The sequence below is a fragment of the Streptomyces sp. NPDC017979 genome (assembly GCF_044328175.1).
Taxonomy (GTDB): domain Bacteria; phylum Actinomycetota; class Actinomycetes; order Streptomycetales; family Streptomycetaceae; genus Streptomyces.
The window spans coordinates 171,002-223,368 of the sequence record NZ_JBIRGU010000013.1; the positions used below are offsets into that span (position 1 = coordinate 171,002).

Here is a 52,367-nt window from a genome sequence, read left to right on the forward strand (position 1 = left end):
GTCACCGGGACCTCAGGGATCCATCTCGCGAAGGAGATCTCCGTGACCACGAAGTCCGCAGCCGCGGCAGCACGGGCCACCGTGTACGGCTACCCCCGTCAGGGCCGGGGCCGGGAGTTGAAGAAGGCCGTCGAGGGCTACTGGAAGGGGCGCGTCAGCGCCGCAGCCCTGCACGCCACCGCCGCGGAGTTGCGCCGCTCCAACTGGCAGGAGTTGGCGGCGGCCGGCGTCGACGAGGTCCCGACCGGTGACTTCTCGTACTACGACCACGTGCTGGACGCCTCCGTCATGGTGGGCGCCGTCCCCGAGCGCCACCGGGCGGCCGTCGCCGCGGACGCCCTCGACGGGTACTTCGCGATGGCCCGCGGCACGCAGGACGTGGCGCCGCTGGAAATGACCAAGTGGTTCGACACCAACTACCACTACCTGGTGCCGGAGTTGGGCCCGGACTCGGTGTTCACCGCCGACTCGACCAAGCAGGTCGCCGAGGTGACCGAGGCCCTGGCGCTCGGGCTGACCCCGCGCCCCGTCCTCGTCGGACCCGTCACCTATCTGCTGCTGGCCAAGCCCGCCCCCGGGGTGGCCGCGGACTTCGACCCGCTCACCCTCCTGGACCGGCTCCTGCCGGTGTACGCCGAGGTCCTCGCCGATCTCCGCGCGGCCGGCGCCGCCTGGGTGCAACTCGACGAACCCGCGCTCGTCCAGGACCGCACCTCGGCCGAGCTGAACGCGGCCGACCGCGCCTACCGGGTCCTCGGCACCCTGGCGGACCGTCCGAAGCTGCTGGTCGCCTCCTACTTCGGCCGGCTCGGCGCCGCGTTGCCCACCCTCGCCGCAGCCCCGGTCGACGGGCTCGCCCTGGACTTCACCGAGTCCGCCGCCGCCAACCTCGACGCGCTGGCCGCCGTCGGGGGCCTGACCGGCAAGCGCCTGGTCGCCGGCGTCGTCAACGGACGCAACATCTGGGCGAACGACCTGGAGAAGTCCCTCGCCACCCTGGGCACCCTCCTCGGCCTCGCCGACCACGTCGACGTCGCCGCCTCCTGCTCCCTGCTGCACGTCCCCCTGGACGCGGCCCTGGAGCGGGACGTCGACCCGCAGATCCTGCGCTGGCTCTCCTTCGCCCGGCAGAAGGTCGCCGAGGTCGTCGCCCTCGCCAAGGGGCTGGCCCTCGGCACCGACGCCATCACCGCGGAACTCACCGCCAACCGGGCGGCGCTCGCCTCCCGCGCCACCTCGCCCATCACCCGGGACCCGGCCGTGCGCGCCCGTGCCGAAGCCGTCACCGACGCCGACGCCCGGCGCTCCCGGCCCTACCGCGAGCGGACGGTGGCGCAGCGCGAACGCCTCGGGCTGCCGCTGCTGCCTACCACCACCATCGGCTCGTTCCCGCAGACCGACGAACTGCGGGTGGCCCGGGCGGACCTGCGGGCCGGCCGGATCGACACCGCCGGTTACGAGGAACGGATCCGGGCCGAGATCGCCGAGGTGCTCTCCTTCCAGGAGAAGACCGGCCTGGACGTCCTGGTGCACGGCGAGCCCGAGCGCAACGACATGGTCCAGTACTTCGCCGAGCAGCTCACCGGCTACCTGGCCACCCAGCACGGCTGGGTGCAGTCGTACGGCACCCGCTACGTCCGACCGCCGATCCTCGCCGGCGACATCTCCCGCCCCGAGCCGATGACGGTGCGCTGGACGACGTACGCCCAGTCGCTGACCGACCGTCCCGTCAAGGGCATGCTCACCGGCCCGGTGACCATGCTCGCCTGGTCCTTCGTCCGTGACGACCAGCCCCTCGGCGACACCGCCCGGCAAGTCGCCCTCGCCCTGCGCGACGAGGTCGACGACCTGGAGGCGGCCGGCACTTCGGTGATCCAGGTCGACGAGCCGGCGCTGCGCGAGACCCTGCCGCTGCGCGCCGCGGACCGGCCCGCGTACCTCGCCTGGGCCACCGAGGCGTTCCGGCTCACCACCGGCGGCGTCGCGCCGGGCACCCAGATCCACACCCACATGTGCTACGCCGAGTTCGGCGACATCGTCCAAGCCATCGACGACCTCGATGCCGACGTCATCAGCCTGGAGGCCACCCGCTCCCACATGCAGGTGGCCGGCGAACTCGCCTCCCACGGCTATCCGCGGGAGGCCGGGCCCGGCGTGTGGGACATCCACTCGCCGCGGGTGCCGAGCGTCGAGGAGGCCGCCGCGCTGCTGCGCACCGGGCTGGAGGGCATCCCCGCCGAACGGCTGTGGGTCAACCCCGACTGCGGTCTGAAGACCCGGGGTTGGGCCGAGACCCGGGCCTCCCTGGAACACCTCGTCGCCGCCGCGCGCACCGTCCGCGCGGAGCTGCGCCCGTCGTGACCGCGGGGTCCCGCCGCGGCAGGGGCGCGCGTGCGCTCACGCCGCGGCGGGCCCGTCGAGCCTCGCCGGCGTCGGCCCGTCGGGGCGCACGGTGATGCCGTACAGGGCCCCCTTGGGGACGGCCTCGAAGCGCGGAACGGGCAGCGGCAGCAGGTGCTCCAGGAGGGCGGTGGACTCCCGCAGCGCGAACTGGAGCCCCAGGCAGGCCCGTGGCCCGAGCCCGAAGGGGAAGTAGCCGCCCTGCTGGTCGGGGCGGCGCCCGGGGGTGGTGAAGCGCTCCGGATCGAACGTGCCGGGCGCTTCCCACACTTCGGGGTCCCGGTGCGTCAGGTACGGACAGACCAGGACGTCGGTGCCGGCCTCGATCGCGTGGCCGGCGAGGACGTCGTCCTGCGCCGTCCAGCGCGGCAGGATCCACGCCGACGGGTAGAACCGGAGCGTTTCGTGGACGAGCGCCTGCACGGCCTGCCGTCGCTCGGGCGTGCCTTCGCCGCCCGCGGCCAACGCCCGCCCCCGGGCCTGCGGGTGCTCGTCCAGCAGCAGGTGCAGCCAGGTCAGGGTGGTGGCCGTGGTCTCGTGGCCGGCGAGGAGCAGGGTGACCAACTCGTCGCGGATCAGCCGGTCCGTGTACTCGGGGCGGGTTTCGGACGCCTCGATCAGGACGTGCAGGAGGCCGGGGCCGTCGGGCCCCGCATCGCCGTCGCGGGCAGCGGCGATCGCCCGGCTCGCCAGGGCGTCGATCCTGGCCAGCTCCGCGGCGACGACCTCCTGTGCGGAGACGTCGTCGGCCGGCAGGCTCGGCAGCGCGTCCAGCACGGCGGGCATCTCGCCCAGGGTCCGTGCCGTTTCCGCGTCGACGGGGTGTCCGGTCAGGGACCGCCAGATGGTGTCCAGGGCGAACCGGCGCATCTCCTCGCCGACGTCGAAGACCTCTCCGCTGCGGGCGTGGTCGGCCCAGCGCGCGGCGGTGATCCGGGCGGACTCGGCGATCCGCTCCTCGTAGCGGCGCATGCCGCGGCCGGTGAACTGGGATTGGAGCAGGCGTCGTTGGCGCTGCCACGCCTCGCCCGTCGCCGACAGCACGCCGTCCCCGATCAGCATCCGGGCGCGGTGCGAGCGCTTGACGTAGCGGTCGGGGTGGAGCGCGAGCACGTGCTGCACCGCCGCGGGCGCGGTCACCACGACGGTGGGGCGCGGGCCGAGCCGGACCGCGGCCACTCCGCCGTGCCGGCGCTGCGCCTCGGCGAGGAGGTCGACGAGGTCGCCGCCCCGCTCGCGCCACTGCGCGACGGCTTCGGGGGCGAGTTCGGGGACCGGCCGGCCCGCCGGGCTCGGATCGGGCTGCGGACTGCCGGGCGGGACACGGGTGGCCACGGGAAGTGCTCCTGTTCGGCGGCTGGTGCTTCGGGGGCGGACCGGGCGCGGTCCGCCCGCACTGTAGGGGACGGAGTCGTCCGCCCGACAGTCCGCCCGGCCGGGCCGGCGGGTTCGCACCGAACCCGGCCGATCCGGCCGCCCGGCGCACTCCGCCGTAACCCGTTCGGGGGATTCTCCGGGCAACTGCGGCCCCGCTATACATAATGCCCTCTCGACAGTGCGGAGGGCCTGGCATGAGTGCTCCGGCTCCGGTGGCGAGCGTTCGGCTCGTACGGCCGCAGGACATGTTGGTCATCGACTTCGACTTCTACAACTTGCGGCCGGACCCCGCCGCCGACCCCCCGCAGTTGCGGCGGGTCGACCCGGCGCAGCGGGCCTACGTCGTCGCCCGCTTCGAGTCGCAGCACGTCACGGAGCAGACGGTGTACGAGGGCGAGCCGAACCGGCCCGCTCCGGGGTCGGCGGCCGCCCGCGCGGTGGGGCCGAGCCGGATCGCCTTCGTCGTGCCGGAGACGGTGAAGACCGTCCCGTACAGCGAGTCCGGGCTGTTGCGGTGGTGGCAGTGGGTGATGCGGGTGGTGCCGGCCGCAGGTCGGCCCGGTGGGCTGGAGACCGATCTGCTGGTCGTGGACTGGTTGCATCTGACGCCGGAGCAGTTCGCGACCTGGGACCACGCCGAGACGCCGGTCGAGCACGACGGCCGCACGGAGTTGTGGCACACCCGGCTCGCGCTGCGCGGCCCCACCGGGCGGCCGGCGCCGCAGTCGCAGCCCACCGTCCGCGTGGTCGCCGCCGACGAGCCTGCCGACGCGCAGGAGGCGAAGCTCTTCGGCGCACTGAACCCGGAGGGCTTCGACTTCCGTCAGTTGATCGCCCTGACCAATCCGCCGGAGCCCGTGGCGGCGCCGGTGGACGTCGGGCTGCTGGCGCTGAGCGCGGCCGGCGCCACGCTCGACCTGGACGGGCGCTGGGAGCCCAGCACGTCGTCCGGGCTCAACCTCAAGCACTGGGAGCACCACGCCTGGCTCGGCCGGGACAACAAGGTCGTGCTGGAGCAGTACGGATTCCTGGTGCCCTACGGCCACCGGGCGTTGCTGTTCACCGAGACGAAGCGGACGTTCGACGAGACGACCGGGGTCGCCTACCTCGAACAGCGGCGGTTCGTCAGGATCACCGAGCCGGTGAAGACCTACCCCGGCGCGTACGGACTGCCCTACGAGGGCCGGTCCTTCCCCTTCACCGAGATCGCCGTCGAGAACCCGGTCCCGCCCGACCTGCCGCAGGATCCGGAGCCGCTGCTGTCCGGCCGGCCGGAGGCGGGCATCTGGATCCAGTCCATCGCGACCGGCACGGACGTCGCGTTCGTGCTGCGGGGCACCGCCGCGACCGGCCGGGAGATCCGCTTCACCGCGTCCTTGGCCTTCGTGCCGCACGACGTGGCGATCCAGTCGCCCGAGCCGGGGACCGTGCTGCGGGAGGTGGTCGACGCGTACGGCGGGTACGACCGGCTCGTCGGCCCCGTACCGGACCCCCGACGGGCCCTGGACCTGGGCGGGCAGGAACTCCCGTACGCCGCCGAGGCCGTGCCGGGCACCGCCAGCCACCCCACCCAGCGGCTGTTCTGGGGACTCCGAGCGCCGCTTGAACGGCTCGCACCGCGGGCCGACAGCCCGCTGTTCTTCCCCGGCATGCTGGGCGCCGAGGCGCGGCTGACCGCCATGGACGCCTTCTACGGGCCGGGCGACCCGGTCCTCCTCGGCTACGACGAGAAGTACCTGCTGACCGGGTTCGGGGGCAATCCCGGCGAGGTGTACGTACGGGTCCGCGACTCGCTGGCGGCGCTGGCCTCGGGCGAGGACCGGCCGGTGGAGCGGGTCGTCCTCAACAGCGTCACCGTCGGCGGCATCGCCATGCCCAACATCGAGGTCGGCGGCCTGTCCCGGGTGCTGGGCGCAGCTGGCGGCAACAAGGAGTCGGTCGACCGGCTCCAGGAAGAGGGGACGATCGTCCCCAAGGAGTACTTCGACCTCAAGAGCCAGCTCAACCGGGCCGTGCTCTTCGGCGCCACCTTCCTCGCCAACGTGCTGCCGGACAACGAAACGGGCCCCGAAGAATCCCTGCGGATCAAGAAGGAGACCGACTATCCGGTGAACCCCAAGACGGGGATCCCGGACGTCAGCAAGCTGCCGAACGGCCACACGATGACGATCGACTTCGCAACGCCGCTGGTGGACTTCGGGCCGTTCCGCGCGGTCGTCGACAACAACCGGGCCAAGCTCACCCTGAAGGTCCTCAACGAGGTCAGCTACGTCGAGGGCACCAACACCAACAAGGTCACCGGCAAGATCACGCAATTCGAACTGAGGCTGGTGGACCCGGCGTTCCAGTTCGTCGGGGTGGTCTTCAAGGACTTCGAGTTCAGCTTCGACCACGACGGCGGGCCCTCCTTCAAACCGGGGGTCAGCGCGGTCAGGTTCTACGGGCCGCTGGCCTTCGTCAGCGCCCTGGAGGACTACATCTCCAACGCCTTCGACGGGGTGAGCGTCTTCGGCCTCGAACTGAAGACGTACCAGGAGATCACGGTCGAGAACGTCCGCGTCGGCGTCACCTTCGGGCTGCCCGACATCAAGATGGGCCCGGTGCTGCGGGTCACCAACTGCTTTGTGACCGCCGGGGTCATCGTCCCCTTCCAGCGCAAGCCGGTCCGGGCGACCTTCGGGTTCGCGAAGGAGGACGAGAAGTTCAACGTCACGGTGTACGGCTTCGGCGGCGGCGGGTTCTTCGCCGTCGAGGTCAGCGAGCGCCGCGTGGAGAAGATCGAAGGCGCGATCGAGGCCACGTACACCCTGGCCTTCGACTTCGCCCAGATCGCCTCCGGCCTGGCGCGGATCGCGATCGGGATCTACTTCAAGCTGGAGCGCGCCGACCCGGACGACAAGGAAGCCAAGGACGAGGTGGTGCTGCGGGGCTACGTCCGAGCAACCGGGCGGGTGAGCGTCCTCGGGCTGATCAGCGTCACGGCCGAGTTCTACGCGGACCTCCAGTACCGCAAGCTCGGCAACCAGTCCGCGGTGACCGCGCACGCCCGGCTCACGATCTCCATCGACATCCTCTTCTTCCACGAGAGCGTCGCCCTGGAGTTCTTCTACAACCTGGACGGCAGCATCGACGACGAGTCGGTGCGCGGGCTGCGGGGCGCCCGCCGCCCGACGGCGCTAGCCGCCGACGAACAGCCCACGGGCTTCGCCGACCTGATGTCCCGGGCGGACTGGGAGCAGTACTGCGCCTCGTTCGCCCCCTGATACCCCTAGGCCCTCTCTTCCGTCGAGGAGACACCCCCATGGCAGCCTCACGCATCGTCTGGACCCCGGTCCCGGCCGGGCGCGCGGACGGCCGGCTCAAGCTGTCCGTCCTCGTCTCGCCTCGGCTCGCGGGCTCAGCGACCACGCTCGCCGGCTACCCCGAGTGGCTCGCCTGGCCGTCCCAACGCCCCCAGTACCGGCTGTTCTTCGGATCGGGTCCGGCCGTGGCGGCGGCGGCCGTCGGCCCCGCGCCCCGGCTCGACCTGTGGCAGCAGCTCTTCCCCGCGGCCACTCCCGTCGTCCCCAAGCCGGCAGCCCTGCTGGCGGCCTCGGTGCCGCCGATCCGCTCCTGGCCGTCGACGAGCGCCCGCGACCTCGCCCGTACCGAACACACCGCCGCCACCACGTTCCACGCGACCGCGCCGCTCAGCGTCAACGCGATGGCGTCCCGCGGGCCCGGCCTCGTACCGGGTCCGCGGAACGGACAGCCGGCGCCCGAGCTCGTCACGGACATCCCCATCGCCCCGCAGCGGCTGCCCCGCGCCCGGGCGTTGATCGCCGACGCGCTGGCCAGGGACGGCTACTTCCTGGGCGGGCCCCTGGAGGACCCCGACTCCCCGTTCGAGCCGTTCAGCGCCGCCCAGGTGGACTTCCTGCTCGCCCAGCAGTTCCACGACCGCAAGCCGACGGACAACCCTTCGTCCGGGGGCCCCTCGCTCGCCGCGCACGTCACCACCCTCGTCGACGGCGACAGCGTGGACTTCCACGCCGCGCTCGGTGCCCTCGCGCAGTACCCGGCGCTCCAACGGGCCCTCGGCCTGGTCGTGGACCTCACGGTGGCCGCCGACGCCCCCGGGGTGCCGGCCGCCGGCGACCCGGTGGCCGTCTCGCTCCAGGTCGAGTGGGGGCCGCTCGCCCCGGGCGGGCCCTACGAGCCCGTACTGCCCGCCGTGAACGCCACCCTCACCGCATCCGCCTTCGCGGCCAAACCCGCCGGGACCCTCGTCCAGGGCGGGCTGGTCCGGCTGGACTCCGACCGCTACGAGGTCGTGGAGGTGGACGCGGACGCGACGGCGGACGCGCTCGCCGGCTTCGGTCAGAAGCTGCTCGACCTCAGCGACGGCTTCTCCGGCGCACCCGCGGTGCCGCCGGACGCAGCGCTCCCGATCGCCGTCGACCCCGGCTCGGAGCCCGCGCCGCTGCCCAGCCACCGCGGCGACGGCCTCGGCGTCGTCCTCCACGGGCGGGCCAAGGACCTGCGCGCAAGGCTCACCCAGGCGACGGCCAGGACCGCGGCGCCCGCGGCGCTGCTCGCCGAGGATCCGCTCAGCGCCGAAGAGTTGGAGTACGGCGTACGCGTCGACGTCTGGGACGACGCGTCCGGGCGCTGGCACTCGGTGTGCCGCCGCGCCGGCAGCTACGACTGCGGCGAGCTGCGGTTCGAGGCCCAGGACGAAGGCACCGTGCACCTGGCGCACAGCACGGCCCCGGAGGGCGATCCCACGATCTACCTGCACGAGTCCGTCTTCGCCTGGGACGGCTACAGCCTCGCCGCGAGCCGCCCGGGCTCGATCACCCGCACCGTGGACGGGCAGCCGGTGACCACCGGGCCGGACAGCGACCCCACCGGTCCGGTGGCGCTGCGCACCTCGTTCCGCGCCCTCGCCCTGCCCAAGCTGCGCTACGGACGGGGCTACCGCTTCCGGGCCAGGGTCGTCGACGTCGCCGGCAACGGCCTGGGGCCGGACGACCCCGCACCGGACGACTTCGGCGCCGCCACCCCGCTCGTCCGTCATCTGCGCTTCGAGCCCGTCGGCTCGCCCGTCCTGCTGCCCACGGCGCCCCGCACCCCGGCCGAGTCCATCGCACTGCTGGTGGTCCGCGGCAACTACGACGCACCGGCCACCGGGGCGTGCGAGCGGCACGTGGTGCCGCGGCGCACCAGTGTGCAGACCGCCGAGCGGCACGGCAGGTTCGACGTGGACCCCAGCCCGGTGAACCCCGGCGGCATGGACCGCTTCGCGTACTCCGACATCGCCCGGCGCGACCAGGCGGACTTCACCGGCGGCACCGAGGACCCCGGGGGCTGGGCGGACACGCCGTACTTCGAAGCGCTGCAACTGGACGTGCCGTACCTGCCGGAGGTCCTGGCGCGCGGCGCCGCGTTCCGGGGGCTGCCCGGTCTCGCACCGGGCGAGGTCTTCACCGTCCCCTTCGACGACCGGCTGTCGTGGCCCCGGCGCTCACCGTTCCGGCTGCGGTTGGAGAACGGCACCGGGGCACCCGAGTACGACGAGGTGCGGCGGGTGCTGACGGTGCAGCTCCCGCCCGGCCGCAGCGTGGACGTGGCCTGTTCGTCCCGGATCGACGAGGACGACCTCGGCGTGCTCGGCATCTGGCAGTGGTTCCTCGACAGCGGGCTCGCTCCGCCGCCGGGCACCACGATCGAGGACCTGCGCCGGCTCGCCACGCTCGGGCAGTTGTGGCAGCTCACGCCGGGCCGCCCGGTCAAGCTCACGCACGCGATCCAGCAGCCGCTGACCCCGGCGGTCTTCCGCAAGCCGGTCGCGGCGCGGGCGCCCGGCGACACCACCGCCCGGATCGTCGACGTGCTCGCGCTCGACCGGGCGAGCACCGCGAAGGTCGACGTGCGGGCCGAGTGGACGGAGCCGGCCGACGCGCCGGCCGACCCGGCGCCCGTGGTCCGTCCCGGCACGGCCCACGTCACGACCCTGGCCACCGCCCCGGACGACCCCGACGGCGACCTGCTGCGCCTGGACGCCCGGCAGGAGTTCCACGACACCAAGCACCGCACGGTCACCTACACGGCGGTGGCGTCGTCCCGCTACACGGAGTTCTTCACCCAGACGCTGCGGATCGTGCTGACCGGCACTCAGCCCGTCCAGGTCGCGCCCCGCGGCATCGCGTCCGGCACGCTGACCGTTCTCGACCCGGCCGCGGGGCGGGTCTTCGGCGAGGACGTCGACTACGTCGCGGACCTCGCGGCCGGCACGGTCCGTCGCTCGGGCGCCGGCTCGGCGATCCCCGACGGGGCCACCGTCGAGGTCGGCTTCGTCGACGGGCCGGTGACCCGGGTGAACCTGGAGGCGCAGCCGGCGATCGTGGTGAACGTGCGGTCCTCGGCGCGACCGGCCGCGCCGGACGTGGCGTACCTCGTGCCCACCTTCGGCTGGGAGCGGGCCAGCGCCGGAACGACGGTCACCAACACCCGGCGCGGCAACGGCATCCGGGTCTATCTGCGCCGCCCCTGGTACTCCTCCGGCGAGGACGAACTCCTCGGCGTCGTCCTCGCCGAGGACGGTGCGCCGCCGCCGGCCCTGCGCCCCCTGGTCACGCTCCGCGGCCAGGACCCGGTCTTCGCATCGGCGCCGACCGCGGCCGCGCCGGGGACGGCCGAGTTCCCGCTCGCCGTGCGGGTCGCGACCGGGCTGGTGCTCGCCGAGTCCGAGAGCGCGCCGGACCTGCCGCGGGTCGCGGTGGCGGCGCACCGGGTGGGGTACGACGAGCGACGGCAACTGTGGTACTGCGACGTGACGATGCCGCCGGAGCGCGCGTACCGCCCGTTCCTGCGCTTCGCCTTCGCCCGCTACCAGCGGAACTCGCTGGCCGGGCTGGAGCTGTCCCCCGTCGTGCTCGCCCAGTTCGCCCAGCTCAACCCGGACCGCACGCTGTCGGTGGCGCTCGGGTCGGACGATCCGACGCGGGCGACGGTGAGCGTGTCCGGTCCGACGTACGCCGGCGATCCGGCGCACGGCGCCCGGCTGACGGTGCTGGTGCAGACCGTCGATCCGGGGCCCGCGGACCCGTTGGGCTGGCGGACCGTGTCCGCGACCCCGCTGCCGCCGGTGCCGGGCGGCGCCGGGCAGTGGAGCGCCGCGGTGACGTTGCCCGCGGCGCCCGGCAGCCGGCCGATGCGGCTGCTGGTCGAGGAGCGGGAGGTCCTGACGACCGCCGGGACGCGCCTGGTGTACGCCGACGCCGTCGAGGTCTGAGGTACGAGCCCCCTGTTCTGCGACCGCTCTGCGACTCCTCTGCGATCCGAAGGACGGAACATGACCACCACCAGCGGGACGACCGCCGCCGTCGCACTGCCGCCCGGCGGCTTCGGCAACGGCATCTTCCAGGCGTACGTCAACGGAGAGGAGCGCCCGGGCGCCGGTGAGTTCACCGTGCTGACCGGTGAGCTGAACCCGGCGGGCCCGGGCCTGGACGTGCTGTACGGCCGGGGCACGCCGGGCACCAGCTATCTGCGGGTGCTTGATGTCGGCACCGGGGTCTCCTACGTGCAGGGCCAGTTGGTCACCCATGCGAAGGAGGTGTCGCTGGACCCGTTGGTGACCTCGGTGCAGTTGTCCGGCGCCGAGTCCGTCACGAGGTGGGTGGTGCCGGACGCCTTCGTCCTGGAACAGCGGGTCGCGATCAGCGGGACGACCGCGGCGGACACCCGGCTCACCGTCACCACGAAGGTCACGGACTTCCGCCCGGAGCGGCACCGCTTCCGGATCGAGTACGTCTGGGACGCCACGGTCGCCGGGGACGACGCCCCGGTGGTGCAACTCGGCGCTGCGGGCGGCTCGTTCCGCCCCTTCGAACCGGTCAGCTCGACGGAGCAGACCTTTCCGCGCAGCACGGGCGACCTGGCCGTCGTCGACCGTTACGCGAACCCGGGCGCCCCGACCTTCGCGGTCGCGGTCTCCGCGGTCGGCGATCCGCAGGCCGTGCCCGACGCCGTGCAGTACGTCTGTCTGTCCGACGCGGTGTTCGCCCCGGTCGGCGAGTACGTCACCGACCCGGCGCGCGACATCGCAGGACCCGCATCGGACTGCCGCAACTCGGCCGGCCGCACCGACTCCGGGCTGTTGCTGCGGTGGACCGCGGACGCCACGCCGGGCGACGCGACGGTGGCCGCGACCGTACGGATGAGTCCGGCGAGCCCCTACGCGACGACGCTGAAGGCCGGGCCGCTGTCGCTGGGGTCGGCCACCGCCACCTTGACCGACACCGCCACCGGCCGTCCGATCCCGGGCCGCACCCTGGTCTTCAGCGCCGGCGGGCGCGTCCGGTGCACCCTGACCACGGACGGTGCGGGGCGCGCGACCTGCGCCCAACTCCTCACCGGGCTGCTCGGCTACGACGTGGACTTCGCCGGCGACGCGATCTGGGCGGCGGCGCACGCCCACGGCGGCCTGCGGTAGGTGACGAGCGGGCGCCCCGGCGCCGGCGTCAGGTGACGTGGGCGGCGATGGCCCGTGCGCAGCCCAGGGACTCGGTGTGCGTGGTGTCCACCTGCACGTCGTAGGTGACGCCTTCGTGCACCGACTCCGCCTGCGCCGCGGCCATGCCGCGGGTCCGGTCGCCGCGGGCGATCTCGCGTCCCTCGGCGACCGCGGCCGCGCAGCGGACGCCGACCCACAGCACGTCGAGGCCGTCGAGTGCCGTGCGCCACCGCTGCTGCGACGCCGGCCCGCTGAGGAAGACGTCGTCGACGACGATCCGCGCGCCGGCGCGGGCCATGGCGGCCACCCCCGCCATCCAGGCCGCCTCCAGCCGCCGGAACTCTGCTCCGACGTTCACCGCGCCGTCCACGGCGAATTCGATGCCGCCGTCCGCCGTCTGGAGCGACGCGGGCATCGCGTCGACCAGCGCGTCGACGGCGGCGGCGAGCCACGGCTCGGGCAGTACGGCTTGGAGGCACCGGAGGATCCCGGACTTGCCCGAGCTGGAACCACCGTTCAGAACGATCACTTGAGTTGCCACCGGGTCACGTTAGAGCGCCCTGCTGCCGAGTCGACACCCATTTCCGCACGTGGGGGCGGCGGGGCCCGGTGCGGGCGGTGGTCGGCGTGACGCGCGGGGTGGTGGGGCGGCGGGTGCGCGGTAGCCTGCGGAGCAGACGCGATCGGCGCGGGGACACGGGCGGGGCCGGTGTCGAGGGACACGGAGGTCCGGCGCCGGTGCCCCTCGCCCGACGAGGGGGGATCGTGGGCGACACCAACAACGACGTCAGCGGGCGGGTCGACGGGCCCCTCGTGCAGGCGCGCACCGTCGGGGACCTCCACTTCCACAACGCGATGCTGCGGGCCGAGTTGCCGGGCGGCGCCGTCGTCGGCCGCGAGGAGGAGTTGCAGCGGATCGTCTCCCTGGTCGACCGGGAGCGGCGGGGCCTGGTCGTGGCCGGTCCGGTCGGGGGCGGGGTCGATTCGCTGGTGTCCACGGCCGCGCGGGAGCTGTGCCGGGCGGGCCGGTTCCCCGGCGGGATGCTGGAGGTGGAGTTCCACGGCCATCCCCGGTTGCGTGCGGCGTCCGCGCGGGACGAGACCGCGGCGGCTGCCCTGCGCACGTCGCTGGCGGCGCTGGGCGTTCCCGAGACCGAGGTGCCGCGGGAGGCGTCGGCCCTGGGGGCGGCGTACCGCTCCCAACTGGCGGACCACGAAGCCGTGCTCGTCGTGCTGCGGCACGTCGGCGCGCGGGAGGAGGTCCTGCGGTTTTGGGAGGCGGGCGGGGAGCACAAGGTGCTGGTCGGCGGCCACGGCCCGGTCGCCGACGGGGACCGGCTGCCGAGCATGGACGTCGCTCCCCTGCCGGTCGCGGAGTGCGTCGAGCTCCTGGAGACGGTGATCGGACGCGGCTGTCTGGGCGACGCCCGGGTGGCCGACGGCCCCGATGCGGCTGCCCGGTTGGTGGCCCTCGGGGGCGGGCTGCCGCTGGCCGTGGCCCTGCTCGCCGGTGTCCTCGCGGCCGACCCCGGCATGACGCTCGACGCCCTCGCCCGACGCCTGGAGACGCTGCGGACAGCCGCAGCACCGGCCGAGCGGGGTCCGCTTCGGGCCGTGTGGGAGGTTGCCGCGCAGGAGTTGCCGCCGACGGAAGCCGACGTGCTGCGGGCCGTGGCGCTCGCCGACCGCCCCGTCCTCGACGCCGAGGCCGTACGCACCGCCGCCGCGGTGTCGCTGACCGCCGCCGAAGACGCCCTGCACGGCCTCGCCCGCCGGCACCTGTTGCACGGTCACATGGAAGGTTCCAAGCGGGTGCCAGGCCGTCATCGGATGCACTCCGCCGTCCGGCACTTCGCGGCACGGCGCGATGGGTCCGACGCGTCCCCGAGCGCTTCGCCGCCGGCGCCGTGCGTCACCGCCGTCCACACGTACACCGTCCAGCCGGGCGACACACTCAGCCGGATCGGTGCCCGGTTCCACGTCAACTGGCAGCACGTCGCGCTGCGCAACAGGATCGTCAATCCCGATCTGATCTACCCCGGCGAAGTCTTCGTCCTGCGCTGATGCACACTCCCGTTCGATGGGGGCGGTCGGGGCGGATATTCTGAAGGGATGAACGAGAACCTCCCGCCCTGCCCGAAGTGCTCCTGTGAGTACACCTACGAAATGAACGCGCTCGTGGTGTGCCCGGAGTGCGGCCATGAATGGGTCCCCGACGAGAACGGCGCGCAGGGCGCCGACGCCAACGCGGAAAAGGTCGTCAAGGACTCGGTCGGCAATGTGTTGCAGGACGGCGATTCCGTGGTCGTCGTCAAGGCGCTGAAGGTCAAGGGGAGCCCGTCGGGCATCAAGGCCGGCACCAAGGTGCGCAACATTCGGCTGGTCGACGGTGTCGACGGCCACGACATCGACTGCAAGGTCGACGGGTTCGGGGCCATGCAGCTCAAGTCCAGCGTGGTCAAGAAAGCCTGATCCGCACCCGTCGGTCCCCGCCTGCAAGCGGGCGGGGACGTCATCGACGTCAGGCAAATTCCCATGCGGAAATGGCCGCAGGTGCGGCGACTCGCTTTTGCGAAAACCCCCTCCCTTTTTCGCCCTTCAGTTGATTCACCTCTCGACCGCTTCGGGAATCGACCCTACATTGAGGAAATTGGCCCGCCCATTCAATCGGGCCTTTCGAAGCCTCCTTCCTCGTATTTCCGTGGAGTCCTCATGTAGATCACCGGAGCCCTCGACCGTTGTCGGCGGTGTGCCGAACGTGGGCGCACAGCGCCGGTGCCGCGGCGTCGGGGTCCCGAGCGAGCTCGGCCTCCAGCAGGCTCGCTCAGGCCCTCGCACGTCGTCGCTCAGCGTCTGCTTGCCGCCCCTGGTTGCCCTGCGCGTCAGTGCAAGCTGGGATCGAATGCGTCGTCGACCACATTGTGCTCACCGCGCTGGACCGCGTCGTCAACGCCATCGCGGACTTCCGCCCCGACGACCTCGATGAAGCCGGCCGGTTACGCAACGGCCGTGCACCGAGCCCGGCCAAGCGCTGGTCGTCGACGCCGGCACGCACCTGGCCTGAACACAGGGCGTCTCGGACCGCGGGCGTGTGCCCACACGACACGCCCCCCCTTGTTGACCAGCTCAATCTCGCACCCCCCCCGGGATGTTGGGCGGCGAGGTGGCCATTCGGGTCCTGCAAGCGATGCTTGGCGACTTGCCCGCCGGATGCAGTGATCAGCAGCCCGGGGAGCGGTACGGCACGCCCGGCAGGTGGCTGCGCCACTGGGCTCGGCTGAGGCCGCCGTCCGCGCGGGCACAGACCCTGCGGACCGCCGCCGCGGGTGACAACGGGTGCGTCCGGGACGTCGTGTGCGGGGTGGTGATCCGCAGCTCCTGGCCGTCGGAGGTGAACGCGAGCGCCAGCACCGGCCCGTCGGCCGTCGGGAGGGGTGCGCCGGGGCTGCGGGGTGACGTCGTGGACCAGAGGCGGATGCGGCCGGACCCGTCTCCGTAAGCCAGTGTGCCGCCGTCCGGGGAGAACGCGATGGCCGGCTCGTGCCACTCCTCGTCGGGGGTGGAGTCGGAGCGGGCGGGAGTCAGTACGGCGAGCAGTCGGCGGCCCGTGTCGCTCCACAGTGTCGTTCGGCCGTGGAGGTCGCTCATGGCGAAGTACCGGCCGTCGGAGCTGAACGTCGCTGTCTGCGCGGTCTTTTCGCCCGGTGCCAGGTGTTCGGGTTCGGCTCGGCGGGTGCGGGGGTCGACGAGGGAGCGGTGACCGGTCAGGATGCGGCCGTCGGGGGCGGTGGTGAGGATCCCGCCGGCGGCTGACACCAGAGTCGATCGCAGCCGGCCCCTCGCGTCCAGGGAGTCGACGGAGTGGCGTTCGGTCGGGTGCAGCGTGGAGCGGGACACGGCGACGGAGCCGATCCCGTCGGGGCCGCTCGCGTCGTTGACGCTGAGTCCGCCGTCGAGGTCAGCCGGGAGCGCGGCGGAGTGGGTCGCGGTGCCGGACGGCAGGTCGAGCAGCGTGACTCCGCCCGCCGTGTTGGTGTGGGCGAAGGTCCGCCCGTCGGACGAGAAGGCCATGCCGCCGCGCGCTCCGGTCCTGGCCCGGGGCAGCACGGTGGCGGGCCGCCTACCGGCGACGTGGTGCAGCTCGCGGCTGTCGGCGCGTTCGACGGCGAGGACGCCGCCGTCGGGCCCGTACCGGGCGGCGGTAGCGGGCTGCCGGTTCCGGTCGCTGGCCGCGGATCGGTCGAACGTCACGGTCCAGACGGTCGCGCCGGGCGGGGAGCCCTCTTCGTACCGAAGCGTCCCGGCGGCCAGGTCGAGGCGAGGTGCGCCGGCCCCGGTGCGCCCCAGGGGTACGCGCAACACGGTCACGGGCGGACCGTCGGAAGCGAGGCGCCAAAGTCGGATCTCGCGGTCGGCGATCGTGGCGACATGGCTGCCGTCGTCGCTGAAGTCGAACGAGGAGAGTCCGGCGACGGGGATCCGCGGGCGTTCCTGACCCGTGGACACGTCCCAGGTCCGCAGGCCGTCGATGGCGTCGACGGCGATGGCGCGGCCGTCGGGGTGGAACTGCGGGTCGTCGCCCGCGTCGCACATGGCGCCGAGGCCCGCGGGGGTGGGACGGGCGAGGCCCGTGCGCACGTCCCAGAGCCGGAGGGGCCCTTCAGCGGGGCAGAACGCGAGCAGCCGGTCGTCCGGCGCGATCAAGAGCCGGCGGATCTCGCCGGGTTCGCGCCCGGTGCTCAGCAGGTGGCGGCCGGTGCTGGCGTCGAAGAGTCGGATCGGCTGCCCTTCGCGGTGCGTTCCGAGGATGCGTCCGCCCGGGCCGAACCAGGCGTGGTCGTCGGACTCGTTCCCGCGGTCGAGCGGGCGGGCGAGGACGGGCCGGTCCCGGCCGGATGCGAGGTCCCGGACGCGTACGCCGTCGGCGGCACGGTAGGCGGCCGCGGTCCCGTCCGGGCTGACGGCGCGGATCTTCGCGGCGTACCGGCCGAGTCCGGGCAGGTCGGGGAGCTTACGGTGCGTGGTGACGTCCCATCGTTCGGTGCGCTCGGCGGTGACGGACGTCATGGTCCGGCCGTCGTCGGAGAGCGAGCGCCAGGTGCCGGCGGAGTCGACGTCGACCCGGGGCACCGGCGGGGTGAACACGTCCGCGTACGGCTGCGCGGCGGCGGCGAACAGCGCCTCGCGCGTCTCGTGGGTCTCGGCAAGTTGCCATGCTGCCAGCGCGAGCCGCATCGCGGTACGCGGGTCGGATGCGCGGACGGCGTCCGACACCGCGGCGATCCGGCGCGCTTCGGCCTCGACGGCGCGTCGTTCGCTGACCCGGCTCTGCTGCCAGGCTACGAGCCCGGCGACCGCAGCGATGCACAGGAGGACGGAGAGGGTGAGGGTGAACGCGCGCAACCGGCGTGCGGTACGGGCGGCGGCCCGTGCCTCTCGGTTGTGGGCGGCAACGGAGGCGGCGAGGAAGTCCCGTTCGCGGGCGTTGAGTCGTACGCTTCCCGATGGGTGCACGGCTGGGGGACGAAGCCCCGGCCGGCCCCTTGGCGCGTCCGCCCGCGGCCGAACGCCACCCGGCTCCTTCGCCACGGAGCGGCAGGCAGCGCCGCCTAACGCAGCCGCCGGCGGGCAGAACGCTTCGCGCGCCGCGTCCAGTTGGCCACCCCGGTACAGCGCTCCTGCATCCCGGCCGAGGTCGTCCCAGAGGCGGGCGGCGGCGGCGAGGCGGCGGTGGAGCCGGAGGGCGTCGCGGTCCGCTTCGATCCAGCCCCGCAGCCGGGGCCAGGCGGTGAGCAGGGCTTCGTGCGCCAACTCCAGCGTTGTGTCGTCGACGGTGAGGAGTCGGGCCCGCACCAATCGTTCCAGGACGTGTCCCTGCTGATCGAGTGGCACTTCGGTGCGGTCGGCGGGCCGACGGGTGTCCTGCGCGCCGTCGCCCGGTGATACCAGCCGCAGCAACAATGCGCGGGCGGCCTGCGCCTGCTCGGCCGTGAAGCCGTCGAAGACCTGTTCCGCGGTGTGCGCGATGGCGCCCTGGACCCCGCCGATCGCCTCGTACGCCGCGACGGTCAGCGTCCGGCCGCGCCGCCGGCGCCAGACCTCCAGCAGCGCGTGCGACATCAGGGGCAGCCCGCCCGGCTCGTCCGCGACGTCCGAGACGATCCGGGCGGTGAGCGCGCGTTCCACCACGAGCCGTCGCACGCCCGCGGGGCCGACGACGGCCCGGCGCAGTTGCTCGGGTCCCATGGGGCCGAGCAACAGTACGGCGTCCTTGAGGGCACGCACCAGGGCGGGGTGTTCGGCGCACCGTCCGTAGAAGTCGGCGCGTACGGCGATCACGACTCGCGCCGCGTCCTGCCCCAGCAGCAGTTCGACGAACGCAGACCGCTCGGCCGGGTCCCGGCAGAGCGTGAACGCCTCCTCGAACTGGTCGACGACGACGAGCGCGCCGGGTGTGAACAGGTCCTTGTGCGTACGGGCCGGCGTCGGCCCGGGGGTGAGGATCCGCACCACGGCCGGGGCCCGGGCGGCGCCCTCTTTGCGTACGGCCGGCACCAGACCGGCCCGCAGCAGCGAGGACTTGCCGCTGCCCGACGCCCCGACGAGCGCGGCGAACGGGCGGCGCCGGGTGAAGTCGAGCAGTTCGGCGACCTCGTCGTCCCGGCCGAAGAAGCGGTCGCCGTCTTCGGTGCCGTACCGGGCGAGACCCTGGTACGGGCCGCCGGGCTCCTCGTCAGCCGCCGGGACGGGTTCGCAGTCGGCCGCCGCGGCGTGCCAGCGCTCCTCCCACCGGGCGGCGCCTTCGGCATCGACGCCGCACGCCCCCACGTACGCGAGAGTCACCGGCAGCGACGGCAGGCGGTCGCCGGACGCCGCGGCAGAGAGGGTCGGTGCGGTGTAGGGCGAGTGGCGCGCCATCATCCGGTACGTGGGCGAGCCCGCGGCCCGGCGCAGTTCCCGCAGTTCGTGGGCGAGGCGCTGGGCCGGGCCCGCCGTCGGGTCCAGTGGCTTCTCGCGTCGTCCCACGACCCGTACCTCCTTCTGGCTGTGACCTGCGAGGGTAATGAATTGATGGGTGCGGCGCGGGGGGCCTGCACATCAATGGCGGGGCCGGTGGACTCGACCGGTGATCAACTCCGCACCGGCCCGTGCCGGCCGTCCCCTCCGTACGCCGCCGCCCCGCGCGGCCGTCCCGCGCCCGCGCTCCGACGGTTCGTCGCGCACGCCCGGTTGGGCCGTCGCCGTGCCGCCCGCCCTGTTGATGCTCGTCTTCGGACTGTGGGGGGTGACGCGCGAGGGCACCCTGTGGGGTGACGAGGCGGTCACGTACGACATGGCCCGGCGCACGGTCCCCGAGATCTGGCGGACCCTCGGCAGCGTGGACGCCGTGCACGGCCTCCACTACTTGCTGATGCACGGGGTGTTCACCGCGTGGGAGCCCGGGCTCGTGCCGCTGCGGCTGCCGTCCGTGCTGGGGATGAGCGCGACGGCGGCCGGCGTGGCGCTCATCGGCCGCCACCTCGCCGGGCCGCGCGCCGGGCTGCTCGCGGGGCTGGTGTTGACGACGCTGCCGGTGGTGCACCGCTACGCGCAGGAGGGGCGCTCGTACGCGCTGGTGTGCGCCTTGGTGACCTGGGGCAGTTGGCTGTTGCTGCGCCGCAGGTGGGTGGCGTACGCCGGGGTGATGCTGCTGGCCTGTCTGCTGCACGAGTTCGCGGTGCTGACGGTGGTGGCGCACGGCGTCACAGTGTGGCAGCAGCGGAAGGAGCACCGGGCACGCGGCTGGGTCGTCGCCGCGGGGTGCGTCTGCGCGGGCCTCGCACCCCTCGCGCTGTTCAGCGTCACCCAGTCGTCGCAGGTGGAGTGGATCGAGCCGCCCGAAACCCGGGACTTCATCGCGCTGGTGCTGCTGGCCGCGCTGGGGTGGGCCTGCTCCCGCAACCCGGCCGGCGCCCGCGTACGCTCCCTCGCGCTGCCGCTGCTGGTGCTGCCCACGGCACTGTTGCTGCTGGTCTCGAAGGTGCATCCGCTCTTCGTCGACCGTTACGTCCTGCCGTACGTCGTCGGCCTCGCGCTGCTGCTGGGCGCGGCGTTGGACCACTACTGGACGCGCGCGCTCGCGTGGTCCGCGGTGGCCGGGGCGCTGGTGGTGCTGGTGTCGCACGGGCCCTTCCTCCGCACGCCGGACAGCCGCAAGAACGACGTGGGCGCGGTCGCGTCAGCGGTCGCCGAGGTCGCCCACCCCGGCGACGGGCTGCTGTTCGCCCCCGCCCGGCGCCGCAGTTACGCGCTGGTGCACGCCGCGCCCTACGCCCGCCTCCACGACGTCTCCCTCGATCGCTCGCGCCGAGCGTCCGGCACCCTCTTCGGTACGGAGGCGTCCCCCGCGCAGGTGCGTACCCGGATGCTGTCGGAGCCCCGGATCGTGGCCGTGCAGGACCTCCGGGGCCAGCCGCTGGACTCGGAGCAGGTGGAGCGGACGAAACGGGACGTGCTGCGGGAGTCGTTCGCCCTGGCGGAGGAGCGGGTGGTGGACCAGGTCCGCATCGGCGTCTACGTCCGACGGGCCACCGGATAGCACCGGCGGGCCGCGCAGGCGCCGGCTGTGGGATCGGCCCGCTCGGCGCGGCCAGCAGTTCATCATCTGGTCGACGGCGGCGTGCAGCGCATCGCACGCTTCGCACGAGGACCCGGGTGTGCCGTGGGCACTGCGTCTGCCGACGTCGCCGAGCGGGGGCCGAAGGTGTCGACGGCGCCCGTGAGGTGGCTGCCACAGGCCCGCTGCGGTTTCCATCCGACGGCGGCGGGCATGCGAGCACACGTTGCTCTGGAGGCTGGAGGGTTCGTCAAGGGCACCCTGCTGGCGAGCGGACGGGAAGGGGTGCACGACCACCATTGACCATTCAACATCTGACGTTGCACCCGGGTTCATGCCACATACACGGAAGACCACGACAGTGTGTCCCGGCCCGGTTCGAACCGTGACCGGGCCGTGGACGCAGGAACTCACTGGAGGTCACTGATGGTCAGGCGTCGCGAGTTGCTCGGGATGGTCGGCGCGACCGTCGGAGCGGGAGTGCTGGCGATGGGCACGGCGGAGGCCGCCCCGCAGGGCGGGCGGAAGCACCGCAAGCCCGCCCACCGGACGCTCAAGGTCATGCAGTTCAACATCTGGCACGGCGGCAACCAGGTGCCGGGCGGCCGGGCGGGCATCGCCGACACCATCGCCGCGGTCGAGCCGGACGTGGTGATGCTCAGCGAGTCGAACCCGGAGCGGGTGGCCAACCTCCTGGCCGACCTCGCCGACCGCGGGCTCACCTACTTCGACAACGCGAACCCGGTCGACCCCGCGGTGATCTCGCGCTACCCGATCGTCGAGCACGCCTCCTTCCCGTACTGGTCCAAGGCGGTCGTCTCGATCGACGGCACCGAGGTCGCCGCCTACTCCGGACACCTGGAGTACCGCTACTACGTCAACTACCTGCCACGCGGCTACGGCGGCGGCACCCCGTCCCCCCTGGAGACCTCCGAGTACGGCTGGGGCGAGATCCCGACCGGTCCGATCACCGACGTCGACCTGATCACCCGGCTCAACGCGGCCTCGGGACGCACGAAGGTGACGCGGACGGTGCTCGCGGACGCCGCGAAGGAGCGCGCCAAGGGCCGACTGACGCTGCTGGCCGGCGACTTCAACGAGCCCTCCCACCGGGACTGGAACCACCGCACCCGGAACCTGTTCGACCACAACGGCGCCGTCGTCCCGTGGTCGACGACGAAGACGATCGAGGACGCCGGTTTCCGCGACAGCTACCGCGTCGTCCACCCGGACCCCGTCCGCAAGCCCGGCTTCACCTGGCCGAGCGACAACCCGGGCGCCGACGTCAGCCAGCTCACCTGGGCGCCGAAGGCCGACGAACGGGACCGGATCGACTTCGTCTTCTACCACCCGGACCGACGGATCCACCTGCTCGACAGCGTGATCGTCGGACCGTCCACGACCATCGTGCGCAGCAAGCGGGTCGAGGAGTCGGGCCGGGACAGGTTCTGGGAGCCCACCTGGACCTGGCCGACCGACCACAAGGCCGTACTCAGCACCTTCCGCCTGACCACGCGCTGAGCAGGTATTGCCGCGCCAGCAGAGGTGGGGTCGTCGACAAGCCCTGAGGGATCGGCTGGGCCACGGCTGGCGCGGGTGGCCGGCCGTGGCGCCGGTGGGTGGAGGTGTCGCCCACGGGGCGTCAGACCGGGGCCGGCAGGTCCATGAGCCCGAGTGTGGCCGGGTCGACCACGGCGGTCATCTCGGTGATGCGGCCGTCGGCGACGGTGAAGACCAGGAGGGAAAGCGGGGCGCCCGCCCGGTCCCAGGAGATGACGCCGGGGTGTCCGTCGACGGTGGCCGCATGCCCTCGTGCAGCGCTGCCGGCCACGCGCGCGCGGGCGGCGACTTCGGTGGCTCCGAGCGTGACGAACGTGCCGTTCGAGGTGTGGACGGTGAACTTCACCTCGGGGTGGAGTACCTGGAGCAACCGCTCGAACTGACCGTCGCGGGCCGCGGCCAGGAATGCCCGGACCACCTCGCGTTGCTCTCGTCCGACACTCGTCGGCTGCCGGGCGGCCTGCACCTTCCTGCGGGCGCGGCTGGTGAGCATCTTCGTCGCGTCGGCGGTCCTGCCGAGGATGGCGCCGATCTCCTGGTGGGGCACGGCAAACACGTCGTGCAGCACGAACGCCAGTCGTTCGTCGGGGCGCAGCGAGTCGAGGACCGTGAGGAGCGCCCGGCCGACGGAGTCCCCGACGGCCGCGAGGTCGTCCGGCGCGGGTGCCTGGTCGAGCGTGACGGTGAATTCGGGTACCCGGTCGTCCAAGGGGACTTCCGGGCGCGTCCGGCCCGACCTCAGGACGTCGAGGCTGATGCGGCCGACGACGGTGGTCAGCCAGCCGCCGAGGTTGTCGATGGTGCCGGCGTCCTGGCGGGACAGCCGTAGCCACGCCTCTTGGACCACGTCCTCCGCATCGGCATGCGATCCGAGCATGCGGTGGGCGACGGCGCGCAGCCGGTCACGATGGGACTCGAAGGCATCGGCGATCGGGTCCGCGGGATGGCTGCCGGCCATGGTGTTACCTCCGTTGAAGCTGCTCCGTCATGGGGATGACGCGCACCGGCGCGGCGACGTAACCCGACGAAGGAGATCACTCCCCCATGGAGAACCGGCTCAAGAGCAAGAGCACGAACAACCCCGACGTGTGGACCGCGATCCAGCACCTCCAGAAGGCGATCGCCGCCGGGGGCGTGGACCCGAAACTGCTCGCACTGGTCCACCTGCGCGCCAGCCAGATCAACGGCTGCTCGGCGTGCGTCTACGCCAGTGTCGCCGGCGGGAGGAAGGCCGGTGACACCGACGAGCGGCTGGACAACGTGGCGGCGTGGCGCGAGGCGCCGTTCTACACCGACGCGGAACGTGCGGCCCTGGCGCTGGCCGAGGCCGCCACCCGGCTGCAGGACGGTGCGCCAGGCGTCACCGACGAGATCTGGACCGAGGCCAACGCACACTTCACCGAGGGGCAGATCGGCGCGCTCAACCTGGAGATCGCGCTGACCAACTTCTTCAACCGGATCAACCGCACCATCAACGAACCGGCCGGCAAGACCTGGGGCTGAGCGCGTCCAGACGGTCTCCCCGAGGTCCCGCGCGGGTCGCTGTGCGTCCGGACGTGGCCGCGGATTCCCTGCGGGAGCGGCCTGGTCGTCGGCGATGACGACGCGCAGCGGCGGCCGGTGCGCCGGGTGCCTGACTGGGCGTGCCGCCGCTCCGTCACAGCCGGTGCGACAGCCGCGCTCGGGCTACTCGACGTCCGTGGCCAACTGCGCGCGGGCCGTGTCGAAGAGATCGCGTTGCGCGGCGAGGTGGTCGTCCGTCGCGGTCGTGTCGACGAGGAGTTGGTAGACGTGACCCGCGTCGCCCGCCACGAAGATCTCAACGCGCCGGCGGGGCGTGGCCTGACCGCTCCAGTGGTAGTCGAGTTCCAGTCGTACGGCATCCTTCCCGCCCTGCTCGGCGGTGTGGGTCGTGGCGCGTAGGCCGGCCATCGAGGACTCGGCTTCCTTGCGGTACCAGGCGAGTTGGCCGTCGGCCGCGGCGCGGGCGGTCGGGCCGTACGAGGTGTCGCGCTTCACGACGATCTCGTACGTGCCGCCGGGCGACGCCCAAATGCTCTGGATCGCGTTCTTCTTGGTCCGCTTCCACCCATCCGGCACGGCGAACGCCGCGGTGAGATCAGCCTCCCGCACCCGGCGCCAGCCCTGAGGCAGCACGGCAAGAGAAGCAGCGGGTTGGGCTGATGGAGCCGCGGCGGTGCCGACCGGGGAATCGGGCTCGATGCGCGGACGCACGGGCGACGCACCGTGGAAGGACGGCACCCCGAAGACGCCCAGCAAGATCCCGACCACCGCCGCTGCCGCCGAGACCAGGGCGGCGATTTCCCCCAGCCTCCGCGAGGGAGCGCCCCCGCGACCCGGATCATCCGCCATCTGGTCCCCCCTGACCGACACCACGGTTGACTCACCTGTCATTGAACGGGATCGCGACGGCGCAGCAAAGACCGTTCGGCGCGCTGAGCCGCCTCCTCTGCGTGTTCCCGGGCCGGTGACTGTTCGGTGTCGTCACAGGGTGATGAGCCGGACGACGGTGACGGTCAGGACCGTGTCGGAGACGACGTACCGGATGATCGCGGTGCCGACGGTGGCTTCCCGCCGGTCCCGGTCGCCGCCCACGGGGCTGGAGCCGTGCCCGTAAGGATTCCGGCCGACCAGGCGCGCGATCGCAGCCTCGAACTCGGTCCGTCCGCTCATCCTGCGCAGGGCGTCGTCGGCCGGCGGGGCGTAGGTGATCCGGTACTTCACGTGACGTTCCGCGGCCGGCGTACCGCCCGGACGTTGCCGACAACCGTCGTCATGCCCACGCTCCCTGTGCTCTTGGGTGATCCGAACCAGGAACCAGCCTGAGGGCTGCACGGCGCGGGCGCCAAGAACTTGCCGGATCTCGCCGGGATCGGACGTCTGCGCGGACGGGGCGCTTCAGTTGGCGATCCGAGCAGGTGCGGCAGAACGCTGCCGCCGAGCAGGTCGCCTTCCGGGGCCCGCCGGACGCGGCAGGATCGGCTGAACCATGACGGCGACACGATCCGGGACCGCGCTACGAGATGGACCGCAGCCGGCCGCCGGCCCGGCGCTGGAGTTGGTCGATGGCCCGGGCCGTCTCGTCGCACTCCGGGAGGAGGACGACGATCTGCTGTGCGTCCAGGGGCAGTTCGAGCGTCTCGCTGAGCAGTCGCAGATGGTGTCCGTCCGGGTGGTTGAGCCTGAGGACACCGCGGCGCGGACCGACGTGACGGTGGAGGCGCTCGGTGAACTCGGGTCCGGCGACGGGGGTGAGTTCCGAGGTGAGCCACTCAAGGTTCTCCAGGGACGGCGCCTGCAACAGGTCGAAGGCGTACTCGTCCGCGACGTCGCCCCAGTCGACGAAGAACGTCCGGGCCCGGGGGTCGGTGACCAGATAGCGGTTGAGGTTCGGCTCGGCGTGGTCGAGCAGTCGACACGGCACTGTTCGCGCTGATGGCCGTGGTGCTGTGGCTTCCTCGGATGCGCACTGCGCGGCCCGCCCCTCAACCGGCGTGCGGGCAGCACCGGCTGCCCCTGAGGTCCGGCCTCGCCTGGGCCGTCACTGGGTTCATGGGACTGCAGTCCCTTGGCTTCTACGTCGTCGTGACGTGGCTGCCGCAGGTCTTCCAGGACGACGGGGTCAGTGCGGCCGCAGCCGGGTGGCTGCTGTTCCTGTTGCAGGCGGTGGCGGTGCTGACCGGCCTGGCGGTGCCGGGCGCGCTGCGCTGGGCACGTGACCAGCGGGCGTTGGCGACGATCTGCTCGGCCGTCCTGCTCCTCGGCTACCTCGGGCTCTTGGTCGCCCCGGAACTGGCGCTGCTGTGGAGCGTCGTCCTCGGCCTTGGGGGCGGGGCCTGTCTCGTGCTCGCGCTGGCGTTCCTCGGGATGCGCGCCCAGGACGCCGCCGGGGCGGGTGCGCTGTCGGCGATGGCGCAGTCGATCGGCTACCTGCTCGCCGCTGTTGGACCGGTGGTCTTCGGACTGCTGCACGGCATTAGTTCCGGCTGGCAGGCGCCGCTGGCGCTGATGTGCGTGGCCGCGGCCGGACAGACGGCGGTCGCGTCGGTGGCGGGCCGGGGCACGGTCCGGCCGACGGAGGTTCAGCAGCCCGGCCGGGCTGCTTCGGCACCGGAGCGGGCGTCGTCGCCCGGGCCCTGACCGGCTGGTGGAGATGCGCGCCGGGGAAGGGGTGCACCGGGTCCCGGCCGCAGGTTCTTGGTCGCCGGCTCCGTGCTTGACGCGGCGCCGCACGGGGCACATAGCCGCCAGTCGAGAGGGCGGGGGCTGCCACGATGTGGCTGACCGACGAAGGACGCTTCGTGATCTGGTGGCTGCTGGGTTTCGCGGCGGTCAATGTCTTATTGGGCTGCTGGTCGCTGCTTCGGGGGTGGCCCGACCGGGCGGTGATCCGACGCGCCACGCAGGACGGCATCGGGCCGGCGGAGGCGGCCTGGCAGGCGGCGTACGACTGGGAACGCCCCAAGGACGCCGCGAAGACCGCCGCCTATCTGCTGGTGGACGCAGGGGCGGTCAAGGTTTCGCAGGAGGGCGTGCTCACCGCCGTGCCCAACGCTCCGGAACCGTCGGACCCCGTGCTCCGTGCGCTCCTCGACGGAATCCGGCGGCGGGGGGCCGTGGGAGCCCGGATCCACGAAGCGCCGGACCATGGGGACTTCGAGCCCTACCGGAGCCTGCTCGCCGAACGCGTGCCGACGGTGCGGTGGTACGTCGATCCCTGCCGGACCGTGGCGTTCTACGCCGGGTGGGTGGTCACCTTCGGGATCCTGGTCCACGGGCGCACGATCGACGAGCCTTCCCCGGCTTCGAGCAACGGCGCCGCGCTCTGGGCCTTCGCGTGGATGTCCGTGGGCGGGGTGCTCTGGCTCTGCGCGAGGACCTGGCCGGACGAGTACACCCGGCGTTGGCCGGACTTCACCCGGTACTGCCGGGAGAGGGTCGACACCGCCCTGGAACAGGTGCCGCAGCGGATCCGCATCCTCGTGGACCGCGGGGCCACCGACCCGCTCCGGAAGCCGGCGACCCGGGGAGAGCGGGGCGCTCGCGGATCCGCGGGAGGAGCCTGGGTCGACAGCGTGGGTGCGGACTCCGGCGGCTGCGGTTGCGGCGGCGGCAACTGAAGCCGCGACCCCGGCGCGGGACGGCTACGTCGACGTGCTCGTGGCGTTTCTCCCCGTCCTTGCGGGATCTGCCCTGCCCGCATCGGGCGGACTAGCGGAGAACGCGCACGCGTCGCCCGCCGTGTGCCCGGAGGTCGACCCGGGGGCGGAAAAATCTTCTGGCCGCCGCCGTGACCGGGCGCTACGATCACCGCGATGACTACTCAATCGACTGTCAGATTGGGGGCTCCCACCGCGCAAGGTGAGTGCTGATGCCCACTCACACCGCGCGGGGAGACTCCTTCCTCGCCCTCTGGCGGCGCGTGCGCGAGTTCGCCGTACCGCCCTCCATGATCGAAACCGCCACCGCACGCCGCACCGCCGGCGACTGGGCGGGAGCGTGTGCGGCAGCCGGTGTCGACGTCGACGTCCGGCTCCGCACGGTCGAGCGCTCCCACGGCACGGACGTGGCGGCCCGGCTCCGCGCCGACCTCCGCCACCTCGCCCCCGACCTGCTGCGCTGGCACCTCCCCCGGATCGCTCCCGACGGACTGCTGCGCCCGGGGCTGACGCTGGCCCTGGCCCGCTACGACGCCGGGGCGCACCACCGGCGGCGACCGCTGCACCTGGTGGTGCGGACGCCGCCGGCCTGGGCGGAAGCCGGCCAGCGCATCGCCCTCGGGGTCTGGGACGGCGACCTCATCGACGCGGGTGCCCGCCGCCATCCGCACCCCAGGCCGCACCGGCGCCACCGCCTCGACCTGCACCGGCACTTGTGGGACGCGCGCCGAAGCGACGAGTTGCCCTCGCGTTGCGGGGCCGACCGTCCGCCCGGTGCCGCCACGCAGGATCCGTACGGTCCCGACCTGGCGGAGCTGGTGCCCGACGGGTACCCCTGCGCCGTCGACCGCTGGGCGGCCGAGGCGGGGCTCGTGCTCGACGCCGAAGGGCGCACGGCAGGGACCGTCGTCGTACGGCTCGGCGCCCGGCAGCGACTCGCCCTGGACCTGGTCCGGGACGACGACCCCGGCTGGGGGGCGGACGGCGGCGGTGCGCGCCCCGACGGAGCGTCCCGGTGGCGGATCGCCGCGGCGTCGGCGCGGGTCGGCCGTTCGTCCGCGCTGCCGACCCTGCCCGACGCGGCGACCTGGACGCTCCCCGATCTCCAACTGCTCCGCGCCGGTCTGCTCACGGTCGACTCCCTGCATCCCTTGGTCGCGTCGGCCCTGGGGCCTGTCTCACGGATCAGGCTGGATCAGCGAGCGGGATCCGGTGTCGTGGATCTCAAGGCGGAGGAGGGAGTCAACGCGGAGCGTCGGCGACCGACGACAACGCGGAGTGGGGGCACCTCCCGGGCCGAAGGCCCAGGGGGAGCGGCGCCAGATCCCGCGAGCCCAGCAAGATCCGTAAGACATGCCCTCGCGCCGGGGCGTGCGTCGACCGGGCCACCTCCCGTCCAGGACCCGCCGGGCGGGACGTACTACGTCGACTGCCGGGGCGCCCGCCATCGGATCGGCCTGGTCGACGGGGTGTTGGCGCCGCTGGACCACGGCCCGGACGAGATCCGGCGCGAAGAGCTGCTCGTCGCGCTGACCGGCACCCCGCTGCCCTGCCTCCAGGCGATCGACGAGGCGCACCGGCGCCCGGACTGCCTCCCCGGCGTCCGCGAGCGGCTGGGCCACGGCGACTTCGCCGGGGCGTTCGCCGTCGTCGAGGCCCTGCTGGGGCCCGACGCGGTGCTGCGCAACGGCCCGCTGCGGGACGCACTGGAAGGCGCGGCCGGGCGACGCATCGCCCACGGCCTGTACCGGGCGGATCTGACCCGCTCCGCTCCCCGCCCCGAGCGCCAGCCGCGTCAACACCGCGCACGTCCGCGCCACGCCACGCTGCACTGACGCTCCCCGACAGCCGCCCCGCCTCACCTTTCGACTGCCTTCGCCTCGTCTCCTGCCTGCTCTTGCTGCTTCCCACCGCGCGCCCACGCGTGCCCGGAACCGACCCACAAGGTGATCACCATGACCGCACCCAGCACGCCCGCAGCCCATGGCTCCGCTCCGCTCGACGTCGCGCAGGAGCTGTTGACCATGCTGCGCACCACGACCACGGAACCGCGCCCCGACGTCCAGTTGGAGGCCCTGGCCCTCGCCGTCGCCGCCGACCTTCCGGTGCTCCTGTGGGGCGAGCCGGGGATCGGCAAGACCGCTGCCCTGACCCAGCTCGCCGAGTCACTGGAGCTTCCGCTGACGACCGTGATCGCCAGTGTCCACGAGCCGTCCGACTTCTCCGGGCTGCCCGTCGTCGGCGACGACCCCGCAGTGCAGGGCGTTCCGATGGCCCCGCCCGACTGGGCCGTACGACTCGTCCGGGCCGGCCGGGGACTGTTGTTCCTGGACGAGTTGTCCACCGCGCCCCCGGCGGTGCAAGCCGCGCTCCTACGGCTCGTGTTGGAGCGGCGGATCGGCTCGCTGCGGCTGCCGCCGGGGGTGCGGATCGTGGCCGCGGCCAATCCGCGTTCCTCGGCGGCGGACGGCTGGGAGCTGAGCCCGCCGCTGGCCAACCGCTTCGTCCACCTCCAGTGGACCCACGACCACGAGGTCGTGGTGCGCGGGCTCGGCGGCACCTGGCCGCGGGCGACCCTGCCGCAGCTCGACCCCGAAGCCCTGCCCCGGGCCGTGGACCTCGCCCGCCGCGCGGTGTGCGGGCTGCTCTCCGTGCGTCCCCCGCTCGTTCACCGGCTGCCGCACCAAGAGACCGGGCGCGGCGGTCCCTGGCCCTCGCCGCGCAGTTGGGAGATGGCGCTGCGGCTGATCGCCTTCGCGACCGCCGCCGGCTCCGCCAGGGAGGTGCTGTCCCTGCTGGTCCGGGGGGCGGTGGGCAACGGACCGGGGCTGGAGATGCTGGCCTGCCTGGACCGGATGGACCTGCCGGACCCCGAAGCGCTGCTCGCCGACCCCTCGGGTGCCGTCCTGCCCGAGCGGGGCGATCGACGGCAGGCCGCCTTGGAAGGCGTGGTGACGGCGGTCCGCAACCGCCCGGACAAGCCCCGCTGGGACGCGGCGTGGGCGCTGCTGGCACGGGCGTTGGAGACCGGGGCACCCGATCTGGTGGTGGTCCCGGCGACCGGGCTCGCCGCGCTGCGCCAAGAGGACTGGGAGGTCCCGGAGTCCATCGAGCGGCTCGCCGGAGCGGTCTCGCTGTCGCGGCGCGCGGACGACACCGCGGCCCGGGTTGCGGTCGCGGCGCGGGCCGGCCGATGACCGCCGCCCGGCCCGCCTCGGCCCCCTCGAACCCGTCGGCCCCGGAGGCACCGGACACGGCGAGCACGGCAGACGTCTCGGTCGGGCCGGGGAAGCTGGATCGCGACAAGCTCTTCGCGGCGCGCCTGTTCGCCGCCCGCGCCCGGCCGTATCTGGCGACGGCGCTGTTCGCGCTGCATCCCGTGGAGTCGCCCCGGGTGCCGACGATGGCCGTCGACCGGTACTGGCGGTGCTACGTCTCCCCCGCGTTCGTCGACCGCACGCCGTTGGCGGAGCTCGCCGCTGTCTGGGTGCACGAGGTGTCGCACCTGCTGCGCGACCACCACGGCCGCGGGGACCGCGTGCTGCGCGAGCGGCAGCTGAGCGGCCCGGGAGCCCGGCTACGCATCAACATCGCCGCCGACATGGAGATCAACGACGACGCGTACGACGACGAAGCGAAGGATCTCGTCCTGCCAGCGGACGCCGTCACCCCCCAATCCCTGGGGCTGCGTTCGGGCGAGTTGATGGAGGACTACCTACGCCAGTTCGGGCTGGGACCGCGCACCCAGGGCCTGGTCTGGCTCGACTGCGGCAGCGGCGCCGACGGGCTGGAGCGCCCGTGGGAACTCGGGCCGAACGGTGCGCACGGCCTCAGCGCGCAGGAGCGGGACGCGGTCCGCTTCCGCGTGGCGCAGGGCATCTCCGCCCGCCCCGGCACCGCGCCCGCGGGCTGGCGGCGCTGGGCCGAGGAGGCGTTCCATCCACCCCAGCCGTGGCGGGAGTTGCTGGGTGCCGCGCTCCGCTCGGCGACGTACGGCAGCGGTTCGGGGGGCGACTACACCTACGGGCGGCCGTCGCGCCGTTCGGCGGGGCTGCCCGGCGTCGTACTGCCGAGCATCCGGCGCACCCCGCCTCGGGTCTGCGTGGTCATCGACACCTCCGGGTCGGTCAGCGACGCCGAGTTGGGGAGTGCGCTGCTGGAGGTCGCCGCGATCTCCCGGGCCGTGGGCGGTCGGCGCGACCTGGTGTCGGTCCTCTCGTGCGACGCCGCGGCCGACGTCGTGCGCAGGCTCTGCCACGCGGCGGAGATACCGCTGACCGGTGGCGGCGGCACGGATCTGCGCGCCGGTTTCGCCAAGGCGCTGCGCACCCGGCCCAGGCCGGACGTGGTCGTGGCGCTGACCGACGGGCAGACGCCGTGGCCGCGCACGCAGCCGTCGTGTCGCACGGTCGTGGGCCTGTTCTCCCGGATCGGGGCGCGCCGCCGGTGGAGCGAGGACCACGACTACGTTCCGGACGCACCGCCCGCGTGGGCGCGCGTGGTGCACATCGGTGCGCCGACGTCGAACTGACGGAGCGCGCGGGCACCGCGAACCGGAGCGCCGCGGCCGACCGTACGCCCGCTCCCCTTCAGGCGTCGTCGCGGGACGCCCCGGGGTGTCAATGGCCGTGCAGACCAGCGGCGGTGGGCAGGATCGGCGCCGGTCGGACCCACGGCTCCGCCCCGGCTGGCTCCCGTCTCAGAGCCGTACCCGGTACACGATCGGCGGCCGGCCGGTCTGCCCGTGCTGCTGGCTGCCGATCGGCACCGCCACTCCCGCCCGCTCCAGCCGCTTCAACACGCGCCTCGCGGTGCGCTGCTGGACGTCGAGATGCTCTGCCACGGCGTGCGCGGTCAGGCCCTCGCCGTCGGCCGCGGTGACCAGTTCGCGCAGCTTGTCGAGCGTCTGCGGGTTGAGGCCCACGCGCCGTGCGAGCAGCACGCTGTTCTCCGGGCCGGTCGGCGCGGTCGCCCGGTCGGAGTCGGCGTCGATCACCATGTCCACGTCGTCCCGCATGGACACGACGCCGGCCACGGGCCCCACCGCGCCGGCCCGGTTGACGGCCCGCCGTGCCAGCGACTCGGCCTCCGCCGCCGTACGGCCCAGACCGAAGCCCACGTGCACGGAGGTGTGCCGGGAGGCGAGCGCGTCGAGCAGCGGGAGCCGGGTGAAGTGTTCGCTGGCCTTCTCCAGGGCACCGCGCGTGGTCACCACCAGCCGCCGCCCGTCCGGCAGATGGGCCAGGCTGCCGCCGAGCACGGTGAGGTCTGCGGCGAGTTCGGAGTCGTCGGAGCCGGGCGGGATGTCGACGATGCCCATCGCCACCTGGGTGTCGCCGCTCTGCGCGGCGGAGGCGGCGAGCACCAGCGACTGCAGGGTGGCGCGGATGGAGTGCCGGGAGGGCGCGAGGCGTACGGCGTGCATCTCGTTGTCGAGCGTGTGGAAGGTGGAGCCGAGGCAGGTGAGTGCCACCCGGGTCTGCTTCTTGTCGCGGGCGCCGAGATGGAAGGAGACGAAGTCGTCGCCGGTCAGCCCGGGGCGGTACGGCAGCACGTGCACGTGCTCCGTCGGCAACTTGGCCTCGGTCATGGTCTCGACGACCTCGGCGCGCTGGAGCGTGTCGATGGAGATCCGCGACACGTCGTGGCCGAGGCGCAGCAGTTCGACGAGCGCACGCAGCAGCGTCGCGCCGTTGTACGGCACGTACATCGCCGACCGGTCCAGCAGTCCGGCTTCCGCCGCGAGGGCGTACGGCACGACCCCGGTGAACAGCAGGGCGTCGGCGCCGGACGCCGCCGCCTCGCGGACGACGTCGAGGGTCTCGTCCTCGTGCCGGTAGGGCAGGCCGAGCAGCCGCGTGGCGTCGGGAGCGCCGACCGCCCGTACCTTCTGCACCAGGTCCTCGGGGCCGATCACGCCTATGGAGAACGCCATGCGCCCCGTCTCCTTCATCCGTACGGCCTGTTCTGGCCGGGTCCCAAACGTCGCGCGGTAAGTGTAGGCATTACGGACCGAAGCGGTCCGCGGCCGCCGGGGTCGACGTGCCGCAAAGGGTCTTTCACCTTTCGGCCCAGGCCGTAAGAAGGTTACCTCGACCGACCCGCGGCCCCGGTGGTCGGTACCCGCAGGCGTGCGCCTACACCGCCCCGCCCTCCGCCAGTCCTTCCAGGCACTCCACCACGCGCGCCCGCTCCGCCGGCGGCAGTGGCGGGCCGAACGGGTCGTGGGCTGCCGCTTCGGGCAGCAGGCCCTCCCACACCGCCGCCCAGTGCATCCGCTGCACATAGCCCTCGATCGGGGCGAGGAAGGTGGCTTCCGCGAAGCGGTCCAGACGGGCCGACGCGGCGACGAAGGCCGTGTGGTCCGCGGCACGCCATGCGTCGATGACCGCCGTCGTCAGTTCCGCGCGGGCCGCCGCGATGCCGACCAGCGCCGTGTCGGCGCCCCACATCAGGCTGGGGCCGAACATGCGGTCCTCGCCGGTGACGACCAGGCGGTCCGTGGCCCCGGCCGCGCGGATCGCGTCCTGGCAGGCCATCGCGCGGTCCAGGGTGGCCAGTTTGAGGCCCAGTGCCCCCGGCAGCGCCAGCAGGTCGCGGACCAGCTCCGGCGGATACTCGTATCCGCCGGCCTCGCCGTGCAGGAAGAACCCCAGCACCGGCAGCCCGCTCGCCTCGGCGACGCGTTCGTGCAGCCGTACGGCGCGGTCGTGGCCGTCCGGGAGGGCGGCCAGCGCGTGCAGCGGGTACACCATCACCGCGTCCGCGCCCAGTTCGGCCGCCGTCACCGCCATCGCCTCGACCGCGGACTCCGCATCGGCCACCGTCGCCGGCGGGCGGTCGCGGGGCACGCCGGCGCCGGCGATCAGCGGCTTGTCGGTCGCCGCGCGCCAGGTGCGCAGCACTCGCGCGCGGTCGGCCGCCGAGAGGTACAGGCCGCGGCCGGTGTGCGCCCACACCGCGAAGCCGCCGACCGGGGCGGCGTCGAGTCGTGCCGCGTAGGAGCGCAGGGCGCCCAGGTCGACGGTCCCGTGTCCGTCCATCGGCGTCAGCACCGCAGGGAGTACCGTCCCCCGCAGTCTCCGGAGCAACTCGCCCGATGTGCCCACCACTTGTTCCGTGAACCCTTTGGTAACCACGGACCATACGTTAACCTTTACGGCCCAGACCGTAAAGGGACAAGGGATAGGAGTCCGGCCATGCGCCTCGGCCTCTACGTCAACCTGTTCTCCGGCAAGGACGACCGCCCCGCACTCGCGGACGCCGTCGAGCAGGCCCGGCTCGCCGAACAGGCGGGCTTCGACTGGGTGGTGCTCGGCGAGCGCCATCTGCACCGCCCCGGCTACCACGAGGCGCTGACCTCGCTGACCTGGCTGGCCGCGCACACCGAGCGCATCGGCCTGGCCACCGCCGGGCTCATCGCCCCCGTCTACCAGCCGGTGTGGCTCGCCGAGACCCTCGCCCACCTCGACGTGCTCTGCGGCGGTCGGCTCACCGCGGGCGTCGTCCTCGGCTACCGGCCCGAGGAGTTCGCCCTGTACGGCGTTCCGCCGCACGAGAAGGTCGCGCGCTTCGAGGAGTGCGTGGAGCTGATCACCCGGCTGTGGACCGAGGATTCGGTGACGTTCGAGGGGCGCTTCACCTCCGTGACCGACGCCTTCCTCTCCCCCCGCCCCGCCCAACGGCCCCGCCCCCGCCTGTGGAACGGCGGCCGGGTGCCCGCCGCACTGGCGCGCACGGCGCTGATGTGCGACGGCTGGACGACCTCCTTCAACGAGAGCGACGTCGAACTCCCCGCGAAGATCGACGAGTACCTGTCCTGCGAGCGCGGCCCCGGCACCCTCGGCGCCGAAGTGCTCGTCTGTCGCGAGGGGTACTGCGCCCCCACCTCCCGGCAGGCCCGCACGGCACTGGAGGACCCGCTGCGCGCGCTGTACGACGCGTACGGTTCCTGGAAGCGCACCTCGATGGACGCGGCCCGGTACGCACAGGGGTGGGACGAGATCGCCGCGCGCAGCGTCGTCGGCTCCCCGGAGCAGTGCGCGGACGGCCTCGGCCGCTACGCCGCGATGGGCGCGGACGGCGTCATCGTGCGCGTCCAGCCGCCGGGGATGCCCCAGGCGGACGCGCTCCGGGCCATTGAGGGCTTCGGCGAGGTTCTGGGGCGGCTGAGGAAGGGGAATTGAACAAGAGACCGCGGAACTGAGCACAGAGACCGCGGCCGCCCTAGCGCACCGGGCCCGCGCGGGCCCGGCCCGATCGACGTCTGCTGCCTGCTGTCTGCGCGCCCATGCTCGTCATCACCTCCCACACCATTTACGGTCAGGACCGCAAATAGCTTCCGTTGGAGGTTCCATGCGTCGTGCCCTCACGGCCGCGTGCCTGCTCGTCATCGCCCTCGCCGTACCGGCCCGTGCCGAAGCCGTCCCCGACACGTCCACGTCCGCCCCGCCCCGCGCCCCCGCCCCGTGCGGCTTCGCCGACCTCGGCAGACTCCCGCTCACCGGCGCGACCACCGCCGGTACCGCGATGGACGGCGATCGCGTCTACTCCGTCACCTCCTCCGCCTCCGGCCCCGCCTTCCTCGGCATCCGCGACGCCGACGACGGCAGGCTGATCGCGGAGCACCCGCTCCCCCGCGCCCTCGGTTCGTGGGCCGTGACCGTGGCCGAGGACCACACGGTCTACGTCGGCAGTTACGGCGGCACCGAACACAAGGGCCGGCTCTTCCGCTACGACCCCAAGAACGCCAGGGTCACCGAACTCGGCGTCCCCGTCGAATCCGAGACGTTCGTCTGGACCGTCGCAGCCACCGAGGACTACGTCTACGGCGGCACCTCCAACAACGGCCACCTCTTCCGCCACGACCGCAACACCGGCGAGACGAAGGACCTCGGCCAGCCGGTGCCGGGCCAGGGCTTCGTCCGCGACCTCGCCGTCGGCGGCGACGGCACGGTCTACGCCGGCATGGGACCCTCCAGCATGCAGGTAGCCGTGCTCTCCCCCGACGGCACGGTCCGCCGCGTCATCGACGCCCCGATCGGCGCCACCGGCTGGGCGTACGACGTGGACATCGTCGGCCGCTACCTCCTCGTCCGCTACGAGACCTCCGCCGCCAAGAAGCCGCTGGCGGTGTACGACCTCAAACGGGGCACGTGGCTGCACGTCACCCAGGACGTCGACAGCCTCACCGTCGGCGGCACGGCCCGCGCCCAGTCCGTCCACCTCGTCCAAAAGGGCGGGCTGATCCGGCTCGACCTGAGAACCGGCCGGACCACCAAGCTCGCCATGACCGAGTTCGGCGAGGGCGGCATCCGCACCCTCGGCTGGCGCGGCACCACCCTCGTCGGCACCTCGTCCACCGGCGGCATCTGGCACTACGACACCAAGACCGGCGTGGGCAGGCTCCTCGACCACACCCTCACCGGCCAGCCCGTGACCATCCGTTCCATGGCCGAGGGCCCCGACGGGCGCCTGTACGCGGGCGGGTTCCTCACCGGCGGCCTCGTCGCGTACCAACCGGGCACCGGTGCGACGCAGTTCTGGCCGAACGTCGGCCAGAGCGAGGGCATGGCGTCCCACCAGGGGAAGCTGTACCTCGGCGTCTACCCGGGCGGCCGCGTCTACGAGTTCGACGGGATCGCGCCGAGGCGGGTGGTCAACCTCACCGAGCAGGAGCAGGACCGGCCGTTCAGCCTGGTCTCGGCCGGCAACCGGGTCGCCTTCGGCACCGTGCCCAAGTCGGGCACCGAGGGCGGCGCGCTGGGCCTGGTGAACCCCGTCACCGGCGAGACCCGGATCAAGCGGAACATCGTCCCGGGCCACTCGGTCGTCGGCGTGACCCACCGCGACGGGATCGTCTACGGCGCCACCTCAGTCTTCGGCGGCACCGGAAAGCCGCTGGACACGGTGGCGAAGGTCTTCGCGTACGACGTCGCCGCCGACAGGCTGCTCTGGCAGAGCGCCCCCGTCGCCGGCGACCTGGCGCTCGGCGAGCTGTCGTTCGACGGCAACGGCAAGCTCTGGGGGCTGACCCCGGACGCGCTGTTCGAGATGGACCCGGCCACCGGCGAGACGCTGCGCACGGTCAAGCACCAGACCTACCCCTGGGCGACCCAGACGCAGGTGTGGCACGACACCAACCTCGTGTTCCACGCGGGCTATCTGTGGGGCAAGACGCAGAGCAAGGCGTACCGGATCGACCCGGCGACGATGCAGTTGACGCTGATCGCCCGGCCGGTCTCGAACCTGACGAAGGGCCCCGACGGCAACATGTACATGTCGCGCAACGAGAGCTTCTACACCTACCGGGTCTGCTGACCCGGGCAGGAAGAAGCGGTGGGCACCGGCCCGCAGGACCGGTCCCCACCGCCTCGTCGTGGTCACACCGGGCGCGTGAACGCGTCCCGCACCTTCCGTGCCGCCCGTGCGACGTCCGCCATCGCGTCCTCGTCGGCCATCAGCACGTTCTGCCGCACCCACACCGTGGCCGCCGCCTCCGCCTCCGCCACCGGGCACGGCCGGGCGTACGCGGCGAGCGACGGCTCCACCGACAGCGAGCGGTAGCCCGCGTCCAGCGGAATGCCCTCCGCCGCCATCGCGGCGACGAACTCCTCCTTGGTACGCCCCCCGAACGCCGCCCGGTCGTACCGCAGCAGCGCCAGATGCCGGGTGTGCCGCCCGGTGTCCGGGGGCGCCGGGCGCATCGACAGGCCCTCGACGTCAGCCAGCGCCTGGGCGAGGGCCGCCGCGGAGCGCGTGCGCCGGTCGATCTGCGCGGGCAACTGCGCGAGTTGGGGTCGGAGCACGGCCGCCTGGAAGGCGGTCATCCGCAGGTTCCAGCCCAGCGCGGGGTGCTCGTACCAGCCGCCGGCCAACCTCCGCCCGACGTTGTGCAGCGACCACAGCCGCTCGTACGTCGCCCGGTCGCCGGTGACGATGACGCCGCCCTCGCCCGCCGTCATGGCCTTGCTCGACTGGAAGCTGAAGCAGGCGACGTCCCCCCAGGTCCCCGCCGCCCGTCCGCCCCGCACCGCGCCGTGCGCCTGCGCGGCGTCCTCGACCACGGGGACCCCGGGCGTGCCGACGTCGGCCACCGCGCCCGAGAGGTGGACCGCCATCACGGCCCCGGTCCGCGGCCCGACGAGGGCGGCGGCCGCGTCCGGGTCGACGAGCAGCGTGTCGGGGCGGACGTCCGCGAACACCGGCCGGGCGCCCGCCAACACCACGGCGGTGGCGCTGGCGACGAACGTGTACGCCGGGACGATCACCTCGTCGCCGGGTTCGACGCCGACCGCGCGCAGGGCGAGGAAGAGCCCCACGGTGGCGTTGACGGTGCACACCGCGTGCGGCGCGCCCGTCGACTCCGCGAACGCGGCGGCGAACTCCTCCACCTGCGGCCCGTCGGTGGCGCCCCACCGGCCGCTGTCGAGGACGGCCAGCAGCGCCTCGCGCTGCTCGTCGGTGGCGGGCGGCGGCCACTGGGGCCAGGGCTCGGTGCGTACGGGCGAGGACGTCACGAGTTCCCTTTCATGGTTCCGCGGAGAATCTGCGCGCGCTCCGGTTGGCGTCGAGGGACCTCACGTCTTCAGCCCCGTCGTCGCGATGCTGTCCGTCAGATACCGCTGGAGCAGCCCGAAGACCAGCAGGCACGGCACGACGGTGATGGTCGCCCCCGCCATCACCTGGTTGATCGTCACGTTCTCGCCGTCGAGCGTGGCCAGCCCCACCGTCAGGGTGTGCATGTCCCCGGACTGGGCGATGACCAGGGGCCACAGGAAGTCGTTCCAGTGCCACAGGAAGACGAACACGCCGAGCGTCGCCATGATCGGCCGGATCAGCGGGATGACGATCGTGGTGTAGATCCGCCACTCGGAGGCGCCGTCGATCTTCGCGGCCTCGAACAGCTCGTCCGGCAGTTGCATGATGAACTGCCGCATCAGGAAGACGGCCTGGGAGTTGGCGAGGGTCGGGACGATCATGCCCCAGTACGTGTCCACACCGCCCAGCTCGGAGATGAGGATGAAGTACGGGATGAGCGTGGCCTGGAACGGCACCATCAGGGTCGCCAGGAACGACCAGAACATGACCTCCCGGCCGGGGAAGCGCTTCTTGGCGAAGGCGTAGCCGGCCATGGAGGCGAACAGCAGGATGAACACGACGGAGACGACGGAGTAGATCGTCGAGTTCAGGGCCCAGCGCAGGATGTCGGAGCTGCCCAGGACCTCGTCGAAGTTCGCCAGCGTCGCCCGGGTGACGTCGAACGCGCCCGGCAGGGTCTTGCCGCTGTGCGGGGCGAAGGCGACCAGCACCATCACCGCGAACGGGGCGACGGTCACGAACGCGACCAGCACCAGCAGCGTCGGCAGCGTGAGCCGCGCCGGACCCCGGCCGGGCCGGAGCGCCTTCCGCGTCCGGTCCCCGCCCCCGGCCCGACCCTTGCCGCCGCCGGTGTCCGGCGACGGCTTGCCGCGGGTGAGCAGAGCCATCAGTCGTCCCTCCCGATCAACCGCCGCTGGATCAGCGAAAAGACCAGTACGACCAAGAAGAGCACGAGTCCCAGCGCGCTGGCGTAGCCGAAGTCGAAGTACTTGAAGCCGGTGTCGTAGAGGAGGTAGACGAGGCTGTAGCTGGAGCGCACCGGGCCGCCCGCCGTCATGACGTACATCTGGTCGAAGACCTGGAACGCCTGGATGGCCTCGATGACCAGTACGAAGAACAGCACCGGCCGCAGCATCGGCAGGGTGATGTGGCGGAAGCGCTGCCAGCCGCCGGCGCCGTCGATCGTCGCGGCCTCCGTGACGGCCCGGGGAATCGACTGGAGGCCGGCGAGCAGGATGAGCATCGAGTAGCCGAAGCCCTTCCACGCCGATGTCGCCGCGATGGAGGGCAGCACGAGCGATTCGCTGCCGAGGAAGTCGACGGAGCCGAAGGACAGGGCGCCGAGGGCGGAGTTCAGCAGGCCGTCCTCGACCTCGTAGATCCACTTCCAGACGACGGCGGCCAGCACGATGCTGGTGACGTACGGCAGGAAGTACACCCCGCGGAAGAAGCCGCGCATCCAGACCGTGCGGTGCAGCAGCATCGCGGTGCCGAGGGCGAGCCCGATCGTCAGCGGGACGTAGACGGCGGTGTACAGGGCGGTGACGCCCAGGCTCTCCCAGAACAGGTCGTCGTCGATCAGCCGGGAGTAGTTCTCGGCCCCGATGAACTCCCATGCGCCGTTGAGCCGGTAGTCGGTCATCGAGAGGAACGCCGCGCCGACGACCGGGCCGAAGCGGAACACCGTGAACAGCAGGAGCATCGGGGCCACGAACAGCAGCCCCGCGCGGGCGTCGTGCCGGCGCAGCGGCGCAATCTTCCGCATTCGGCGGCTACCGCTGCCTGGCCAGCAGGTCGTCGCCCCGCTCGGCCGCCGCGTCGAGTGCCTGTTGCGGAGACTTCTTGCCGGTCAGCGCGGCCTGGATCTCCGGGGCGAGGATGCCCATGAGTTGGCGGGCGACGGGGCTGGACTCGCCGGGGACGACGAAGGCCAGGGCGTCCTGGAGCTTCTTGGCGTGCGGGCTGTCGGACGGCACGGTGACGTCCGTACGCGGCGAGAGGAAGCCGGTGGCCTGGCCGAGGCTCTTGATCTGGTCCGGCTGGGTCATGAAGTTGATGAACTGCTCGGCGCCCTCCTTGTTGCCCTTGGCGTTGATTCCGAGGGCGCCGGGGACGCCGAAGGCGGCCTGCTTCGCGCCGGTGAGCGGGGCGCCGACGAGGACGTTCTCCTTGCCCCACGCCTCCTCCGCGACGGCGAAGTCCCGGCCGGAGTTGGTGAAGCCCATCGCGACCTGCTGCTTGCCGAGCGCCTGGTCGGCCAGGACGTTGACGTTGTTCATCGCCGTCTTGGGGACGGCACCCTGCTCGTACAGGTCGGTGAGGAAGGTGAGGGCCGCCACGCCCTTGTCGTCGTTGAACGCGACGCTCTTGCCGTCCTCGCTGAAGACCCTTCCGCCGGCCTGCCAGAGCAGCGGGTAGAAGTTGAGGTTCAGGGTGGCCTCGTTGCTGGCGGAGTAGTCCAGGGTGGCCAGGCCCGCGGCCTTCAGCTTCGGCGCGGCGGCCTTGATGTCGTCCCAGGTGGCGGGGGGATTCTTGATGCCCGCCCGGTCGAGGAGCTTCTTGTTGTAGAGCGTCGTCGTGATGGTGTGGTAAATGGGGGCGCCGTACGCCTTCCCGTCGCTGCTGAGCACTTCCAGGGCGGCCGGCAGGAACTTGTCCGCGTGGCCCTTGATCGCCCCGTCGACGGGCGCGAGGGAGCCGTTCGCGAGGTACTGGGGAATCTGGTCCGGCTGGAGGACCACCACATCGGGGCCCTTGCCGCCGCTGAACGCGGTGGCGAGCTTCTCGTCGCGGTTGTCCCACGGCTGCTGCTCGATGGTGAGCTTGGCGTCCGAGTACTTCTTCTCGTACGCCTTCTCCAGGCTCTGCCAGTAGTCCGCGTTGGCCTTGGGATCGGCGATCACCGGGTACATCCAGACGGTCACCTCCTCCGTGACCGAGCCGGACCCGCCGTCGGAGCCGCCGCAGGCGGCGGTGAGGGCGGCGAGGCTGAGCAGGGCGAGGGGGATGCGCACACGCTTGAGCGATGAGTTCACAAGGGCCTCCGTGGGCATCGGGGTGCAGTGGAGCCCGGCACTTTCGGCCTTGACCGAAAGTAGCCAGGCCGTGCGGGGGCTGTCAATAACCTTGCAGCGCGGCGCGATTGGGGCCGGCCCGGATCAGTCGTCATCATCGCCCGGGACGCCGTCCTGCGGGTCGATGCGGTACAGCTCGGCGCCTCTGGTGAAGTAGAGCCGGCCGTCGGGGTGGGCGATGAGTCGCCGGTGCGCGTACTCGGCGAACAGCACCGGAGGCCGCCACGACCGGGGATCGACGCGGTAGATGCGGTTGCCGTCGATGCTCGCGTACAGATGGCGACCCATCACGGCGAGATCGCCGCCGCCCCGACCGGCGCCCACCGTGAAGCGCCGGACGACCTCGCGGGCGTACGGGTCGACGGCGAAGACCGTGTTGCCGGCGATGCCCCACAGCTTGCGGTCCGGGCCGACGGCCACGGCGGTGACGGTGGCCGCCCCCGGCACCGGAACCAGCTCCCACAGCTTGCGCCGGGCGCCCACGTGCCAGGCGAAGACGGCGCCCGACTCGCGCGTCGGCGGGGTCGTGCTGAGCCCCCCGGTGATGGAACAGCCGCCGTAGACGACGCCGCCCGCGGCGGCGAGCGAGAAGACCGACTCGTCCTCGACGACGTGCCGGGTGACCTCCACCCCGCCGGTGTCCGGGTCGTACACCGCGATGGCGCCGCCGAGCCGGTCGCCGTCCGGGACGGTGCCCATGACGATCTTCCCGCGCACCTCCACCAGGGCCTTGGCCCGCATCTGCACGTGGTCCTTCAGCGTGTAGATCCGCTCCGGGTTGTCGGGGCTGCCTGCCGGGCCCGGCGAGTACTCCGGGGAACTCCAGGTCGTGCGCGGGTCGTACCGGTAGAGGCGGGCCTCGGGGTAGGTGCCGATCCACACGGAGCCGTCGCGGGTCCGCAGCACGGACTCGGTCTGCGAGAAGCGGTGGAAGTCCGACCGGCCGGTGCGGGTGCCGACGCCGGCGAAGCCGCCGTTGAGGAACCCGCCCGCGTAGACGGTGCCCCGACCGCCGGCGCCGAGGGCGAGGATCTCGATCGGCTCGTCCCGCCTGACCTGTGTCTCCAGCGTGGCGTACGCACCGGTCTGCGGGTTGTAGCGGAACATGTGGCCGCGCCACAGGGTGCCGACGAGGCTCTTCCCGGGGTACTGGGGCAGGCCGAGTTCGGCCCAGCCGATGGAGCGGGCGTTCTGCACCCGGCCCGAGAAGGTGAGGCCGGTGCCGGTGAGCTGCCGGGTGGCGGGGTCGTAGCGGCGCATCTCGCTGCGCTGGATGAAGTAGACGGCGCCGTCCGCGCCGGGCGGGGAGATGTTGAGGCCGTGCGCGTCGGGGATCTCGTCGGTCCAGGTGCGGGCGGCGACGTCGAAGACGTACAGCGGGCTGGGGTTGGCGGTGCCGATGCGGGCGTAGAGGCGGCCGTCGTGGACGTCGAGGTCGTACACGCTCAGCTTGTTGTCGGGCGGCAGCCCCGGCGGCGCGGGCAGTTCGGTGAAGGTGCGGGTCGCGGGGTCGAACTCGGCGATGCGGCCCTGGGAGTACGCGCCGCTGTAGACCTTGCCGCCGGCGCAGGCGAGGCTCTTGATGTACGTCTGGTCGGCGATCGGGCGGCCGAAGTCCTCGACGGCGCCGGTGTCCGGGTCGTAGCGGAAGAGGTGGCCGAGCGGCGAACCGCCGCCCCACACCTTGCCGTCGGCGTCGACGGCGACCCGCCAGATGAAGTTCTCCCCGGGGACGGGCACGCCGAGGTCCTCGGCGGTGTCGCCGCCGCGCCAGCGGTAGAGCCGGCCCTTGCTGCCCCACGTGCCGGCGTAGACGGAGCCGTCGGGCGCGGCGGCGGCCGTCCAGCCGCCGTCGGCGCCGGGCAGCTTGGCGGCGACGGAGACCTCGCCGGTGACGGGGTCGATGGCGTTGAGGTGGGCGGGTGCGCCGTTCGAGATGTTCCAGCAGGCAGGCCGGCCGTTCGGCGCCGGGGCGACGACGCCGCCGATGAGGAGGACGTCCTTGAGGGGGACGCCGAGGGATTCGGGGCCGGTGGCCTCCCGGCCGTTCAGGGCCGCCGCCTGCACCGGGACTGCGGACAGGGCGGTGACGGACAGTGCTGCGGTCGTGCTCACCAAAAACGCACGGCGCGTCGACATGGTGTGGAACACCTCCGGTTCCAGGCTTGAGTTACGGCACTAGCCGAAAGTGATATGCCGCGCACCAGTAGCCGTCAAGACTCCCTACGGCTTGCACCGGGCGGCACCCGGGGGCGGAACGACCGTCGCTACGACCGCTCGACGTCGGCGGCGGGCCGGAGGACCGGCGGGTGCCCCGCACCACCGCGGCGCGGCGTCGGCGTTCCGGATCGCGACCTCTCCGTGGCCGGAGGTCACAGGACGGGCAGTTGGAAGAGTTCCGTGGCGTTCCGCCACAGGACGCGTTCGCGTTCCCCGGGGGTGAGGCCGGCGTCGCGCAGGACACCGAGGGCGAGGGCGGGGTCCACCAGGGTGGCGTCGGTGCCGAAGAGGAAGCGGGTGATGGGGACTCCGGCCGCACGGGCATAGGCGATCCGGCCGGCGTCCGTCACGGTGCGGCAGTGTTCGAGGTAGAGCCGGTCGCAGGCCGCCGCCGCGTGGGCGGCCTCGCGCCAGGCGTCGCCGCCCGCGTGGCCCATGATGACGCGGAGGCCGGGGCGGGCGGAGACCAGGTCGGGCAGGAGTTCGACCTCGCGGCCCCAGGTGTGCAGGAGCAGGGGGACGCCCGCGTCGGCGACGAGGTCGAACGCCTCGGCCAGTTGGGCGGAGCCGGGGGCCCGGCCGGGGTAGTGGGTGTGGATCTTCGCACCCACGAAGCGGCCGGTGTCCAGGCAGCGCCGCAGGTCCGCCGCGCTGTCGTCGATGCGGTTCGGGTTGACGACCGCGTAACCGAGGAGTCTGGGGCGGGTGGCGAGCGCCGTCCGCAGGGCGCGGTTGCCGGCGACCGCGTCGAAGACGACCGCCTCGGACGCCGACACCAGTTGGAGGTCGATGCCGTAGCGGTCCATCTGGCGCAGGTTGTCGTCGGCGTCCCCGCCGGTGAGGTGGAACTGCCAGCGGCCCACGTGGGCGTGCACGTCGATGACCGGCATCAGGCGAGCAACTCCTCGACGTTCTCGGTGGAGATCGCGGCGCGGTCGGCGGCCGTGATGTCCGCGTGGCGCAGCCGCAGCGTCTGCGGGGAGATGTCCATGAACGGGGTGCGGGAGCCGAAGACGAGGTGGCGCGCGCCGACGGAGCCGACGACCCGCTCGATGGAGTCGGCGCCGGACAGCATGCGGGTGGTGGCGCGGAAGCCGGGTTCGGTGCGGGCGAGGAGCAGGAAGTCGGCGAGGAGGTAGGCGTGCAGATCGAGGAAGACGACGTCCGCGCCCCGGCCGGTGAGACCGGGGCCGAAGCGGCGGGGGTCGCCGTCGTGGAGGAGGACGAACCCGCGGTCGAGGGCGAGGGCGACGACGTGGCGGTAGCCGGGGAAGCCGGGTTCGGCGCCCTGTTCGACGGTGAACAGGCGCAGGAAGCGCACCCCGTCGGCGCTCAGTTCGTCGAGCCGGTCCTCCGCGGTCAGGGCGTCGCGCACGTCGACGGTGCCGACGGGCAGCAACTCCGGGCAGCCGGCGAGATCGCGGACGGTCTCCGCATTGCCCGCCCGGTCGTCGAAGAGCGGGCCCCGGGTGGACAGGGCCAGCGCGCGGGCGACGGGGGAACAGGCCAGGACGGAGCGGACTTCCGCGAGCGGGGCGTCGCGGTGGTGCCGGGGCCAGGGGCCGTACAGCACGTCCACGTCCCAGCCGATGTGCTCGTCGGCGGTGGGGGCGAGCCAGTCGTGCGCGGTCATCCGGCGGCCACCTCGCGCAGCGCCCGCGCGATGCGGTCCACGTCGCCCGGGCTGTAGCGCTCGTTCCACGGAAGCACCAGCAGGGTGCGGGCGATGAGTTCCTCGGCGCGCGGGCACAGGCCCGGTTGGTGTCCGGGCAGCGCGGGGTTGGCGTACAGGGGGCGTTCCAGATAGCCGGGCAGCGCCGGTACGCCGAGTTCGTCGAGGGCCCGTGCCCAGCGGGCGTTGTCGTCGACGAGCAGCGGCATCACCCACCAGGCGTGGCCCTGCCGCCGTCGGGGCATCCGGACGGCCGGGACGTCCCGGAGCACCTCCGCGAGCTGTCCGGCCCGCTCGCGGCGCACCCGCACGACGTCGGTGACCTTGCCGAGTTGGGCGCGGGCGACGGCCGCCGACAGCTCGGGCATCCGGTAGTTGAGGCCCATCACCCGGTGGATGCGGCCCTCGCTGCGGTCCCAGCCCTTGTCCATGAAGAGCCGCATCCGGCGGGCGAGGGCGGGGTCGCGGGTCAGCGCGAGTCCGCCGTCGCCCGCGGTGATGTGCTTGAACTGCTGGAGGCTGAAGCAGGCGACGTCCCCGACCGTGCCGAGCAGCCGGCCCGAGGCGTCCGCACCGAGCCATGCCTGGGCGCTGTCTTCGACGAGGACCAGTGAGTGCCGGTCGCAGATCGCGCGCAGGGCGTCGACGTCGGCGGCTCCACCGAAGAGGTGGACCGCGATGACCGCCTTGGTGCGGTCGGTGACTGCGGCTTCGACGGCTGCCGGGTCGAGGTTGCCGTCCTCGGCGCGCACATCGGCGAACACCGCGCGCCCACCCTGCGCCAGGACGGGGGCGACGGTCCCGAAGTCGGAGACCGGAGTGGTGATGACCTCGTCGCCGGGGCCGATCCCGGCCGCCGCGAGCGCGAGGTGCAGCGCCGCCGTCCCGGAGCTGCAGGCGACGGTCTCGGGGACCGCGTCCGGTGTCGCGTACAGCCGGGACATCTCCGATTCGAGGGAGCGCGCTTCGCCTCCGAAGGAACTGCACAGCACCGCCGAGTCGAGGACGCGCAGTACGGCGGCGCGTTCTTCGGCGCCCAGGGTGCGGCCGCGAGGTTCGAGAACTGTGGGCAGTGGCATTTCCCGTTCCGGCATCGTGGCACTATCCTCTCCGCAGACACGCGGTTATGGCCCGGGCCGAAAGTAGGTGCCATGGATGGCGGACGTCAAGCCTCTTCCGGTCGGCGCCGCCCCCGCACGGCCGCACGCCCCACAGACGTTCCCCGGCAGTCGTGTTCGAGCTGGCACCCGAGCAGAACGGAGACCGGCGATGCCTCTCACCGTTGCCACGTTCTCAAGCGTCCCGAACGCGCGGGAGTCGCCGCACCCACGAGCGGTCGCCAGGAGGGACTGACCGGCCGCCCCCGATCGTCTACCGCGGACACCTCTGAGCGCCACCGGACCTTGTTACGGTCCGGGCCGTAACGATAAAGGAGCCGTGCTTGAAGATCGCCTCCGTCCATACGCGCGTCGTCAGGGCCCCCTATCGACGCCCCTTCGTCATCAGCAGCGGAACCAGTCCCGAACTGATCAGCCTCGTGGTCGAAGTACGCACCGCGGAGGGCGTCACCGGCTTCGGTGAGGCGTCCCCGATGACCGCTTACACCGGTGAGACCCTCGCCGGCCTGGAGACCGCCCTCACCCAGCACGCCGCGCCCGCCCTCGTCGGCCGCGATCCGCGCGATCTGGCCGGGGCGCACACCGCGATGGACACCGCGATACGCGGCCAGCGCCTGGCGAAGGCCGCGCTCGACATCGCCCTGCACGACCTGGCGGCGCGGGCCGCGGGGTGGCCGCTGCATCTGCTGCTCGGCGGCGGAGTCCGCACCAGCGTGCCGACGGCCTGGGTCGTCGGCCTCGGCACCCTGGAGGAGATGGCCGCGGAGGCCGCCGACTACGCGGCCCGCGGATTCACCCACATCAAGGTCAAGGGCGGAGAGGACCCCGAACTCGACGTCCGGTTGGTGCGGCTGGTCCGCGAGACGGTCCCGGCAACGGTCGAACTCTGTCTCGACGCCAACGAGGGCTACGTCCCGGGGACGGCCGCACGCACGGTCGCCCGGCTCGCCGACGCAGGGCTCGACCTCGTCGAACAACCGCTCCCCCACTGGGACTTGGCGGGCATGGCCGCCCTGCGGCGCACGGGCGCGGTGCGGGTGATGGCCGACGAGAGCATGCAGTCGCTGCACGACGCGATGGAGATCGTGCGCCGCGGGGCGGCGGACGTCCTCAACATCAAGATCCTCAAGGTGGGAGGTCTGCACCGGGCCCGCCAGATCGCTGCACTGGCGGAGGCCGCGGGGCTGGCGGTGAAGCTCGGCACGATGCCGGAGCTGGGCGTGGCGACACTGGCGGCGGCCCACCTCGCGGCGGCACTGCCGCATGCGACGGTGCCGGCGGATCTGGTGGGGCCGCTGCTGGTGACGGAGGATCCGCTGGCCGGCGCGGTGTTCGCACCCACGGCGCACACGGGCCACGTAGACCTACCGACGACCGCCGGCCTGGGCCACCACGCCTAAGGGCTGTCCCGTAATCCCTGGCGGGCGCGCGACGACAGCTACGGCACCTCGCTGCGTTGTCGGAATCACCACATACATCAAGTATGCGGTGACCCCTCCGCCTTGCGATGCACCGCATCTGACGCCGCGCGCTGATCCACCGGGGATTACGGGATAGCCCTTAGGTCGTGTCCGGAAGTCCGCTGCACTTCCCCGTTCCTCCGGGGCGCGTGGCCGCATTGACCGCACGGCGCCGTCGCGGTTGCATGCTGATGGCCTTCCGGCAGGGCGCCGGAAGCGGAAACCTTCTGGGGGGAACATGAGAGGGAGCACGAACCGGGGCACCATCAGACGTGGGCGCGTCGCCCTGAGCGCCGTCGCCGTCGCCGTCTGCACGATCACAGCGTTACCGCACGGCGCCGCCTCGGCCGATTCCGGGGACGCGGGGGGCGTCCGCCAGACCGGCGTCGAGAGGGTCAGCGTCGCGGCCGAGGGCACCCAGGCCAACGACGACTCCTCCGACGCGTCGATCACACCCGCCGGCCACCGCGTCGTCTTCTCCTCGTACGCGAACAACCTCACCCCGGGCGACACGGGGAGGAACGAGGAGGTGTTCGTCCGCGAGCTGGCAACGGGTCAGAACAGGCAGTTCGGCGGATACCCGCTGGCGCCGCCGATGCTCAGCAGCGACGGGCAGGTCCTCGCCTATCTGGGCCCCAGGTTCAACAACATGGCCCTCTACCAGCACCACCTCAGCGTGGGGTGGTCAGCGGCCTACACCTGCTCGCTCCGGAGCTGCGAGGCAGCCATGGGCTCGAACGACCGTCACCAGGCGTTCAGTGTCACCTTCAGGCACCCGGAGACCAACCAGCGCATCGAGGTCAGCAATCCGGACACCGGCGGCTTGCAGACCGTCGACGTCATCCACAACACCGCACCGTCCCGACCCTCCATCAGCAGCGACGGCACCCGGCTCGCCTACCAGGACGGCGGGGAGCAGGACGTCTTCCTGTGGGACTGGGCCGACAACACCCCCGCCGGCCCGATCGAGGGCCCGGGCAAGGCCGCCGAACTCGTCCAGCTGAGCGACGACGGCAACAAGGTCGTCTACCGCTCGGGCCCCGACACCTACGTCCACGACGTCGCCTCCGGTACCGCCGCGCCCGTACCCGGCGTCAAGGGCGTGGCCATCGACCCCACCGGCCGCTACCTGCTGCACACCCCGTCCGGCGCAACCGGACCGGCACCGCTCACCCTGCGCGACCTGGAGACGGGCACCGACGAGACCGTCACCGACCGACCCGCCTCGGCCGGGGTCGACGCCGTCAGCACCGGCGGACGCCACGTCGTCTTCGAATCCGCGGCCGAGGGCATCGTGCCCAACGACACCAACGGCAAGACGGACATCTTCCTCCGCACCCTCCGATAGCCGGCCCCCACCCGCAAAAGCCTTGCACCCGCCCGTCGGACCCCGGTCCGACGGGCGGGTTTCCTTATGTCAACGTAAACCCTTACCCATGAGCAACACACCCTTGACACCGGGAACGATGAGAGTAAAAGTGAATCAGCGATAACCTTCGCCACGGTCACTCCGGTCATCGCCGCCCCGGCCTGCCGGGGCATCGTCGTCTCCGTCGAGGACGGACTCGCCCGCCTCGACCTCACCATCAGCCCGCCCGACGGCACCGTGACCCTCCAGGGCCGCGCCGTCATCGCCAACTGAACCCCACCGAAGGACGGATGCACATCATGGGAACCCTGGACGGCAAGGTCGCGATCGTCTCCGGCTCCGGCCGCGGCATCGGACGCGAGGTGGCGCTGAAGCTGGCTTCGGAGGGCGCGAGCGTCGTCGTCAACGACCTGGACAAGGACCCCGCCGACGAGACCGTCGCGGAGATCACCGCGGCGGGCGGCAGGGCCGTGGCCTGTGTCGGGTCGGTCACCGAGGAGGGTTTCGCCGAACGGTTCGTGCAGACCGCGGTGGACGCCTTCGGCGGGCTGGACATCATCGTCAACAACGCCGGCTACACCTGGGACACCGTCATCCAGAAGATGACCGACGAGCAGTGGGACGCCATCCTCGACGTCCACCTCAAGGCACCGTTCCGGATCCTGCGCGCGGCGCAGCCCTTCATCAAGGCCAACCCCGTCCCGTACCACCGCAAGGTCGTCAACGTCTCCTCGGTGTCGGGCGTCTTCGGCAATCCGGGCCAGGCCAACTACTCCTCCGCCAAGGCCGGTGTCATCGGCCTGACCAAGACCATGGCGAAGGAGTGGGGCCGCTACAAGGTCAACGTCAACGGTGTCGCCTTCGGCTTCATCCTCACCCGGATGACCGAGGCCACCGCCGCCGACGAGACCTTCGTCGAGATCGAAGGCCGTCGGATCAAGGTCGGCGTCTCGCCGCAGATCATGGAGGCCGTCAAGCGGACCCACCCGCTCGGTCGCCCCGGCACCCCCGCCGAGGCCGCGGGCGCGATCTACCTGCTCTGCACCCCCGACGCCGACTACGTCTCCGGCCAGGTGCTCAACGTCGACGGCGCCTCCCGCTGAACCGGCCGCCCCGTCCCACCACCAGTCAGGAATGGTCATGAAGCGCAACATCTACAACGAGGAGCACGAGGCGTTCCGGGCGGTCATCCGGGATTTCATCGCCAAGGAGGTGCAGCCCCACTTCGAGCAGTGGGAGCGGGACAACCTCATCGACCGGGAGGTCTTCCGCAAGCTGGCCGCGCTCGGCGTGATGGGCTTCGACATCCCCGAGGAGTACGGGGGCGTCGGGAAGACCAGCTACAAGTACCAGGCGGTCATCACCGAGGAGTCCGCCCGCGCGGCCGTCGCCTTCGGCCACTTCGCGGTCTCCACCGGCGTCGTCCTGCCCTATCTGCTCAACCTCGCGAACGAGGAGCAGAAGCAGCGGTGGTTCCCCGGCATCGCCGCCGGTGACCTCATGCTCTGCGTCGCCATGACCGAGCCCGGCACCGGCTCGGACCTCGCGGGCATCCGTACCTCCGCGAAGCTCTCCGAGGACGGCACGCACTACGTCCTCAACGGCTCCAAGACCTTCATCACCGGGGCCCGGAACTCCGAGTTGTGCGTCGTCGTCGCCCGGACCTCCCCGGCCACGCCGGAGAACCGCCGGCACGGGCTGAGCCTCTTCGTCGTCCCGACCGACAGCGAGGGCTTCGAGTTCGGCCGCAAGCTGGAGAAGATCGGCCTGCGTTCCTCCGACACCTCCGAGCTGGCCTTCAACGACGTGAAGGTGCCGGTGGAGAACCTCCTCGGCAAGCAGGACGAGGGCTTCTCGTACCTCGGCCGGAACCTGCCCCGGGAGCGGCTCTCCATCGCCGTGGGCGCAACCGCCGCCGCGACGGCCGCGATCCGCTTCGCCAAGGAGTACGTCAGCGAGCGCCTGGTCTTCGGCAAGCCGGTGGCAGCCTTCCAGAACACCAAGTTCGTGCTGGCCGAGTGCGCGACCGAGGTCGCGGCCCTCCAGGCGATGGTCGACAAGGGCATCGAGTTCGACGACGCGGACGAGCTGACCCCGGCCGACGCCGCGAAGATCAAGCTCTTCGCCACCGAGGTCGCCGGCCAGGTCATCGACAAGTGCCTCCAACTGCACGGCGGTTACGGCTACATGCTGGAGTACCCGATCGCCCGGCTGTACGCGGACACCCGGGTCTCCCGGAT

At 72.6% G+C, this 52,367-nt stretch carries 36 protein-coding genes and 1 pseudogene; 20 read left to right on the forward strand and 17 right to left on the reverse strand.

Translation table 11 applies throughout. From position 1 onward, the window contains the following. Positions 1 to 42: 42 nt before the first annotated feature. On the forward strand, positions 43 to 2,361 hold the full coding sequence (gene metE / locus ACH4E8_RS28335; RefSeq protein ID WP_398453376.1) for a 5-methyltetrahydropteroyltriglutamate--homocysteine S-methyltransferase: 2,319 nt from the start codon (positions 43 to 45) through the stop codon (positions 2,359 to 2,361). Positions 2,362 to 2,397: 36 nt separating this feature from the next. On the opposite strand, the gene ACH4E8_RS28340 is transcribed toward metE, so the two are convergent. Then, positions 2,398 to 3,735, reverse strand: a complete 1,338-nt coding sequence (locus ACH4E8_RS28340; RefSeq protein WP_398453378.1) for a cytochrome P450 — start codon at positions 3,733 to 3,735, stop codon at positions 2,398 to 2,400. 236 nt (positions 3,736 to 3,971) lie between these two features. On the opposite strand from ACH4E8_RS28340, the gene ACH4E8_RS28345 reads away from it, so the two are divergent. From ACH4E8_RS28345 to ACH4E8_RS28355, 3 genes are read left to right on the forward strand one after another with little or no spacing between them, the layout of a single operon-like run. Continuing rightward, positions 3,972 to 7,040 (forward strand): hypothetical protein, encoded by a 3,069-nt coding sequence (locus ACH4E8_RS28345; RefSeq protein WP_398453381.1) that lies wholly within the window; start codon positions 3,972 to 3,974, stop codon positions 7,038 to 7,040. A 38-nt stretch (positions 7,041 to 7,078) separates the two neighbouring features. Next, positions 7,079 to 11,053, forward strand: coding sequence for a hypothetical protein (locus ACH4E8_RS28350; protein ID WP_398453384.1), 3,975 nt, complete (start codon positions 7,079 to 7,081; stop codon positions 11,051 to 11,053). A 60-nt stretch (positions 11,054 to 11,113) separates the two neighbouring features. Next, positions 11,114 to 12,256 (forward strand): hypothetical protein, encoded by a 1,143-nt coding sequence (locus ACH4E8_RS28355; RefSeq protein ID WP_398453387.1) that lies wholly within the window; start codon positions 11,114 to 11,116, stop codon positions 12,254 to 12,256. A gap of 28 nt (positions 12,257 to 12,284) precedes the next feature. Here the strand turns inward: ACH4E8_RS28355 and cpt are convergent, their stop codons facing one another. Then, complete coding sequence (gene cpt / locus ACH4E8_RS28360) at positions 12,285 to 12,818, reverse strand: chloramphenicol phosphotransferase CPT (RefSeq protein ID WP_398453390.1); 534 nt, start codon at positions 12,816 to 12,818, stop codon at positions 12,285 to 12,287. Between the two features lie 224 nt (positions 12,819 to 13,042). On the opposite strand from cpt, the gene ACH4E8_RS28365 reads away from it, so the two are divergent. Both ACH4E8_RS28365 and ACH4E8_RS28370 read left to right on the forward strand, forming a co-directional pair. Beyond that, complete coding sequence (locus ACH4E8_RS28365) at positions 13,043 to 14,341, forward strand: LysM peptidoglycan-binding domain-containing protein (RefSeq protein ID WP_398453393.1); 1,299 nt, start codon at positions 13,043 to 13,045, stop codon at positions 14,339 to 14,341. A gap of 48 nt (positions 14,342 to 14,389) precedes the next feature. After that, the gene (locus tag ACH4E8_RS28370; protein ID WP_398453396.1) at positions 14,390 to 14,749 is read left to right on the forward strand and encodes a zinc ribbon domain-containing protein YjdM; all 360 of its coding nucleotides are present in this window, start codon (positions 14,390 to 14,392) and stop codon (positions 14,747 to 14,749) included. A gap of 747 nt (positions 14,750 to 15,496) precedes the next feature. Here ACH4E8_RS28370 and ACH4E8_RS28375 read toward each other — a convergent pair. Continuing rightward, positions 15,497 to 19,303, reverse strand: coding sequence for a hypothetical protein (locus ACH4E8_RS28375; RefSeq protein ID WP_398453398.1), 3,807 nt, complete (start codon positions 19,301 to 19,303; stop codon positions 15,497 to 15,499). Positions 19,304 to 19,403: 100 nt separating this feature from the next. Here ACH4E8_RS28375 and ACH4E8_RS28380 point away from each other — a divergent pair, with 100 nt between their 5' ends. Then, a complete protein-coding gene (locus ACH4E8_RS28380) occupies positions 19,404 to 20,855 on the forward strand; it encodes a hypothetical protein (protein WP_398453401.1) in 1,452 nt (483 codons plus the stop codon). A 444-nt stretch (positions 20,856 to 21,299) separates the two neighbouring features. Beyond that, positions 21,300 to 22,394, forward strand: coding sequence for an endonuclease/exonuclease/phosphatase family protein (locus ACH4E8_RS28385; protein WP_398453404.1), 1,095 nt, complete (start codon positions 21,300 to 21,302; stop codon positions 22,392 to 22,394). Between the two features lie 121 nt (positions 22,395 to 22,515). Here ACH4E8_RS28385 and ACH4E8_RS28390 read toward each other — a convergent pair whose 3' ends face one another. Beyond that, complete coding sequence (locus ACH4E8_RS28390; protein WP_398453406.1) at positions 22,516 to 23,391, reverse strand: sigma-70 family RNA polymerase sigma factor; 876 nt, start codon at positions 23,389 to 23,391, stop codon at positions 22,516 to 22,518. Positions 23,392 to 23,477: 86 nt separating this feature from the next. Between ACH4E8_RS28390 and ACH4E8_RS28395 the strand changes: the two genes are divergently transcribed. Then, entirely contained in the window at positions 23,478 to 23,936 is a 459-nt protein-coding gene (locus ACH4E8_RS28395; RefSeq protein ID WP_398453409.1) for a carboxymuconolactone decarboxylase family protein, read from the forward strand. A 183-nt stretch (positions 23,937 to 24,119) separates the two neighbouring features. Here ACH4E8_RS28395 and ACH4E8_RS28400 read toward each other — a convergent pair whose 3' ends face one another. From ACH4E8_RS28400 to ACH4E8_RS28410, 3 genes and pseudogenes are all read right to left on the reverse strand, one after another. Continuing rightward, positions 24,120 to 24,566 carry a hypothetical protein gene (locus tag ACH4E8_RS28400; RefSeq protein ID WP_398453412.1) on the reverse strand — a complete coding sequence of 149 codons (447 nt, stop codon included), beginning with the start codon at positions 24,564 to 24,566 and terminating at the stop codon, positions 24,120 to 24,122. A gap of 372 nt (positions 24,567 to 24,938) precedes the next feature. Then, positions 24,939 to 25,178, reverse strand: coding sequence for a hypothetical protein (locus ACH4E8_RS28405; RefSeq protein WP_398453414.1), 240 nt, complete (start codon positions 25,176 to 25,178; stop codon positions 24,939 to 24,941). Positions 25,179 to 25,470: 292 nt separating this feature from the next. Continuing rightward, a pseudogene (locus ACH4E8_RS28410) lies at positions 25,471 to 25,866 on the reverse strand (transcriptional regulator); the annotation flags it as partial. A 140-nt stretch (positions 25,867 to 26,006) separates the two neighbouring features. On the opposite strand from ACH4E8_RS28410, the gene ACH4E8_RS28415 reads away from it, so the two are divergent. From ACH4E8_RS28415 to ACH4E8_RS28435, 5 genes are all read left to right on the forward strand, one after another. Next, complete coding sequence (locus ACH4E8_RS28415; RefSeq protein ID WP_398453416.1) at positions 26,007 to 26,594, forward strand: hypothetical protein; 588 nt, start codon at positions 26,007 to 26,009, stop codon at positions 26,592 to 26,594. 134 nt (positions 26,595 to 26,728) lie between these two features. Beyond that, the gene (locus ACH4E8_RS28420) at positions 26,729 to 27,574 is read left to right on the forward strand and encodes a hypothetical protein (RefSeq protein WP_398453418.1); all 846 of its coding nucleotides are present in this window, start codon (positions 26,729 to 26,731) and stop codon (positions 27,572 to 27,574) included. Between the two features lie 251 nt (positions 27,575 to 27,825). Beyond that, complete coding sequence (locus ACH4E8_RS28425) at positions 27,826 to 29,448, forward strand: hypothetical protein (RefSeq protein ID WP_398453420.1); 1,623 nt, start codon at positions 27,826 to 27,828, stop codon at positions 29,446 to 29,448. A gap of 120 nt (positions 29,449 to 29,568) precedes the next feature. Then, on the forward strand, positions 29,569 to 30,810 hold the full coding sequence (locus ACH4E8_RS28430) for an AAA family ATPase (protein ID WP_398453423.1): 1,242 nt from the start codon (positions 29,569 to 29,571) through the stop codon (positions 30,808 to 30,810). Next, entirely contained in the window at positions 30,807 to 32,144 is a 1,338-nt protein-coding gene (locus ACH4E8_RS28435) for a VWA-like domain-containing protein (RefSeq protein WP_398453426.1), read from the forward strand. Before ACH4E8_RS28430 ends, ACH4E8_RS28435 begins: the two co-directional genes overlap by 4 nt. Before the next feature lie 168 nt (positions 32,145 to 32,312). On the opposite strand, the gene ACH4E8_RS28440 is transcribed toward ACH4E8_RS28435, so the two are convergent. Both ACH4E8_RS28440 and ACH4E8_RS28445 read right to left on the reverse strand, forming a co-directional pair. Further along, entirely contained in the window at positions 32,313 to 33,548 is a 1,236-nt protein-coding gene (locus ACH4E8_RS28440; protein WP_398453429.1) for a hypothetical protein, read from the reverse strand. 202 nt (positions 33,549 to 33,750) lie between these two features. Beyond that, entirely contained in the window at positions 33,751 to 34,752 is a 1,002-nt protein-coding gene (locus ACH4E8_RS28445; protein WP_398453431.1) for a dihydrodipicolinate synthase family protein, read from the reverse strand. A 60-nt stretch (positions 34,753 to 34,812) separates the two neighbouring features. Between ACH4E8_RS28445 and ACH4E8_RS28450 the strand changes: the two genes are divergently transcribed. Together ACH4E8_RS28450 and ACH4E8_RS28455 are read left to right on the forward strand one after the other, a co-directional pair. Then, the gene (locus tag ACH4E8_RS28450; RefSeq protein WP_398453434.1) at positions 34,813 to 35,799 is read left to right on the forward strand and encodes an LLM class flavin-dependent oxidoreductase; all 987 of its coding nucleotides are present in this window, start codon (positions 34,813 to 34,815) and stop codon (positions 35,797 to 35,799) included. Between the two features lie 169 nt (positions 35,800 to 35,968). Further along, the gene (locus tag ACH4E8_RS28455) at positions 35,969 to 37,933 is read left to right on the forward strand and encodes a hypothetical protein (protein ID WP_398453436.1); all 1,965 of its coding nucleotides are present in this window, start codon (positions 35,969 to 35,971) and stop codon (positions 37,931 to 37,933) included. Between the two features lie 62 nt (positions 37,934 to 37,995). Here ACH4E8_RS28455 and ACH4E8_RS28460 read toward each other — a convergent pair whose 3' ends face one another. The 8 genes from ACH4E8_RS28460 to ACH4E8_RS28495 form a co-directional block, all read right to left on the reverse strand. Then, positions 37,996 to 39,132 (reverse strand): DegT/DnrJ/EryC1/StrS family aminotransferase, encoded by a 1,137-nt coding sequence (locus ACH4E8_RS28460; protein ID WP_398453439.1) that lies wholly within the window; start codon positions 39,130 to 39,132, stop codon positions 37,996 to 37,998. Between the two features lie 60 nt (positions 39,133 to 39,192). Further along, entirely contained in the window at positions 39,193 to 40,101 is a 909-nt protein-coding gene (locus ACH4E8_RS28465; protein WP_398453441.1) for a carbohydrate ABC transporter permease, read from the reverse strand. Next, positions 40,101 to 40,979 (reverse strand): carbohydrate ABC transporter permease, encoded by an 879-nt coding sequence (locus tag ACH4E8_RS28470; protein WP_398453443.1) that lies wholly within the window; start codon positions 40,977 to 40,979, stop codon positions 40,101 to 40,103. Before ACH4E8_RS28470 ends, ACH4E8_RS28465 begins: the two co-directional genes overlap by 1 nt. 7 nt (positions 40,980 to 40,986) lie before the next feature. Continuing rightward, entirely contained in the window at positions 40,987 to 42,249 is a 1,263-nt protein-coding gene (locus tag ACH4E8_RS28475; RefSeq protein WP_398453445.1) for an extracellular solute-binding protein, read from the reverse strand. A gap of 123 nt (positions 42,250 to 42,372) precedes the next feature. Continuing rightward, entirely contained in the window at positions 42,373 to 44,427 is a 2,055-nt protein-coding gene (locus ACH4E8_RS28480) for a hypothetical protein (RefSeq protein WP_398453448.1), read from the reverse strand. Positions 44,428 to 44,660: 233 nt separating this feature from the next. Then, a complete protein-coding gene (locus ACH4E8_RS28485; RefSeq protein ID WP_398453451.1) occupies positions 44,661 to 45,398 on the reverse strand; it encodes an amidohydrolase family protein in 738 nt (245 codons plus the stop codon). Further along, a complete protein-coding gene (locus tag ACH4E8_RS28490; protein ID WP_398453453.1) occupies positions 45,398 to 46,141 on the reverse strand; it encodes a hypothetical protein in 744 nt (247 codons plus the stop codon). The genes ACH4E8_RS28485 and ACH4E8_RS28490 overlap by 1 nt, the downstream gene beginning before the upstream one ends. Then, complete coding sequence (locus ACH4E8_RS28495; protein ID WP_398453455.1) at positions 46,138 to 47,259, reverse strand: DegT/DnrJ/EryC1/StrS family aminotransferase; 1,122 nt, start codon at positions 47,257 to 47,259, stop codon at positions 46,138 to 46,140. The genes ACH4E8_RS28490 and ACH4E8_RS28495 overlap by 4 nt, the downstream gene beginning before the upstream one ends. A gap of 362 nt (positions 47,260 to 47,621) precedes the next feature. Between ACH4E8_RS28495 and ACH4E8_RS28500 the strand changes: the two genes are divergently transcribed. The 4 genes from ACH4E8_RS28500 to ACH4E8_RS28515 all read left to right on the forward strand — a co-directional run. Beyond that, positions 47,622 to 48,698 carry a mandelate racemase/muconate lactonizing enzyme family protein gene (locus ACH4E8_RS28500; RefSeq protein ID WP_398453458.1) on the forward strand — a complete coding sequence of 359 codons (1,077 nt, stop codon included), beginning with the start codon at positions 47,622 to 47,624 and terminating at the stop codon, positions 48,696 to 48,698. A gap of 298 nt (positions 48,699 to 48,996) precedes the next feature. Next, the gene (locus ACH4E8_RS28505) at positions 48,997 to 50,106 is read left to right on the forward strand and encodes a hypothetical protein (protein WP_398453459.1); all 1,110 of its coding nucleotides are present in this window, start codon (positions 48,997 to 48,999) and stop codon (positions 50,104 to 50,106) included. Positions 50,107 to 50,417: 311 nt separating this feature from the next. Next, positions 50,418 to 51,230, forward strand: coding sequence for an SDR family NAD(P)-dependent oxidoreductase (locus ACH4E8_RS28510; RefSeq protein WP_398453462.1), 813 nt, complete (start codon positions 50,418 to 50,420; stop codon positions 51,228 to 51,230). Between the two features lie 37 nt (positions 51,231 to 51,267). Then, positions 51,268 to 52,367, forward strand: a 1,100-nt coding sequence (locus ACH4E8_RS28515; RefSeq protein WP_398453464.1) for an acyl-CoA dehydrogenase family protein, incomplete at its 3' end; no start/stop codon positions are given.

Coding starts and splice junctions, on each gene's coding strand:
- ACH4E8_RS28425 (WP_398453420.1), top strand. CDS start 27,826: ATGCCCACTCACACCGCGCGGGGAGACTCCTTCCTCGCCCTCTGGCGG.
- ACH4E8_RS28350 (WP_398453384.1), top strand. CDS start 7,079: ATGGCAGCCTCACGCATCGTCTGGACCCCGGTCCCGGCCGGGCGCGCG.
- ACH4E8_RS28435 (WP_398453426.1), top strand. CDS start 30,807: ATGACCGCCGCCCGGCCCGCCTCGGCCCCCTCGAACCCGTCGGCCCCG.
- ACH4E8_RS28430 (WP_398453423.1), top strand. CDS start 29,569: ATGACCGCACCCAGCACGCCCGCAGCCCATGGCTCCGCTCCGCTCGAC.
- ACH4E8_RS28505 (WP_398453459.1), top strand. CDS start 48,997: ATGAGAGGGAGCACGAACCGGGGCACCATCAGACGTGGGCGCGTCGCC.
- ACH4E8_RS28370 (WP_398453396.1), top strand. CDS start 14,390: ATGAACGAGAACCTCCCGCCCTGCCCGAAGTGCTCCTGTGAGTACACC.
- ACH4E8_RS28480 (WP_398453448.1), bottom strand. CDS start 44,427: ATGTCGACGCGCCGTGCGTTTTTGGTGAGCACGACCGCAGCACTGTCC.
- ACH4E8_RS28385 (WP_398453404.1), top strand. CDS start 21,300: ATGGTCAGGCGTCGCGAGTTGCTCGGGATGGTCGGCGCGACCGTCGGA.
- ACH4E8_RS28450 (WP_398453434.1), top strand. CDS start 34,813: ATGCGCCTCGGCCTCTACGTCAACCTGTTCTCCGGCAAGGACGACCGC.
- ACH4E8_RS28455 (WP_398453436.1), top strand. CDS start 35,969: ATGCGTCGTGCCCTCACGGCCGCGTGCCTGCTCGTCATCGCCCTCGCC.
- ACH4E8_RS28420 (WP_398453418.1), top strand. CDS start 26,729: ATGTGGCTGACCGACGAAGGACGCTTCGTGATCTGGTGGCTGCTGGGT.
- ACH4E8_RS28490 (WP_398453453.1), bottom strand. CDS start 46,141: ATGACCGCGCACGACTGGCTCGCCCCCACCGCCGACGAGCACATCGGC.
- ACH4E8_RS28390 (WP_398453406.1), bottom strand. CDS start 23,391: ATGGCCGGCAGCCATCCCGCGGACCCGATCGCCGATGCCTTCGAGTCC.
- ACH4E8_RS28465 (WP_398453441.1), bottom strand. CDS start 40,101: ATGGCTCTGCTCACCCGCGGCAAGCCGTCGCCGGACACCGGCGGCGGC.
- ACH4E8_RS28470 (WP_398453443.1), bottom strand. CDS start 40,979: ATGCGGAAGATTGCGCCGCTGCGCCGGCACGACGCCCGCGCGGGGCTG.
- ACH4E8_RS28485 (WP_398453451.1), bottom strand. CDS start 45,398: ATGCCGGTCATCGACGTGCACGCCCACGTGGGCCGCTGGCAGTTCCAC.
- ACH4E8_RS28355 (WP_398453387.1), top strand. CDS start 11,114: ATGACCACCACCAGCGGGACGACCGCCGCCGTCGCACTGCCGCCCGGC.
- ACH4E8_RS28395 (WP_398453409.1), top strand. CDS start 23,478: ATGGAGAACCGGCTCAAGAGCAAGAGCACGAACAACCCCGACGTGTGG.
- ACH4E8_RS28415 (WP_398453416.1), top strand. CDS start 26,007: ATGGGACTGCAGTCCCTTGGCTTCTACGTCGTCGTGACGTGGCTGCCG.
- ACH4E8_RS28510 (WP_398453462.1), top strand. CDS start 50,418: ATGCACATCATGGGAACCCTGGACGGCAAGGTCGCGATCGTCTCCGGC.
- ACH4E8_RS28345 (WP_398453381.1), top strand. CDS start 3,972: ATGAGTGCTCCGGCTCCGGTGGCGAGCGTTCGGCTCGTACGGCCGCAG.
- ACH4E8_RS28440 (WP_398453429.1), bottom strand. CDS start 33,548: ATGGCGTTCTCCATAGGCGTGATCGGCCCCGAGGACCTGGTGCAGAAG.
- ACH4E8_RS28495 (WP_398453455.1), bottom strand. CDS start 47,259: ATGCCACTGCCCACAGTTCTCGAACCTCGCGGCCGCACCCTGGGCGCC.